The organism is Rathayibacter sp. AY1F2 (genome assembly GCF_002930885.1).
In the GTDB taxonomy this organism is placed as follows: Bacteria; Actinomycetota; Actinomycetes; order Actinomycetales; family Microbacteriaceae; genus Rathayibacter.
The window spans coordinates 1-44758 of sequence record NZ_PSVG01000026.1 but is presented as its reverse complement, the minus strand read 5'-3'; the positions used below and the strand labels follow the sequence as shown (position 1 = coordinate 44758).

Below are 44758 nucleotides of genomic sequence, written 5' to 3'. Positions count from 1 at the left end.
CCCCCGACCTCAGGACACCGTGAACCCTCAGGACACCGCGAAAGCCCCCGCCTTCCCCTGGATCGGCCTGCTCACGCTCGCCGGCGCCGTCTTCGTCTCCGTGACGAGCGAGTTCCTCCCGACCGGGCTCATCCCCGACATGTCGCGCGACCTCGGGGTGAGCATCTCGCTCACCGGCCAGCTCGTCACGATCTTCGCCGCGACCGTCGTCGTCGCGACGACTCCGCTGACCCTGGTGACCCAGCGCTTCTCGCGCAAGAGCCTCCTCCTCGTGGCGCTGTGCACCATCGCGGTCGCCAACGTCCTCGCCGCGCTCGCCCCCACCTTCGGGCTGCTCATCGGCGCGCGCATCCTCGGCGGGCTCGCCCACGGCCTCTTCTGGGCGATCGTCGCCGCCTACTCCGCGCACCTCGTCGCTCCGGAGCAGCTCGGCCGCGCGACCGCGATCACGGCGGGCGGCGGATCCGCGGCCTTCGTCCTCGGCGTCCCCCTGGGCACGGCGCTCGGGCACGCGTTCGGCTGGCGGCCCACCTTCGCGATCCTCGGCGGCGTCGTGCTCGTGCTCGCGCTGATCGTGGTGAAGTTCCTGCCTGCGGTCGACCACCACATCCCGCTGCGGACCGGCGAGATCCGCCTGCCGGCGCGGAAGGACCGGACGCTCCCCCGCATCATCGGCGTCTGCGTCGTCATCCTGCTGGTGCTGATCGGCCAGAACACCCTCTCGACCTACATCACGCCCTGGCTCGAGAACGCCTCCTTCGCCCCCGACACGGTGCCGCTCGTGCTCTTCGCGTTCGGCGGCGCAGGGGCGGTCGGACTCGTCCTGGCCGGCTTCGCGACCGACCGGTTCCCCCGCTCGGGCTTCGTGGTCGCCGCGATCGCGGTCGTGCTGGCGCTCGCGGGCCTGGCCGTCGCCGCGGGCACCGGTGCCGCCACGGCCGTGGTCGTCGCCGCGGTGATCTGGAACATCGCGTTCGGCGGCATTCCGGCGATGCTGCAGACCCGGATGCTGCGCACCTCCTCCTTCCAGCTGCGGAGCCTCGCCGCGGCGCTCCAGACGACGGCCTTCAACATCGGCATCGGCGGCGGCGCGGTCGTCGGCGGACTGGCGATCGACGCGAGCGGGCTCGACGTGCTGCCGTGGGTCGCGATCGTCATCGTCGTAGTGGGGCTCGTCGTCAGCCTGATCGTCGACGCCCGGGCGACGGCGGCGGTGCGGGCGGAGGCGGTTCCTACCCGCTGATCGTGTTGATGACGGAGGAAGAAAGTGCTCCGGCGCATGCCGATCCGCGCGTTCACGCTCGAGCTGGAACGATCTTCCTCCGTTGTGAAGACGGCGGCCTCCGGCTTCGTGGACACGGCGGCGTTCCTCCGGCGCGAACACCGGGATGTCGTCCGCACGGCCGACGCGGCGGCGCGGGGAGCAGGGGATACGGTCGAGGGATGAGAGACGGAACCCGATGAGCCCGAGCACCCTCGAGCCGCCGCTGACCCTCCCCTACTACGGGGCTCCGCCGATGGCGGCGCTCCGCCGCTTCTTCGGCAACTACCTCCGCTTCCGCGGGAGGGCGAGCCGGGCCGAGTACTGGTGGATCATCCTCCTCGGCAGCGTCCTCACAGGGCTGCTGCAGCTGGCCGACGGCGGTCCGTGGCGCCTCGACTTCACGCTGACCCCGTACCCGAGCGGCGCGCCGTTCCAGACCTTCTGGGTGTCGCTCGCCGCGGGCGCGATCGCCCTGGCGACGTTCCTCCCGTCGCTCTCGCTGATCTGGCGGCGACTGCACGACGTGAACCGCAGCGGGCTGTGGATCCTCGCGATCCTCGTGCCGATCGCCGGCTACGTGTTCCTGCTGATCCTGTTCGTGCTGCCGCCGCGGCCGGAGGGCGCGCGGTTCGACTGACCGGCGGACGCGTCGGCGGTGGAGTGCCGGACCCGGCCGACGAGTCGGCAGTGCGGCTCGCCTGCCGCCCGCAGGACGACGCCCGTTCTCGCATCGACCGCAGGAACCGTGATGCGCCCGAGCCCCAGGGTCGTGTAACCGGCTTCCTTCTCACCGGTGACCCTGGACGTGCCGATCGCGAGACAGATCACTGACCAAGCGAGAGCGGCGAAGAACAGCACCAGCTGCACGAAAAGGGGCAGACGCGATCCCGGAGGAAGGACCGCGAATTCGACGAAGAGCCAGATACAGGCGATCGCCTGGGCGAGAGTTCCCCACCCGGTGCTGAGAACACGTGTAAGCGCAGACCAACCGGGCAGCACTTCCACCCTCTCCGGCACCTGCGCAGGTACCCTCTCCGCCCCCGACATCATGCGCCCTCCGTCGGCGGCGCCAGGGCGACAGCGCCAGCGGCGCGCGCATCAGCTCGCTGCACCGCCCGATAGACCGTCGACCGCGCGACCTTGAACTCCGCCGCGAACTCGACAACGGTGCAGTTCCCGGCACGATGCTCTGCGACCACATGCGCCTCGATCTTCGGCGACAGCTTCGGCTGACGGCCACGCAGACGCCCCTTGGCCTTCGCGACCTTCATCCCCTCACGAGTGCGGGCACGAATCAGATCCCCCTCGAACTCCGCGACCATCGCGAGCACGTCGAACAGCAGCCGGCAGATCGGATCCTCCGGATCGTGGACCGATCCCCCGATGCTGAGCTTCACCCCGCGGCGGGTCAGCTCATCAACGATGTCGCGAGGGTCTGTGATGGACCGCGCGAGCCGGTCGAGCTTCGTCACGAGCAGAGTCGATCCGGCGTTGCACGCAGCCAGCGCCTCTCGTAGCGCGGGACGCTCGCGGTTCCGGCCGGTCAGACCCAAGTCGGCGTAGATCCGATCGGATGGGACGCCGGCCGCCCGGAGCGCGTCCCGCTAAGCGGTCGCATCCTGCTTGTCGGTTGAGACGCGGGCGTATCCCACGAGCGACCGTGCGCTCAGTGTGTCAGTTGACGCCCCACCATCGGGCATCTCATCGGGCGGGTCTATTGCGACAAACAGCGCCGCGAGATTCCGGTCTCATGCGCGGCCATCCTGGGCGGCCGGATGACGACCCTCATACGGACGGTCGCGATAGCCCTCGCTCGGTCACCCCGGGGATTGCACTCGACCGGCGAGACGCCCTCCTCCACGAGTTAGGGTCGTCCCGTGTTGGACGGAACATGGATCGAGCCTCCTCCAGCTCCGGTCCTCGCTGGACAGGAGCACTTCGACGGCGTACCCGCGACGGTTGCCGATTTCTGGCGATTCGCGCTGAGCGACTTCCGTACGAACAACGCTCGCGGTTACCTTGCCGAGTTCCTGGTCGCGAGAGCGCTCGGTCTTGACGAGGTCACGCGCACCGAATGGGACGCGTACGACCTGGTCCTTGACGACATGCGAATCGAGATCAAAAGCTCCGGCTACCTCCAGGCATGGAAGCAACGGGTCCTCAGCCCAATCCAGTTCAGTGGCCTGCGAGGAACCCGTCATCATCCCGACCACGGTTACGACCCTTCGGGCAAACAACTGAACGCGCACGTGTACGTGTTCTGCGTGCAGACCGCTCAACAACACGAGCAGTACAGGCCACTCGACCTCCACCAGTGGGACTTTTACGTCGTGAGCCGCGGCGATCTCGAGGTCCTGGGTAGCAACAGCATCGGGCTCAAGGCCGTCGTCACGCTGGCCGGCCAGCCAACGCCCTGGTCGGAGCTGCGGGACGCGGTCACGTCCGCCGCCGTCGGGCAGCACCTCCCCGACCTACCTTGGTGGACCGTAGACAACGCGTAACTCGGGGTGCCGCTGGACCATGGTTTACCGGTCGCAGGGGCACCGCCTCACATTGGTGGCTACTGTCCGGCGATCATCGCGAGGGAGGGCGCCCGGCCCTTCTCGATGTGGGTGAAGGCGATCGACTCGGCGAGGCGGTCGTTGCCGGCGCGGATCGCGTCGAGGAGGCCGTGGTGCTCGTCGGACTGCTGGCGCTGGTCGCGTGCGCTGGTGAGGTAGAACAGCCACGTCATCCGCCCAGTGACGGCGCGCATCAGCGAGGAGAGCAGGGCGCTGCCGGCGACTTCGACGATTGCCTCGTGCACGACGGTCGAGGTCTCGGCGACCTCGAGCCAGTCCTCGCTGTCGAGGGCGCGGTGCTCCGCGTCGATCGCGTCGAGCAGCGGTTGCAGTGACGCACCGGCGGCGACGGCCTGTGCGGCCAGCCGCGCGGCGAGGGTCTCGAGGCTGAGTCGGACGTCGAAGAGTTCGACGACGTCCTCGATGCTCCACTGGGCGACGCGGGTGGAGCGGCGTGGGAGCATCCGCACGAAGCCCTCGTTGGCCAGCTGCGGCACGGCCTCGCGCACCGGCAGTCGTGAGACGTGCAGCTCGGCGGCCAGTGAGGCCTCGACCAGCCGCGATCCCTGCGAGTGCTGGCCGAGGATGATCTGCCGGCGCAGCGTCCGGTAGGTCTGGCTGGCGAGCGACTCCTCGGTGCTGGCGAGTGTCATGACGGTCCTCCTCGCGACGCCGGTGCGACCATTCAACACGCTCGGCCCTGCCTGTGCGGTCCGCCGGCCACCCCGCTCGGCCCCGCGCTCAGCCGCCGGGCCAGCTGCGCTCCTTCGGCAGCGGGCGGGCGTAGCTGTCGATCCGGCTGGTGCCGAGCCGCTGCCGGACGAGCGTCTCGACGAGCGCGGCCGCCGCCGCGACCCCGTCGACCACCGGCACGGGCAGCCGCGCGCCGACGTGCTCCTCGAGGCCCGCCATCCCCGCGCAGCCGAGGCAGATCACCTCGGCGCCGCGGGCGATCGCGCGCTCGCCCGCCGCGACGAAGGCGTCGAGGGTCGCCTGCGGATCCTCCTCCAGCTCGAGCACGCCGAGGCCGGTGTCCTCGATCGCGGCGCAGTGCGCGATCAGGCCGGCGGTGGTGAGGCTGTCCTCGATCTGGCCGACCGCGCGGCGGACCGTGGTGACCACTCCGTAGCGGCGGCCGAGCAGCATCGCGAGGTGCGCGGACGCCTCCGTGATGTCGACGACGGGCACGTCGAGCAGCTCGCGCGCGCCCTCGCGGCCGTGCTCGCCGAAGCCGGCCATCACGACGCCGTCGATGCCGGCCGGCAGCCGCTCCAGGGTGTGCAGGACGGCCGCGGCGCTGAGGAAGCTGTCGTACCAGCCCTCGGCCGAGGCGACGCCCCAGCTCGGCGTGATCGCGACGATCTCGGTGCCCGGCCCGACGGCGAGCCGGGCGCGGGCGGCGGCCGTCTCGGTCATCGACTCGGTCGTGTTGCAGTTGACGACGGCGATGCGCATCAGCGGCCCGCCGCCGCGGGGACGCCGGACAGCCGGACAGCGCTGCCCGCGTCCCGCAGCCGCGCCAGATCGATCAGCGCGGCGGCGACCGCGAGGTCCTGCGCGGCGAGGCCGACGGAGTCGAACACGGTGATCTCGTCGTCCCGGGTGCGGCCGGGAGCGGTGCCGGCCACGACGTCGCCGAGCTCGAGCAGCCCGGCCGCCGCGTCGAGGGCGCCCTCCGCGATCGCGAGGACGAGGTCTCCGGACTTCGCCCGCGCGGTGGCCGCGCTGTCGACGACGAGCGTGCCGAGCGCCATCGCCGCGGAGTCGAGCTCGCGGTGCTCCGGCCGCGGACGGGCGCCCACGGCGTTCACGTGCTGGCCGGCGTGCAGCCAGGCCCCGTGCACGATCGGCTCGACCGACGGCGTCAGCGTGCAGAGCACGTCGGAGCACTCGGCGACGGCCCGCGGATCCGCGGCGCGGGTCACGGGGTGCCCGACCGCCTCCTCGAACCGGTCGAGCGTCGCGTCCGACCGCGACCAGACCACGATCTCGTCCAGGTCGCGCACCGCCTGCAGCGCGCGGACGTGCGCGACGGCGAGGTTGCCGGCGCCGATCAGCCCGAGCACCCGGCTGTCCGCCCGGGCGAGGTGCCGGGTGGCGACCGCGGAGGCGGCGGCGGTGCGCGCCCGGGTGATCAGCGCGCCGTCCAGGACGGCCACGCACTCCCCGGTGAGCAGCGAGGTGACCAGGATGGTCGAGCGCTGCGTCGGCAGCCCTCGCGCTGCGTTTCCGGGTAGGTCCGCCATCAGCTTCACGGCGGCCAGGCCCAGGGCATCGGAGCGGACCGCCATCGGGAGGATCAGCCCGTCGCCCTCGCCCGCGAGGGCCGTCGGCGCGCCCTGGTGCAGCGCCCCGGAGCCGAGGTCCGCGAACACCTGCTCGACCGCGCCGAGCACGTCGACGTCGGGGAGCAGCCCGGCGATCTGCTCGGAGGCGAGGACGAGCGTCATCAGCGCGCGCCGACCGTCGTGCGGCCGGTCAGCTCGGCGAGCGAGGGGGCGCGGGTGACGAGGCCGGCCTCGGCGAGGATCCGCATCCAGCGGTCGGAGGCGGCCTCGTCGATCACGGTCGTGTCCCAGACCCCGCCGGCGGCCATCTCGTCGGCGGCCTCGTGCAGGAGCGCCGAGTCGCGGTCGGGCCAGCGCGCGGCGAGCACCGCGTCGATCTCGGCGCCGGCCTCACCCGCGGTGATCCTCTGCATCGCCGTCTCGATCGCGTCGACGAAGCGCTCGGTGCGGTCGGCGAGCTCCTCGACCCGCTCGGTGCGGGTGTAGTAGACGCTGTTGGGCATCACGCCCGCGTCGAGGTGGCGGAAGACGATCTGCCCGCCGCCGGCCGCGACGAGCTCCTTCGCCGAGAGCAGGTCGAGCACGATCGCGTCGCCGAGGCCGTCGCGGTAGAGCTCGAGCATCATCGCCGTGGACAGGTCGCGCGCCCAGCGGGTGGCGGAGACGTCGAGGCCGGCCTCGCGGATCAGGCCTGCGGTGAACTCGAACGGCGCGCTGCCGCCGGCGCCCGGGGCGAGCACGACCTTGCCGGCCAGCCCGTCCAGGCCGACCGGTCCGGAGCCGTCGCGGGCCACGATCGTCATCGGGAAGCGGTGGTTGAGCTGGCCGACGACGGTCAGCTCGCGGCTGGTGCCGGCGTACATCCCGGGGACCCAGAGCCCGCCGAGGGCGAGGTCGGCGGCACCGGAGTCGAGGTCGTCGAGGACGCCGGTCCAGGGGTCGCAGGCGGTGGCGGTGACGGCGAGGCCACGCTCGGCGAACAGGCCGCCGACGTCGGCGACGTACTCGGGGAGGTAGTTGAGTCCGTTGGCGGTGGCCGAGACGGTGAGGGTGTCCATGGTGCTCCTTGTGGTGCTGTCCGGTGGTGGGTCGCGCCCCCGGCGCCGGAGCGCCGGGGGCGGGGGTGGGTCAGTGGGCGGCGGCGGCGATCGCGTTCTCGTTGACGTCCTCGAGCGAGCGTCCCCGGGTCTCCGGGGCGAAGCGGGAGGCGACGACGAGCACCGCGTACATCACGGCGGCGAGGCCGAAGACGCCGGCGAAGGCGAACGAGCCGTAGAGCGCGACGGCGAGGAACGGCATGACCGCTCCGGCGATGTTGCCGATGCCGTTGACGATCGAGGCGCCGGAGGCGCGGATCGCGGTCGGGAAGATCTCGGCGGTCCAGGTGGCGAGGGTGGTGTTGGTGACCATCGTGAAGAACTGGAAGAGCGCGCCGAGCACGAGGATCGCCCCGGTGCCGTTCCCGAAGCCGGCGAAGGCGAGCGCGGTGAGGCAGCCGAGGACTCCGGCGGCGCCGACGGCGGTGCGGCGGCCGACGCGACCGGCGATCAGGGCCGCGGTCGTCGCTCCGAGGAGCGAGCCGATGTTCATGATCATCGTGTAGAGCAGGCTCTCCGAGACGGAGTAGCCGCGCTCGACCAGCAGGGTCGGCATCAGGAAGTTCAGCGTGACCTGCGAGCCGAAGGCCATCCAGGACGCGACGCCGAGGGCGGCGGTGCGGCGGATCACCGGGCGGCTGAACACCGCGGCGGGGGAGGCGGACATCCGCACGGGCGGCAGGTCGTCCGGCGACAGCTCGACGGGCGGGCGGTCAGTGGTGGGGGTGAGCGAGTTCGAGGCGAGGATCGCGAGCGAGCGGTTCGCCTCCTCCGTGCGGCCCTGCGAGAGCAGCCAGCGCGGCGTCTCCGGCAGCTTGCGGCGGTAGAAGACGACCAGCAGCGCGGGGACGGCGAGGATCACGAACGACCAGCGCCACACCGAGTCGGGGCCGCCGAGCGGGGTCTCCAGCGGGCCGAGCAGCAGCAGGAACAGGCCGTAGGAGAGGAAGTTGCCCAGGCCCCCGGCGCCGACGTTGACGGCGCCGATCGCGGTGCCGCGGAAGCGGGTGGAGACCATCTCGGAGAGCATGACCAGGCCGATCATGAACTCGCCGCCGATGCCGATGCCGACGATCAGGCGGCTGACGAGCAGCATCTCGTAGTTCATCGCGACGGCGCTGAGCAGTCCGCCGAGCGTGTAGATCAGCAGGTTGAGGCTAAGCGAGAAGCGGCGGCCGTAGCGGTCGGCGAGGTAGCCGGCCAGCACGCGGCCGATCAGTCCGCCGATGACCGTGGCGGTGTTGATCGTCGTGAGCTGGACGTCGCCGATCTGCAGCGTCTCCTTGATGTGGCTGCCCATGGCACCCACCGAGTTCTGCTCGAGGGTGTTGAAGAACTCCCCGGCGAGGATCAGTAGGAAGATCCAGAACTGCGCGCGGGTGAAGCCGATGGAGTCGAGGACGGAGGCGACCGTGTGGCCTGAAGCGGGCGGAGCGGTGGTGCGGGATACAGCAGACATGTGTAGCTCCCAGCAGGGCGAGGGGGAAAGCGGCTCCAGAGTGATGGTCACCGCGAGGACTCCTCTTTTGTATCCCAAATACCGTTTCGGGCAGGTTTCCACGATGCTACAACCTCCCTCTGAGCTGTGGTGACCGCACAGAACCGCATACACCTCGAAGCGTTCGCTGGCGGTGGTATACAAACTGGTCTCTGTGCGCGCAGGGGCTGCATGGTCCCGTAATGCGGGAGGTGTGGGGCACGAGCCGCCGTCGTCATGCGTCTCACGACCCCGGCTGGCCGCGTCTTCAGGCCCCCCGAGGACTAGGGGCGGCGACCTGAGATGCGAACCCGGATCGTCGCGCTCCTCGTTGAGCTGCGCGGGCGCCTTCTCGGCGAAGCTATCCGCCACCCCGCCGCTTCACCGTCGGGCCCGTCGTCACCGCAGCTGTCGTCGAGACCGTCGATCACAGCGTTCTTCCCACGCTCGTCCGCAGATCTTGAGCAGCGCCGGGTTCAGCTAATCCTGCGTCCCGTATGGGGATGGTTCACCGGCACGCAAGGTTCTAGTTGTCCTTGACTCTGCGACCCGCGCCGCGCCCGTCTCCGCCGGCAATCCAGTCGTTGACCGCTCGAGATACGTGAGTGTTGTGACTTGCGGCCCATGAGGGATCGTTGGATGCGGATGTGAAGGCGATCATCGGTGTGTGCCGGATGCGGCCGTGACGGTCGCGCCAGTGCAGGACCATCAAGCCGGCTTTTTGGCGCACTTGGATGGTCTGGTCGCGAGGGACGCGTCGGGACCACCAGACCCCGTGGACGGTGAGGTCGTTCTCTCGCAGGCTGACGCCGCTGAAAACAACCCACCGCGCAGCGAGCGGTATGACGACCGCGAAGATGACGATGAAGACCAGCTGCTCGTCCAGCGCGAGGCCGGGCTTCCATACTGTCGCTGCCGGCACGCAGATCAGAGCTGCGGGCAGGAGTATGCCGAAACGGAGCTGGATATTCGGGCGAAACCGCACGGGCGCTGATTTTAGGGGCGCCCGCCCGTTCGTCGTTCCGTATAGGGATCGTTCAGTGGCCGGTGAGCGGGCAGGTACTGCTCTCGCCCGCGCTGTGCGTCGCGGCCCAGAGCAGGGCGGCGCCGGCGGCCCCCGCCGGTCTGTCACGTGCGGCGTCAGCGAAGTCCCCATCTCTCGACCGCACCGCCACAGGCCGCATGTCCACAGCGCGTGACGCTCCGGCTGCAGATTTCGCTAGCAGCTAGCGAACGCCGCGGGCACGCTCGTAGCACCGGTAGAGCACGATCGCGCCGACGGCTGACACGACGAGTCCGATAAAAAAGCCCACGAGCAGGACCGGGCTGAGTTGGCCCCCGGTCTGATCCAGGTCCGCACGAACGCCGGCCTGAAACCCCGCCACTGAGCAGATCAAGGCGATCACGACACCCGACGCGAGCAGGCTCACGCCCTTGAGCACTTCCACCATGACCACCCCCGGTCGTGAAGCTACCGCAGAGTGTTCCACCCCGCGACCGCCTCGTCCCGTATGAGGATCCCCATACGGGATGCGCCCAGAACGGCCGAAGCCGCTCACCTCGTGCCATAACCTCGTGCCATGCGCACCCTTGAGCGGCTACTGCTCGCGGCGCTCATCACTGCTGCCTGCGCTTTTGTGGCGATGATCACCCTCCTGGGGCTGGCCTCCCTCGACTTCCCGCGGGACACGATTCCGCCATACGACCCCACCCCATCGATCCATCCGACCGCTCGTCCGATACCTCAGAAGATCGATGGCTGACCGGCCAACGATCCCCATACGGTATGCGCGCGGAACGGCCTAAGCCGCTCACCTCGTGACATAACCTCGTGCCATGCCCACCCTTGAGCGGCTACTGCTCGCGGCGCTCATCACTGCTGCCTGCGCTCTTGTGGCGACGATCACCCTCCTGGGGTTGGCGTCCCTCGACTCCCCTCGGGACACGACTCCGCCATACGACCCCACCCCATCGATCCATCCGACCGCTCGTCCGATACCTCAGAAGATCGATGGCTGACCGGTCAATGATCTCTATACGGAACGTGCCGTGGTCTGCTCAACCGACGATCACGGCGGTACGCAGAGCCAGAACCCAGCTGGTGACGGCGCCGACCACCCCCAAGGCGAGCAGCAGCGACCTCCATCGAGCGTGGGAGCGCGTGCTGAGGCGCATCGCTACGACCAGGAGAACGAGGGTCGCGAGGGCGACAGAGCACAGAGCCGGCCACGCGACGTGGAACCCCGTGCACTGAGGAGGAAGGGACTCGTTGCACGCAAACGTGAATCCGTCGAGGAAGACGCCCGCGACGAGGGCGAGGAGAGTGATTACGCCCGCGATCACGGCGGAAGCATTGAGCGACAGTGTCTGCACACCATCACTCTCGGACCAGCGAGTGAACGGCAGGAGCGCACTGGTCCATCCGGGTCGGATCTGTCCCGGAGACCGATCCCCATACGGAACGCTCCATCGACTCTCCCGTGGGTGCGAGACTCGGAAGAAGACCCATCGTTACAGTGCCAGCGCTCCTCTCCTTCGCAGCGCGGTACGTTGTGCTGACGAGGCACAGGGGGATGCGGTGGAATCGACAACGCGCCTGAGGTGGGTGACCGGAGCCGCAGTGATGGCGCTCACGACGACGCTCATGGCCGGGTGTTCCGGCCCCGACACCGAGGCCTACTCCGATTTCAAGCGGGCACAAGACGAGCGAGACGCTCTTCCCGACGTCGGCACTGTAGGAGACGGCTACGACCCCGCCTCGATCCATTACGTCGGCTCAGCCGACGGATTGGACGTCTGGATCGGGTCGCAGATCACGACCGGAGGCCGGTGCGTGATCGTGGACGGAGAAGGCGACAACGAAGACGGAAGCGGCTGCGGGGATGAGTTGTCGCTGAACGGAGCATGGGTCGTTCAGATACACACCGATGGCGCCGGTCCGGACGACGCTGATGGCCTCGACTGGACGAGCCTCGGTGAGAACGTCTCTATCCGCCGGTACTAACCACCCCGTTCCTCACGTCGACCGCGCGGACGAGCATGTGAGAACGACCCCTACCGGCCGTCCGGTCGACCATCCCTTAACGGGACGCTGATCAGTCAACCTTTCAACGATCTGATGACGTTCGCGGTTGTCAGTTCTCGAGGTCCTCTGCACAGATCTTCAAGGTCGTCTGCACAACTACCGGAGCCGTCTTTCGGAGCGTACGCCGACGTCGGCCAGCTGCGTCTAGGTGGTCTTCCGCCCGAGGACGCGGAGGCCGTCTGGTCGCACCTCACCCGTGGGCGAGACGTGGCGGTAGAGCGTCTGGCGGGAGATGCCGAGTTCTGTGCAGAGAGCGCCGATGTTCGTTTCCGGCTTGCCCATCGACGCCATTGCGAGTCGCACCTTGGCGGGCGTCATGGTGAACGGGCGCCCGCCGACCCGACCCCGTGCTCGAGCGGACGCGAGGCCCGCGATGGTTCGTTCGGAGATGAGCTCGCGCTCGAACTCGGCGAGGGCCGCGAAGATCCCGAAGACCAGCTTGCCGGCCGCGGTGGTCGTGTCGATCGCCGCCCCCTGACCCGTGAGCACTTTCAGCCCGATGCCGCGCGCGGTGAGGTCATGGACCGTGTTCACGAGGTGGTGAAGGTCGCGTCCGAGCCGGTCGAGCTTCCACACCACGAGCGTGTCGCCCTCGCGCAGTGCTTTCAGGCACGACAGCAGGCCCGGGCGATCATCCTTCCGGCCGGATGCGAGGTCGGAGTACAGCTGAGCATCCTCGACGCCGGCCGCGAGCAGCGCGTCGCGCTGCGGATCGGTGGTCTGCGTCCCGTCGGTCTTCGAGACGCGCATGTACGCGACGAGCACCGCTGACTCCTGTCACTTATACGGCCGAATACGTGACGTGATGCTGGCAGGATGGCGCGCCGAGTAAAGGTGTCACGTAACTGGTCACTCATTCTAGGTGTCGTGAACGGCTGGAATCACGTTCCGTGACGATGGGTAGTCGGGTACGCAGCCTGGGCGGCACGAGCCAGAGCGTCGTACGGTGGGCGCATGCACGCGCGACCTGACTTTGGCCGTGAAAGCCGACTTCGCTGGCGGGGTTCGCTCGCTCTTGCAGCCGTTGTGACCTCGCTCTGCGGTTGTGCCGCTGACGTTCCCGGCCCGTCACCAACCTCGCCGATGGTCGCGGCAGCGCGGCAAGACACGCGTCCGCTGTTTGACGAGGCGATGGCGGTGGAGGCCGTGCCGGGCGTGCGAGAGGTGGCACGGGCGACGGAGGACTGGTGCTTTGGCGAGGGAGGATCCGATCAGATCGGCGAGTCAGGGTCGGTGATCACGACGGTCTGCAGATTCGGCGGTGGAATCGTCTATGCGGTGGATGGCACCGATCAGCTCGCAGCGGCCGAAGCCGTCGACAGATTCCTCGCGACCAACGGAATACACGGCGCAGGAGGAAGAGTCGTTGATTCCCTGGTCGGCGTCGACTTACTGCAGAGCGGTGACATCTCCGGTGGTGGTGGTCGTGGTCTTCCCGGTGGAGGAGCCAACGAGACGGCTACCGTCCGGTGGACTCTCGTCGCCGCATCGAGACTTCAGGTCCATGACCTCCCGCTCCCTCAGGGCTTCAACCGCCAGTCCTACGAAGGGTCGATCACCGAGTCGACTCCCGCGGACGTCCGCGCAATGGATGCGTCCTTCGCCCTGACCGTCGCTTTCGGCTGGCGGTACTTCGCGGGCACCGGCAATGGATCCGTTTCCTCATCCTGACGGTAGTGGTGGTGCGCTCCGATCCGCGCTCTTTGAGCTTTCTACCTAGAACAAGTTTGTGCTAGCTTCCTCGCACAAGGCGAAGTCGTCGCCGCTGGTGTCCGCTGTGGAGGTCGCATGTCCCTGTTCATTCCTCGAGAGGTGTATCAACTCCTCTCGGCCGTCGCCGCTCCGGCGACCATCGGGCTCATCTGCTTCGTGCTGTCGTGGGCGTACCCGCGCCGGATTATCTCGCTGCCCGCCAGCGGACGTCGCGCGTCGACGCTGACGTGGGCGGGTGTAGCCGGCGCGCTCCTCGTGATCGTGGTGGCGGTCGTCGTCCACGTGAGCACGCCGGCGGATACCACCGGATTCGAGGGATGGTGGCGGCGGCCCGCTCCCCTGCTCGTCGCAGCACTCGTCGTGACGGTGGCCATGCTCCTGGTGCGCCGCGAGCCTCTTCCTGCGCCTGGCGAGACAGCGGTCGCTCCTCAGCGTCGTTGGCACGAGTTCGCTTCTCGTCCGTTGCTGTGGATCGGAGCGGTCACCACCGCGCTGCTCGCACTCACCTCGATCTGGCAGACAGTGATCGCCACCACCGCACCAGAAGACGCCTTCTTCCTCGGCAACGTGCCCGAGCACACGACCCTGCCGATCTACATGCCCTTCAACGCGAACTACGGCTACATCGCCGGCGTCGGCTGGCCGAATTACCTCGCCACCCTGATCACCCTCGCCCTCGCCGTGGCCGCACTCGTCCTCGCGCTCCGCACGGACGCCAACCGGCCACTGCGCGCTCGATCGACCGCGACCAGCGTCCGCCCAGAACGTGAACTCACCGCCCGCCTCTTCACCCTGCTTCTGCTCGGCGGGCTGATCACAACGCTCGGCGCCGTCTGGATGCACGCAGGAGACATCGGAACGATCATCGTCGGAGTCGACGGACAGAGCACCGCAAGCGGAAACCTCGTCTACGTCGGCAGCGCCTACCGTGCCTTCGCGCAGCCCCTCCTCTACGCCGGATTCCTCGGCCAGGGCATCGGGGTCGCACTCCTACTCCGGGTCGCGACCGACACCCTCCGCTCCGCCGCCGCACTGCGGCGCGCACGCATGCCGCTCATCGAGACGCTCCCCTTTGACGGAGTGGCGCGGTGACCACACTGACGATCAAGACCGCGGAGGAAATCACCGAACGCTTCCGTGGAGCTATCCAGGCTGGACAGCTCGGTGACGGCGAACGCCTTCCGACCGTCCGCCAGACAGCCCGAGACTTCGGAGTCGCCCAAGCCACCGCCGCCAAGGCCTACAAGACCCTCGAACAAGACGGCCTCGTCGTCACCCGCACCGCAGCCGGCACCCGCGTCGCGCCAGGAGCATCACGCGCACCCCAACTCGTCGTAGAACACGCACGCGCCCTCGCGGACTCCGCAACTTCCGCCAACGTCTCCCTAGACGACGCGGTCGCCATACTTCGCGCAATCTGGGCCTGAAGCATGAAGCAACCGCGTAACGCTCGCGTCGGGAGCGCAGACAACCTCGAACAGGTCGCACGAGATCGAAGCGTTGAGAGATACACATCAGGGGCGAAGGGCGGCACCCTGACGACCCTGGCGACCTCATGCCAGGATCGGGCCATGGGGATCAGCAGAACCGGAATCACGTTCACCATTGCGGCCATAGCCTGCGTACTCGTACTGTCCGGCTGCACCGGGAACGAGAGCCCCGGCGACGAATCATCGACCAACGCTGTCGAATCATCAGGCGTCGATTCGGCTGGAGCGCCGGGGCCGGCCGCGTCTGATGACTCTCAGCTCAGTGCTTTCGAGCAGCAGCTCCCCCTAAGGGGCGACTTCGTTAGTCAGCAGACCGAGACGACAGGATCGGTCCTGATCGAGCGCCGCGCGGACGGGTCAACCTGGGCAGTCCTCACCGGGTTCTCGACCGGAGAAGCCTCCAGTCTGAGGCTGCACCTCAAGGAGGGTGCGCTCGAGCAGGAAAGCTCGGGCGCATGGGTCGATACCGCGGGCTACTCGTTCGATATTGCCCCCCTGGATCCGGAACAGCCAAACCAGGAGATCGCGATACCCGGAGCCCACACCATGCCGGCCATCAAGACCCTTACCGCCATGAACTACGAAGGACCCGACTACCCGTCCTTCGGGTCCGTCGCCCTCGAGAGGTAGCCCATCAGACAGTGGCCACACGTGAACGCCCGCGATGCGCCAACGTTTGGATGAAGACTTCTTCTACGCGACAGGCTGACCCGCGCTCACGTCAGAAATGCAGACGACCCTGAGCGGCCAGATGCTCACGGTCGTCTGCACGAGTACCGCTGCGAAGCGGAGAGTTGTGCAAGGGAGCGTGAGGAACGACACTCGGTGTCGCGTCTGCGTGTACCGGTGAACGATCCCCATACGGGACCGTCGCTCGGTGGAGAGGGACCCCGCGCAACCGCTCGACCCACGCGCACGACTGCAGCGGAGCCACTGGTTGACTCATAGTGCGAGCGTTGGAGTATGGTTCAGATCATGGCCGGCGAGATGCGAGAGACGACGTTCTGGATCTTGACCACGTTGGCGACAGGTCGGCGCCACGGTTACGCGCTCCTCCAGGAGATCGAGGAGCAGTCCGAGGATCGCGTGCGCCTTCGAGTGACGACGCTCTACGCGGCACTTGAACGGCTCGATACGGAGGGTCTTATTTCTTCCGATGGAGACGAGCGGATCAACGGTCGAGTCCGTCGCTACTTCCGACTGACTGACGCCGGCCGTACTGCGCTCGGTGTCGAGGTCGATCGCATGGAAGCCAGCGCGCGCCGAGCGCGGGCGAACCTCGGACTCGTTCCCACCGCAGCGATCCGACCTGGCCACGCCCCCGATTGGAGAACGGCATGACGACGAACGATGACGCCTACCGAGCCGACCGCTTCCGACGCGCGTTGCGCTGGTACCCGCCCGTATGGAGGGCGGAGCACGGTGAGGTGCTGCTCGGCATCCTGTTGGACGAAGCCGACGACGCAGGCCGGTCCCGCCCCACGCTCGGACAGCGAGTCACTTTGATGGTCGGTGGGGTGCGTCACCACTTCCGTTCGCACGCTGGCCGATCGCCGGCCGCGATCATTCCGCTCGCTCTAGCCACGGCGTTCTTCATCTTCTACTTCACGATCAACTGGTCACCGGGGATCAACTATCCCGGCGCGATCGGACCGTTCACCAATCCCTCCGTCTTCGCGGGAGCCGCTTTCGTTGTCGCGCTCGGGCTCGCGATGGCCGGACGAACAGGTGCCGCCCGCGGCATGGCACTGGCGGCTTCTGCCGCGGAACTGATCATCGCTTTCGTGTCGGCGTCCGCAGGGTGGCTTGGTCCCGGCCTCTCGACAGCGGCGCCTATCGCAGCGCTCGGCCTGCTCACAGCGCTCCCCTGGCGCGGACGAGTCACCGCCGCGGTCTCGACGCTCGTACTCATCGGCCTGCCTGTCCTGCTGATCGGAATCGAGGCGCTCGGAGCAATGGTCTTCCCGATGTACCCAGCGCTGCCGGCTGGACTGCAACTCCCCATCGTGTGTGGCGTGTTGCTGGCGATCGGACTCGCCGCGAGCCGAGCAGCGCGACTCGAAAGGAAGCTGCCCGGCGCCCTAGACGCCTGACATGCTGAACGCGGGCTTCATCATTCGCAAACGGATCCGCAGCCGAGATCCCGGAGTGGAACAGAACATCAACTGGTCGAGCATCTGTAACAGCAGCCCGGCTGGCGACATGTCCCAGGTATGAGCCCATCACAGTCCGCCCGCGAGGCGAGCTTCTCCGAACTGTACGAACGCGAATACGTCAGCGTCGTCAGATTCCTGAGACGTCGCACTGACCCCGAGCGCGCCGCCGACCTCGCGCACGAGGCGTTCCTGATCGCCTGGCGCCGGCACGACACCGCGCCATCAGAGGACGAGGCCGCGCGGGCGTGGCTATTCACCATCGCCCGGAACTGTCTCCTCAACGACCTCCGCAGTCAGCAGCGCACCACCGCGCTCACGATCCGGGTCGCCGCCACCACCGACGCGGCCGCGCGGTCACCGGAGGACGCGATCGCGACCCGACTCGACCTCTACCAGGCGTGGCAGCAGCTCAAACCGCAGCACCAGGAAGCGATCGCGCTGACGGCCTGGGAAGGACTCGGCTCCCCCTCCGCGGCCGGAGTGCTCGGCATCACCGCCGTCGCCTTCCGACTCCGACTTCACCGAGCACGCACCGCACTTCGGGCACTGCTCGATCCCCCTTCGCACCAGCACCACGCCGACTCGCCCGCCTTGGAGGCATTATGACCACGCCCGAACTCCTCGCCACGAAAGACCTCGACCCGGCCGCCCACTACGAGCTCGACGGCCCGGCCCACGAAGCCGCCGCAGCGCGGCTCCAGATGATCCTCCACAGCGACCCGGTGGCCGCTCGAGAGCCCGCCGCTCGGCGCCCTCGGGGATGGCAGTTCATCCTTCCCGCAGGGCTCGCGGCCGCAGCACTGGGAGTCGCTCTCGCCGTCCTGCCGTCCGGTGTCGACTCCCGCGCGTACGCCTCGTGGACGTCGACCGCGGAGGTTGCCAGCACGTCCGACCTGACCGTCGCGGGCGCTGCGTGTGCGTCAGGTGACGCGGAGCAGCTCGGGCAGCCGGCAATCGGGGAACGGCGCGGCGATTGGGTGCTGCTCTCGTACACGACGCCCAGTCAGCGGGCGTGCCTCATCGAGATCCCGGCTGGGACGAGCGCTGCTGGGAGGTCGCTCATCAGTTCCACTGGAAGCGAGGGCGGCTTCACTCCGCTCGCTGACGAGTACACGCAGGGCGGCATCAGCCAGTTCGCCGGCGAGAACCTCCCGCCCGCCGCCTTCACCAGCGGCGACGTCGGCTCGGACGTGACCGGGCTCACCATCCGCACCGGCGACGGCACGAGCGTCATCGCCACGATCACAGACGGCCACTGGGCCGCGTGGTGGCCCGGAACCGGCCTCACCGAGGGAGGCGAGACGGGCCGCGGCGGACCGGAGCCGACCTTCGCCGTCACGCTCACCCTCCGCGACGGAAGCACCATCACCGACGCCAGAGAATCCTTCAACCAGCCCTAGCCGGCGCGTGAATCTCCGCGGCCGACGTTAAGAACGAGCCTCGGCCGGACACGTCGGTAGTGACGAGCAATCACCGAGGGGGAACGGGCATGGACGATCTGGACGATCTGGTGCGACGAGCTGCGCCGCCGGCGCTGGGCGAGGATCCGGCGGCCGCCGACGCCGCGCGCGGCATTGCCCGGGCAGTGGCCGAGAGGCGTCCGCCGCGACGTTCGTGGTTCCGCTCAGGAGTCGGAGCGACGGTTCTGGCGATCGGACTGGTCGGAGTCGGAACCACGGCCGCCGTCGCAGGGCCGTCGCTGCTGCAATGGGTCGGCTGGACTCCGGACGTCGCCGTGCAGCGCACGTTCGAGCTCACCGAGGGTGCCGACATCGGGACCTGCGCAGTCGTCGCCCGCATCCAACCGGAGTACGGCGGCGGGCTCTCCGACGAGGAGACCGACGAGCTGACCGAGAGGGCTCGCGAGTTCCTCGCGCAGCACGACTGGGATCCGGTCATTGCCCGTGTCACTCCGGAGGCCATCGAGGCGGCCCTGGCGTCGAATCAGGCGGGGATCGATGAGGCGAACGCTGCGGCGGAAGCCGCCGGCCGCCCGGCAGACATTCCTGACGCGACCCCTGGGGTGATCGCCAGCTCTCTCATGGGCGACGAGATCCGGGATGTGCTCGAGGAGGCCGGCTACTTCACGACCAGCACCTCCATCGAGATGGCGGGACAGTGCGACAGCGATTCCCCCGGGACTACCGAGTGATCGCGCGACGACGCCGGTCCGACCAGGACGCGGCGCTCGAGAGCCTCCACGCCGCGAACGCAGCGGATCTGCTCAGCTACTTCGGCCGACGAGTCACCGTTCCCGCTGACGCCGCTGACCTTCTCAGTGAGACCTTCATCGTCGCTTGGCGACGCATCGAGCAGCTGCCCGCCGACCCCGAGCGAGCACGCATGTGGCTCTTCGGAGTCGCCCGCCGAGTCCACTCGAACGCTGCACGAGGAGCCATCCGACACGACGACCTCACGCAGAAACTCCGCCAGCACTTCGACGCCCACCGACCCGATCCCGTCGGCGCGGACACCCTCGACATCTGCACAGCCCTCGACGCCCTCCCGGAGAATCAATCCGAACTGATCCGGCTCATCCTCTGGGACGGCTTCACCCTCCCCGAAGCCGCGACAATCCTCGGGATCAGCGAATCGACAGCACGCGGCCGACACCAACGAGCCAAACTCCGACTTCAAGCCGTCCTCCGACCACGCGAACACCATCGAGGTCCCACCAATGACTGAGCAAGCAACGAACGTCGGTACCGGTTTGCGGGCGGCGACTCCAGCATCCGATGGATCTGTGAACGCGTTCATCGGCTGGACCGCTGCCGGCGTAGTCACGGTGGTCGCCGCCCTGGTTCTGATGTTCAGCAGCTTCATGGTGGCTCTGGGGGTCACGGACGCGGATCCATCCGAAGGGGCCATCGCGATCGGTGCCGGCGGAGTAGGCGTCGTCATCTGGATCGTCGTTGCCGCTGTCGGAGGGTACGTCGCTCCCCGGAGGCTCTCGCGTCGTCCTGTTCTCGTCGCGTGGCTTCCAGCTGTGGTGAGTGCCCTCTGGTGCGGGATCGCTATCGGCCTGTTTCCCGTCCTGCTCGAGAACGTCGTCTTGCCGATGTCGTTGACCCCCGTGCCGATGAGCCAGCCGCTCCTTTTCCAAGCGTTGATTCTCACGGCCGGCGCCATCCCGGCCGGAGCGGGGTTGCTGGTGATCAATCTCGTGTTGCGCGTCATCAGAGCGCGCCGCGGCCGAGTCGCGACGCACACGAGAGGTGATGCGCCTGACGTCGGGAGTCAGAGCTCCTCGTGATCCACGGCGAGAGAGGACTGGGCATCAACGAGATGAGGCACGGCGTCGGCTCAGCGCCCAGACCAGCGCGCCCGCGAGGAGCACCGCGCAGGTCAGCCCGGCGACGTGCAGGACGAGCGAGAGCGTCCCGTTCTCGGGGAGCAGGAAGCCGTACGGCACCCACCCGTCGGTCGCTCCGCGGACGAGCACGACGACGACCCAGACGATCGGGTAGGGCAGGACCACCCACAGCCGGCGCCAGGAGAGCGGTCCGCGGTCGGCGACGACGATCCAGTCGAGGAGGACGAGGGCGGGGAGCGCCACGTGCAGGACGGCGCTGACCCAGGGCGGGGCCGTCCCGGTACCGGGAACGAGGGTGTTGTAGATCACGGCGACGACGATCGAGTAGGCCGTCGCCGCGCCGCGGACGTAGCTCAGCCACACCGGCGTCGGACGGCGGGCGAGCCCGACCGATCCGGCGACGATCAGCACCGCGCTCGCGAGGAGGCTGGTCTGATTCGTGAAGTAGCCGAAGTAGTCGAACGGATTCGGGTCGCCGGCCACGATGCTCAGCGCGTAGGTGCGGAGGATCACCGAGACCGCGGCTGCACCGACGGCGATGCGCGCTACACCCACGAATGGGCGGGTCGGTGCCGGGGAACTCATCGGGTCAGCCTAGGAGCCGTTGGGCTTCCTGCTGGCCCGCGACAGACGTTCCCCTTCCCGAACGGTGCTGAGCATTTCAGGCCGAGACGCGACCACGAGGAAAGCGGTGACGTCGCTTAACCTGAGCCGGTGGGGACGTTCTCGAAAGTGCGCAACACGGTCGCGGTCGCGGCATGCCTGGCGGTCGTGACGGGATGCACGGCGCAGCCTGCACCACCGACTCCGCCACCGGCGACGAACACGGACGACGGCTTCACCTCCCCGCTGACCGGCGATCTAGGCGTAGCGACGTTCACCGGGAACGATGGGACCACCGGCGCCGTCCAGTTGAGCGCGGCGGACGGCCGACTGGCCCTGACATCCGACGAGCTCGTCATCCCCGCCGCGTCTTCTGGTTCCGTCGCGGTCATGGGAGCGCTCGATCCGATCGACGCGGATACCACCTGTTTCGACGTCGATTTCCCGATGCGTCTCGCGGACGCGGAGTCCGGGAAGCCCTACAAGGCGTGGCGGAACCTCGCAGAGTTCCGCGGCGACCCGACAGCGATCGATCAACTCGTTCTCACGACCCGCCCGCAGGATGACCCCGACTGCTCAACCAGAATCCTTGCCATCGCTGACGTCCAGTGAACGTGCAGCCGCAGCGCAGCACCCTCGTGGCCCGGGACGCCGGCCCACGTGCAGCAGCGCGTGGCGAGGTGTCGTCCACGGACGGAGTGCTGACGTCGTACGCGGTCGCTCGCAACGACCTCGCAGAGGACGTCGCGGCACGATTCGGCATGACGGCCGACGACCTGTTCTACCTCAACCCGTTCCGGTTCCCTTCGGACGAGATTCTGCGCGTCGGTGAAGAGCTGAACCTCACCGTCGCTGCGCGATGACCTCCCCACGGGGTACTCGATGCCGTGCCTGACGTCCCGACTCTTGATCGACCTGGTGCAGCGCAGTGCATGATGTCCCGATGAACGTCGGACATGCCCCGCGGCCAGATGGAGTGACGCCCATAGTCTTCGCCTTCGTTTTCGCCGCTCTCGGAGCCGTCGTGGGAGTCATCGCCTCCATCTACATGTGGGACCCAAGGGAGACGTGCAGAACCCGCGGCGGAAGCAGCCTGACCGGGGAGAAGTTCCTCTGGAACCCGCTGTGCTCGGATGGTTCAGTAGTTCAGCCGATGTGGATGACGCTGACGACAGCCGCGGCGCTGGCCGTAGCCATGGCGTGCATCGTCATAGCGGCCATCCACCGTCAAGCTCGACATGATGCACAGGAAACTGCGGCGCCCGATGTTCCGCATGACTACTCGCGCCAGACCCGGCCGGAGGACAACGGGCTCCGCAAGCTGGGCGACGAATGGTGAGAGACGGCAGCTCCGAAGGGTTCCCTCCCGATGAGCGTTAGACAGTCGCCTCGGCCGGATCATGCGATCCCCCTGATTTTCGCCGTGCTCTTCACCGTCTTCGCCGCCGCTCTCGGGTTGATGTCCTCGCTCTACATGTGGGATCCGGGAGAGGCGTGCGAGGTCCGTGGAAGCTACTCCAGCTCCGGGAGCTTTTTGTGGAATCCGCTGTGCGCGGACGGTTCGGCGGTCCAGCCGATGTGGATGACAGTGGGAGCCGCTGCTGCACTGCTCGGTGCCGGCGTCTGCGTCGTCCTCGCGATCGTTTTCCGAGTGCTCAACCACGAGCGGGAAGTCCCGCCGCCCGTCGTTTCGCACTGGGACTAAACGGTCGAGGGTAGATTCGCCAGATGGTGACGACCCGGACCTCCCGCTCGACTCTGGCTCTGCCGCTCACCCTCCCGATGCTTGCGCTCGTCGGTTGCGCCGGTTCGACGGCGGGGGCTCCGGCATTGACGTCGACCGCCGCGCCGGCACCGACCGCGACCGCCACCCCGACGTCGACCGCCTCCGCTACTCCGACGCCGACCTCGACTGCGGGTGCGGCGGCGGCTGGTCCGGTGTGGCCGGCGGACCCGTGCCAGGACACGCAGCTCACGGTCACGGTGGAGGACCGGCCCGAGCTTTCCGGGGCGGGCCAGGAAGGGTTCGCGATCGTGCTCACGAACGCCTCGGATCAGGCGTGCTCGTACTTCGGGTGGCCGGGCGTTCTGATGCTCGGTGCCGATGGGACGCAGCTCACCACCGCCGGCACGTCGGGTGCGGAAGCGTTCCCGGGGGTTCTCGCTCCGGGCGAGTCGGCGCAGGCGGAGGGCCAGCTCTCGGCGGTCGGCGCGTACGACTGCACGCCGACGACCGCGACGACTGTCCGGGTGCTCGTCGCCTCAGACGGCGCCGGCGCGGGAATCGACACGCCCTCCGATTTTCAGGTCTGCGGCGGGGACGGTCGCAGTGACTTCACGACCGGGCCGCTCATGCCGGTGTCCTGACTCTTCTGAGTCCCGGCTGCAGTCATGGATGGGTTCGAGGGTGGAGACAGCTTCGTGCTGTTCCTGGTTCTAGGTGCCCTTCCCTTCCTCCTCCTGGTCGCCGTGGTCTCGGTCGTCACGATCGGCATACTTCAATGGATCAGCGGGCGCGGGCGGCCCCGTCCGTAGGCTGAGTGCAACCACCCCTTCGGCACGGCGCCGACCGGAACTCAAATGAGTAAATGAAGCAATGAGCACATGGGTTCGCCGCCTACAGCTACTGGAGTAGTCCCGCTGAACGATCCCCATACGGGACGAGGGAGACGGGTTCGATTGACGCCGATCAGCTTGCGGGTCGTTCGTCCCAGACACCGCCGTAGGGCGTGATCGTCTTCAAGAACTCTGCGCTTCCCCACGCCGGATCGCCGGGGATCAGAACGAGGGTCGCCTCCTCGCGCAGCATCGGATCTCCGTTCGGGTAGGGCGCCCCGGCGGTGCAACTCGCTGGCGTCGACACCACGTCGAGGACGTCACCCACCTTTGCCTCGCCGCCGAAGACCTCGGTGACGGTCGCGCGGTGAAGCGATGCCTCTTCGCCGTACATCGTCACTGTCGTCTCAGTCGGCTCGAGCTCGGCTCGCACGATGAAGTCGTGCGTGCCAGCGGCGTCCTCCAGAGAGTCGTACGCCCTCCAGTCCAGGCAAGCCGGCTCACTGAACTCCGATACGAAGGCAGGAGCGCACCCTGCCATCGCACTCATGACTAGGAGCAGGCCAGCACAACGCAGCACAGCGGCCTTCATCGTTCCTCCTCTGCGCGGCATACCCAACACCGATCAGCCTAGGTCGGAGCGGAAAGGACTACAGGGCCGCACAGCGCGCAGACCTGCTCGGCGACGACCCCGCCTCTATCGTTTCCGGCAATCAAGCCGCGAGGCGTCCGGAGCACCACCCCCATACGGGACGCGCCTGCCGACGAGAGATCCGGCTCAACGGTCTCGACGACGCACTCTCGACACGCGTACAGGGATTCCAACTCCGGGCTTCGCTGGCATGTACCCGTAGTTGTCCGCCCACAGCTCCGGCTCGCTCGCGCGGTCGATCCAACGCAGCGAGTACACCCGACCCCGGACGTCGACCGAACCTCCGAGTAGTTCATCGAAGACCGACTCATCACCCAGCTCGAAACCGTCCTCGTACGGCGGGCCCACGCGCGGATGGGATTCATCGAAAGCAGGCTCATAGAAAAACGTCCACGCGATCCCCCATCGCGGATCACTCAGCTCCCGCCTCCACCACGGGCCGCTGGCCGCGAGGTGAGCACCGACCTGCACCGAGAAGTAGCCCGCTAGCTCACCCTCGAATGACGCCTCAGCGACAGCCTCGCGAAACCGCTCGAGCTCAGGACGCAACTGCGGCGAATCGCGCTTACTCGAGTGGAAGAACATTCGCTGACGGTACTGCGCCGAACACGCCACAGCCACCGGGCTGCTCAGTGGGTGACCGGCCACCCATGGGTTACCGGTCGGGCAGGTGATCCTCCGGATTGATGTCCGCTCGCTGTAGAGGTCCGTCGTAGACGCTGCCGGTGCTCCACATGGCGATGACGGCCCATCCGAGGTCGGCATGTGCGATCGTGCCCTCCGGGATGGTGCGCGAGAAGAGGGCGTAGTCGATCCCGTCGACAGGGAGTACCGAGACGGTCCATCCGTCTCGGTCTTGGGCGAGAGCGAGCGAACGAGCTTCGACTTCCTCGATCACGGTGACCCCATCGCGCTTTCGGGAGTCTGTGGGGAGCGTGCCGAGGAGGAGACAGTCGGCGGCGAGGGAGGCGATCGTCACGGGGTCGGTCACCATCCCGTGTACGTGACCGCGGGGTCCGACGCGAGTCCCGGGGCGCACCATGGTGCGGACCGAGCAGCGCGCGACGTGCAGTCCGCGATCGATCGCGATCGTCGTGTCTTCATCGGTGCCGGCGCCATGAGTCGTGGTCCACAGCTCGCGGCCTGACAGGGGGATGAGCGTCTGCATGTGCTCATCCAAGCCTGTGTCCGTGGTCGTGCCAAGGAGTCGTCGTTCATTCACGCTGCCTTACTCCGGTGCTGTCCGTTAGGGGATCCCCTTACGGAACACATGATCGTGGAGTGCTGAACGTTCTGATTCATGGCGTGTTCACCGACGTGCCGGACCATGATGCTCATGGAAACACGAGAACTGGCATGGGGCATTCTGGCGTGGCCTGCCGTTGCGGTCCTCGCGCTGGTGCGAACCGCGGGCAGCTGGGATGTATCGGGCGGGTCCGCAGCAGGGCTCATCGCGGGCACGGCAGCTGCGTTCACTGTCGCGGGCGCACTCCTGTGGCTTCCCTCGAGTCTCTGGCTCGACCGGCGGACACTCCGCTTCCCGCGCGTCGGGCAGGCGGCCGCGTTCCTGGGTCTGGGACTCGTGATCGGCGCCGCCGCCTCCACCGCGCTGGTACTCGCGTCCGGAAACGCGACCTGGCCCTCCTCCGCTGGCCTCATCACGGAATACGCAGTCACGGCAGGCATCGCCTCCCTCCTCGGCCGGCTCCTCGCCACCACCCTTCACGCGAAGAAGCTGCCGATCGTTCCGACGGCGACGAATCGCGTGAACCGCTGAATGATCCGGGTCGTCGATCGATCAGCGTGCCAGCAGCAGTCCGGCCAAGCCGATGACGACCGGCACCACGGCAAAGGCCAGGAAGAGGTAGGAGAGCACGAGTCCCACCGTCGACTCCCAGCGAGGACCGACGTGTCGTCGCGCCTGACGACCGACGAGGACGCCGGCCAGCGGGAGAAGGTACTGCAGCGTGGTCGCGACTCCGATGACCAGGGGATCGCCCACCCACAGGTGGGCCACCGCCAGGTATCCGACGGCGTAGGACACGACGGCGAGAACGCCCAGCACGAACGCAGCCCGCGTCCACCCTCGTCCGCTCCGCCGCGCGGTACCCGTCTCCTTCATCACACTCATACCTCCACTGTACGAATCGCTCCTCGCGCACGCCCGCCCCTCGGAGCATGTGCCGGTCCTTCGCCCGACGTCTCGTTCGGTGACACGACCACGCCTCGGCGAGCTGCTGTCCAGCGTCAGCCGGCGAGCCGGCGTCCACAACGAGGACGCGACTCGGATTCGGAACATGTCCGATGGCTGCCTCGATAGCCTCAGCGCATGAAGATCCGAGCCGGTTCGCCTGACGATCGCGGGCCCTGCATCGACCTCTGGCTGGAGGCACTCAGAGCACGAGACGGATGCAGTCAGGACGACGCGGTCGCCGAGAGGGCTCGAGCGAAGTTCCACCGGCCTCTCGTTCGGTTCGCCGTCATCGGCTCGGATCCCCTCGGGTTCGCTCTCACCGTCGACACGGGCGATGGTCCGGGCCGACACAGTGCGCTGCTCGAACTGCTCGCCGTCGCACCGAGCGAGACAGGGCGCGGGCTCGGCCGGACACTGCTCGACGACGCGGTCCAGTCCGCCTCTCAGCTCGGCTACCTCGTCCTGAAGCTGCACGTCCGCGCCGGAAACGATCGGGCGGAAGGGCTTTACAAGGCGTCCGGCTTCGAGCCTCACGGGGATCCCGCGCCGCATCCGCTCGGTGGTCATCCGATGATCGAGTACGCGCGGACTCTGACTCACGTCAGCAACTGAGGACCTCCGGCCACCGATCCCCGTGCGGGCCACCTCGCGCGACCGGATCACATGCGCACTCAACGCTGGTCGAGCGGTCGGGTCATGGCAACCTCATCCCATGAGCGTGAGCGACGGACAGGCCTGTGCCCCACGGGACCTCGACGTGTTCACCGACCGACTCCGACTGTGCCGGCCCGCCGAGACCGACCTGGACGAGCTGTTCCGCCTCTACACCGATCCGCGGATCGCGGAAGAGGATCCACTCCTCCTCCATCTCTCCGCCGATCAGACCCGGGCCGTGATCGCGTATCGAAGGACCCAGTGGACACGGGACGGACTCAGCAGCTGGGTGATCCGCCGGCGCGACTCCCCCATCGACAGCCGTGATCTGATCGGAATGGGTGGATGCACTCTGCTCTCCGATGCAGCCTGGAATGTGGCGTTCACCCTCCACCCCGACCACTGGAGCAAGGGCTACGCGCAGGAGGTCGCCCTCGCCGGCATCGAACTCGCCCACCGCCTCCGACCGGAGCTGCCCATCACCGCGGTCGTCGCAGAACGCAACGCACGCTCCCGCCGCACCATCGAACGACTCGGCCTCGCGCTCAGATGGGAGGGTCCGGACGCGCACAGCCCAGACCCGACCGCACGAGTCGTGCTCTTCGCCGACCGCCAGCTCTCCGCTGAACAGGTCCGCCGGCTCACCGGCTGAACCCGATCGCCGATCGGCTCATCCGCCAGCTCAGCGAGAGCTCCCCTCACGGGCAGCGAGTCGGCACCGCCGGTGAGCATGGCGATCCTCCGCTGCGGGAACTGCAAGCGAAGCCGACCTGTCGGTCCCCCAGCCGGCGCCTCCCCCTCCCCGCTCCTCGATCCCCGACCGCAGGGCAACGAGACACGACGACGCTGCGCTCGGGAGTCCACCGGCAACTCCTTGAAGGGGCACCGCCGTCCGTCGCCGGACGGATTCACGTCCACCTCTTGTTCATTCCGGCTTCGTTGTCCAGCGCCGTCGGCTGCCCTAGCGTTCGGCAGGTGGACACCAGGAGATCGACCTCGACCGGCTCTAGCTCCGTTGTGTCCTGGGTCGCTCTCGCGTCAACCGGCGTCGCCGCCGCGACACTCTGGATCGCGGACGCCGTCTGGTACGGGATCCCCGAGTCGGGTGGCCCGGGAGTCAGTCTGCTCTTCATCGGCGGATGGGGTCTTCTCACGTGCGCCGCCCTGCTCACGGTCGGCGTGCTCATCCATCTGGCGCCCTCCGCGCTGAGCCGCCACGGAAAACGCCCCGTCGAGTTCGTGCTGCCGAGCGCCGCACTCCTCCTCATCGCGGGGATCCTGCTCGCGCATCCGCTGGCGGGCAGCGCTTTCGCCTGACCCTCACCGGCATCGACCCTCGAAAATGTCTCGGCGCCTCCGGGCCCTCTCGTCAACGGGCTCTGGTGGCTTCACAATTACAGCGAGGGGTGCAACCGTTCGGGTCGGTGCACCCCTCGCTGCCGGTTGGCCGAACGCGCGCCAACCTCGAACGACCAGCAGCCAGGGATCGCCGATCGAGCGGTCACAGCCTAAATTTTCTAGACGGTCTAACTAAGTCCCCTTTCCGGGTGAGGTGGATCGTGCAGGCGATGCTGGTGCTTCGGCTGACCGCGGGCGCCGAGTTGGGAGCGGAGCGATCCGATTTCGAGGTCGATCACTCCTGGTACGGGTCGAAGCGGTGGGCGGGGCGGGGTGCGGTGGTCGTGGTGGTCATGGTCAGGCCTTCCTGTGCAGCAGTGGGAGAAGAGGAGGGGCGGGGACCGGTGCGAGCCGGTCCCCGCCGGGTGGGCTAGCTGAGTCCTGCGGCGTCGGCGGGGGTGCTGTCGCCGGTGACGACCTGCTCGACCGGGGAGAGCGCGTAACCCCAGGCCGCGAGCTGGCGGAAGTGCTCGGCCGTGCGCTCGTCGCCGCGGCGCCAGGACTCCTTGCTCGTGTGCGCCTCCTGCCCTCCGAGCACGACGGCCAGCGCGACCAGGCGGGCCTTCGCGGGGTTCCCCTCGATCAGCGCCGCGAGAGCGTCGGCGCGGTAGCCGGAGGGGCGCTCGATGCGCAGCAGCGCGTGCGCGAGGTCGCTGCCGTTGCTCATCCCCGACGACACCGCGAACCGGTGAGCGGTGAGGCCCAGGGCGATGACGCGATCCGCGTCCTTGGGGAGGGTCTTGCGGGCGAGGAACGTCGCGATCCACTCGCGGCGCACCTTCTCGGCCGCGTTCCACGCCTTGTTGTTGGCGATGAGCACCTTGCGCTCAGCGGACTTCTCGGCGCGCTCCTCCTCGGCCTCCTCCTCGGTCTGCGGCTGCTCGGGCGCTCCGTAGGCGTAGGTGAATCCGGCAGCGGTCGGGTCCTGAACCAGGAGCGTGACCTCGACCTCGCCGCGCCAGCTGGTGTCGATGAGCACTCCGCGGCCGGGAACGGCCGCGACCTGCTCCGGGGTGACGCTCTTCCCGTCCTCGCCACGCAGCTGCCGCACCGGCGTCCACGTCGCCTGGTCGCCGTAGGCGTCGGAGCGGGTGAGGATCTGGAAGACGTTGCCGGTGTACTCGGCGGCGGTCGCCGCGAGGAGCCCCTGGTGCGCGGCCTCGTCGCGGAGGGTCTGCGCGGTGTGCTCGAACCGGGCCGGGTCGTGTATGGCGACCTCGATCAGGGTCGCGCAGGCGTCGGCGTCGTCCTCGAACTCCAACAGCACCGCCGCCTGGTCAAGGGTCAGCTCGTGCTCGTGCAGAACGGACGTGACGGTCGCAGACTCCGCGACCGCAAGCCCCTTCTTAACCGCGTCGGTCTTGGTGCCGGTGCGCTTGGCGATCGCTGCGGCGGACACGCCCTCGAACGCGAGCTGCGCCCACGCGGCGGTGCGGTCCGCGACGCTCAGCTCGGCGCGCTGGTCGTTCTCGATGATCTGCTGAACGATCCGGTACTTCCGAGCCGCCAGCAATCAGTCAGGTGGACGAGCCGGTCGTCGGCCCGGCCCCTACGCGCACCAGTCGCGCGAGCGTCCGTTGACGCTGCGCGCGGTGTCGCCGGTGCCGAGGTCGACGAGCACGGTCGAGGTCGCGCTGAAGCCCGGCTCGCCCGGGTAGTCGTCCGGCCGACCCTCGACCGAGACGGTCTCGACGGCGAGGTACTGCCCGTTCGGCGAGAGGCAGACGCCGCGGATGCGCCCCGTCGGCGAGGTGCGGAACACCTCCGAGGTGCCGGACGCGTCGACGCGGACGACGGAGTACTGGGTCGCCCCCGTCTCCGGCGCGTACACGGCCTCGAGCTCGACGTAGCTCCCGGAGTCGAGGAGCAGGATCTGCACGGGCGACGCGGTCGCGCTCACGTCCGCCGGCGGGAGGGCGAGCGTCTCGACCGAGCCGTCGGCCAGGTCGATCAGCGAGCCCGACTCCGGATCGGCGACCACGAGCCGGTTCGCGCCGGGCACGAATCCGCGCAGCTCCGCGTGCTGCCCGAGCGGGCTGATCGAGCCGGGCGTCAGCAGGTCGAGCAGGAGCACCGTGTCGTCGAGCGAGTGGGTGACGACGGAGGTGGTGCCGGGCACGAACATCCAGTCGCGCGCCCGCAGCGGCCCGCCGTCGATCCCGAGCACGGGGACCGCCTCGGCCTTCTGGTCGGTGAGGTCGTAGGAGTAGAGGGCGCGGTCGAGCGGGCCCGACGGCGCCTGCCCGGTGAAGGTCCAGCCGAGCACGCCCTTCTCGGGCGAGGAGTGCAGCTCGCGCACGGTCCCGGGGCCGGGGAGCGGGATGACGCCCTCGGAGCCGGTGTCGAGCGTGACCGTGCGGAGGAGGTTCGTGTCGTCCGGCTCGATGGTCACGACGACCAGCACCGGGCCGACGACGGCGTAGTCCTGGATCCGGTCGGCCGTGACGAGGACCCGGGCGTCGCCTCCGGAGAGCGGGCGGACGCGGACGGCGTCGGGCTGCGAGGGGTCGTCGGCGGTGCGGTCGAGGGTGAAGAGGTCGGGGTCCTTCGTGGTGAAGGAGGCGGAGACGTCGGCGGCCGAGCCTGTCGCGGCGCTGCGGGCGTCGTCGATCCCGATCTCGTAGCGGGTGGCGTAGCGGAGGGTGTCGGTGAAGGTGACGGTGAGCACGCCGCCGTCGAGCTCGGTGGTGTGCGGGGCGTCCGGAGCGACGCGGACACGGTCGAGCGCGTCGGGCTCGAGCGCCTGGTCGAGGTGCAGGCGGGCTCGGGAGCCGTCGCGCTCGACCACGCCGTCGGTGCTGACCTCGAGGGAGGCGACCCGGGGCCCCTTCGCGACGGTGGCGGCGGTCAGGCCTCCGACCGCGAGGACGAGCACCGCGACGACCGCCCAGAACAGGCGGGGGAAGCGGGAGGCGCCTGCGGAGTCGAGGCCGGGAGCCCGCCGCGCGCCGCCTCCGGCCCGTCGCCCGCTCTGCGCAGATGTGCCGCCGCCGGGAGACGCGCCGCGCTCGGGAGTCGCGCCGCGCTCAGTAGACATACGGCATCGCCGGCTCGTCGATCGGAGTGAGCGCCTCCGGCTCCAGCACGACCGCCTCGGGGCTGGTGACGCTCGGGTTCGCGCCGAAGCCGCCGCTCGCCTCCAGCCACTGCCCCTCCGACCAGGTGTCGGCCCAGCCGGCCTGGTAGACCGGCACGCCCACCGGCTGCGCGTCCACCGCGCAGCAGGTGACGACGAAGCGGGCGATGTAGAAGACGTTCTCGGGGTCGGAGGCGTCGGGGGTCACGAATCCGCTCACCGTCGCCGTGCGGCCGGCGAGGAACTGCTCGCTCGCGCCCTGACGCAGCAGGGTCGCCCAGTCGCGCACGCTGAAGGAGGCCGTGTCGCCGGTGGGCGCCGCAGCGGTCACGGAGGCGTCGACGGCGCTGGTGTTGACCTCGCGCTGCGTCGCGGTCGAGGCGGTGAGGGCGGCCGGCGGGAGCACGAGCAGGGCGACGGCGGCGGAGGCGATCACCGCGACTCCGGCCGCGACCGCGACCACCCGGCGCCAGGGGCGGGCGGGCACGGGGGCGTGGAGGTGCTCGACGTCGTCCTCGTGCGCATGGGCGTCCTCCTCCGCTCGCGGCACCACCGCGAAGGCCGCGATCAGCAGCACTCCGGCGATCACCGCGAGCACCACCGAGAACTCGAAGTAGCGGGGGTGGATGTAGAGGCCGAGCCGGCCGGTCGCGGCGAGCCACAGGGTCGAGACGACGCCGATCAGGCTGAGGACGACGCCCTTCCAGCGGGCGAGGAGGCGCTCAGAGCGCATAGTTCACCGCCAGTCCCAGCACGGCCGCGGCGAGGGCGACCAGCACGGTGACGCGCACCAGCGTCGCGGCCGAGAACGTGGTGCGCAGCAGCGCGAGCATCTTGACGTCGATCATCGGACCGAAGACGAGGAACGCGATGATGCCTCCCGGCAGGAACGTGGAGCCGAACGAGAGCACGAAGAACGCGTCGACGTTCGAGCAGATCGAGATGACGAAGGCGAGCACCATCAGCGCCAGCACCGACCAGAGCGGGTCGCCGCCGAGCGTGGTCAGCACGTCGCGCGAGACGCCGACCTGGATCAGCCCCGCGATGGCGGCGCCGACGAACAGCGCCGGCATCATCGCCCCGGTCTCCTCGGCGAACAGCAGCACGCTGCGCCGGGAGCGGTCGCGGAGGGAGCGGGACGGCCGCTCGCCCGCCTCGCACGCCGCGCGGAAGCGGTCGGTGAGCAGGCTCATCGGCTCGGAGTGGCGGCTGAAGATCCAGCCGACGAGGTTCGCGATCGCGAAGCCGCCGACGATGCGCCAGACGAGGATCCCGTCGCCCCAGCCGAAGGCCTGGTAGGTCGTGACGATGGTGATCGGATTCACGATCGGCGCGGCGAGGAGGAACGTCATCGACTCCGACACCGAGAGGCCCTTGACGATCAGCCCGCGCGCGAGCGGCACGTTGCCGCACTCGCAGACCGGGAGGAGCACGCCGAGCAGCGAGATCACGAGGCGCCGCGGGAGCGCCCGCTTCGGCAGGATCCTCAGCAGCACGGTCTCGGGCACCCACAGCTGCACCGCGATCGAGAGGACGATGCCGAGGAACACGAACGGCAGCGACTCGATGACGACGCTGATCGAGAGGGTGAGGAAGTCGCGCACCGCGTCCGAGAGGGCGTCGCCCGCCGCGTCCGGTGCGAGCAGGCGCGTCGCCACGAGGACGGCGACCAGGGCGAGCCCGAGGAGCGGCCCGCGCCGCGACCGCCGGGCGCCCGGGGACGCGCGGGTCGGGGCGGCGAGCGCGGATTCGGGGGACATCCCGACCCATCGTAGGCGGGGGTCCTGCGCGGGCCGGCGCGGGGCGCGGCTGCGACGTACCCGGCGAGTGTGAGCCCGGCCCCGCGAGGTCCGGCCGACCGCGAGTGTCCGATGGTCGTCGCGCTCGCGCTCGAGTGCGACGACTTCTGGACACTCGGTGCGAGGGCGGGCGCCGAGGTTCGCGGGAGGCGGGCGCGGCACTCGCGCAGCGGCCCTCCGGGTGCAGGATGAGCGCATGCCCGCCTCCCCCGCGCACCCCCTCCGCGTGCGGATGCAGCCGCGCGCGATCGACGAGGCGCACCGCGTCTCGAGTCCGCTCGAGCTGCTCGTCGACCTGACCTTCGTCGTCGCGATCGCGCAGATCGCCCAGCAGCTCGCCCACGCCACCGAGGAGGGGCACCTCGCCGAGGGGCTCCTCCCCTTCGGCATGGTGTTCTTCGCGATCTGGTGGGCGTGGATGAACTTCACCTGGTTCGCGTCCGGGTACGACACCGACGATGTGCCGTACCGGCTGCTGACCCTCGCCCAGATGGCCGGCGTCCTGGTGCTCGCGGCGGGAGTGCCGGCCGGCTTCGAGGAGGGCGATTACCGGGCGATCACCATCGGCTACGCGATCATGCGGTTCGCGCTGGTGAGCCAGTGGATCCGCGTGGCCGTGTCCACTCCGGAGCACCGCACCTCCGCCGTGCGCAACGCCGTCGGCTTCTCGATCGTGCAGGTCTGCTGGCTGCTGCGGCTGCTCCTGCCCGAGGAGGTCGGGGTGGTGAGCTTCCTGCTCCTGGTCGTCTGCGAGCTGGCCGTGCCCCTCTGGGCGCAGCGGGCGGGCGACGCGAACTGGCATCCGCACCACGTCGCCGAGCGGTACGGGCTGTTCACGATCATCCTGCTCGGCGAGGGCGTCCTCGCGGCGGTGATGGGCGTGCAGCGGGCGGTGACGGAGGCGGGCGTCAGCACCTCGCTCGTGCTGGTCGCGGCCTGCGGGCTGGTGATCGTGTTCGCGCTGTGGTGGCTGTCGTTCTCGCATCCCTCCGGCGAGCTGCTGGAGCGGCGGCGCGGCCTCTCCTACCGCTGGGGCTACGCGCACTTCGCGGCGTTCGCGGCCCTCGCGGCGCTGGGATCCGGGCTGGAGGCGGCCGTCGCCGCGACCGCGGGCCACCTCGAGGCGTCCGACACGGTGATCGGCGCGGCCGTCGCGGTCCCGGTCGCGGTCTTCGTCCTGACCCTGTGGGCGGTGCACGCGCCGCTCGGCGAGCACCAGCCGATGCCCGCGCGGCTGGCGCTCCCCGGTGTCGCGCTGGCGCTGGCGACTCCGCTCGTGGCGGGGGCGCTCGGCGTGGGCGGGGTGCTGGTCGCGCTGGCCGCGGTGTCGGCGGGGCTGGTCGCCGCGGTGGTGGGGCGCGGGCGCACCGCGGAGTGACGGGGTCGGCGGGCGAGGCGCGTCGCCGTCCCGAGAGGCGCGTTGTGGGGGCGGAGGAGCGGACCGCGCCTCGAGACACAGCCCTCGTCGACGAGTCGCCGGCCTGGCGGCGGTGTCCCGGCGGGGGCGGAACGCCTCGGCGAGCGCACCGCGGCAGCGGCTACCCCCGGCGCGGCAGCGGCTCCGGGCGGCGGGGCACCCAGCAGCGGACGCGCGAGCGGTAGCGCTCGAAGTCGGCGCCGAAGCGGGCGGCGAGATCCGCCTCCTCCAGCGGGCGCACGGCCCGATTCCAGACGACGGCGCCGAGGAGCGCGTACAGCACGACCAGCCACGACGAGAGCAGCAGCCCGACCGCCGCTCCCTGCACGATGCCGGCGACCGCCATCGGGTTGCGGACCCAGCGGTAGGGGCCGGCGATCACCAGCCGGTTGGTCATCGCGATCGGCAGCGGCGTGCCGTCGCCGAGGAGCGACATCGTGAGCCCCGACCAGATCCCGAGCGCGCTCGCCGCGACCAGCAGCAGGACGCCGACGCCGACGACCGCGGGCGGCGCCGCTCCGAGGCCCACGCCCCAGCGCTCCTCCAGCGCGGCGATCACCAGCGGGACGACGACCAGCGCGCCACCCCAGAACACCGCGATCTGCCCGAGGGTCGCGGCGAGGTGCGATCCGGGTCGGCGGCCCGCGGTCGCGACCCGGAAGGAGAAGGGACCGGAGGCGATCCAGCGCGTGGGCACCCGGCCGAGCAGGAGCAGGCACGCCGCGACGACGGAGCCGCCCGCCGCGGCGATCATCGCGACGACGCCCCAGCCCGCCTCCCCCGTCAGGGTGGCCCAGACGGCCAGGGCGACCGCGACGAGGAGCGTCCAGGCCGTCGCGGTGACGGCCGCCCAGCGGATCCCGGCGGCGGCGAGAGCGGAGGCGCCGACGAACAGCGGGAGGTCGAGAGCCGCGACAGGGACGGGATCGAGGCTGCCGAGCGTCGCGGTCCGCACGGCGGGGACGAGCGCCACGGCGACCCACCAGGCCGCGCCGCCGAGGGCCTGCACGGCGAAGTAGAGGCGTCCCCAGGGCATGGCTGCACGGTACTTCATAGCTGAACCCAAGGAACGACCCAGGGCGTTGACGGGCTCGGCGCCCTAGGCTCGGAACCAGTTCCCGCCGCCTCCACGAGAAGCGGCCCACCACGACGCCAAGGACGACGCCGATGAACCGCACGACCGTGATCACCGCACTCGCCTGCGGGCTCCTCCTCACCGCCGCCGCAGCCACTCCCGCTGTCGCCGCGACCTCGGACACCGCCGGGGACTCCACCCGCTCCGTCGACGAGTTCGGCGTTCTCGCCGCGACCGACGGCGACACGCTGCTGATCAACGGGCGCGCCTTCCTCCTCGAGTAGGTCCTCCCCGCCGGGCACGGCCGCGAGGACGCCACTCGCGGCGCCGGCCTCCTGATCCGCCGCTGCGTCGACGTCGACGCCGCCGCGGCCGTAGTCCTCGTGACGACGGTGCACGGCTTCTCCGGGCCCGAGATCCTGCCCGCCTACCGCGAGGCGCTGCGGCATCCGCGCACCGCGCACCTGGTGTCGATCTCGGACAGCGACCGCTCCCCCGAGCTCGACTACGCGGCGACGGTGCACCACGGGATCGACGTGGACGGCTTCCCCGCCGGATCCGGAGGCGAGGACCTCGTGATCCTCGGCCGGATCCACCCCGACAAGGGCACGGCGGAGGCGGTCCGGATCGCCGCCGCGGCCGGGCGCCGACTCCTCCTCTGCGGCATCGTGCAGGACGAGCGCTACTGGCGCGAGGAGGTCGAGCCGCTCGTCGACGGGACGCGCGTCGTCTACCGCGGCTCGGTCGGGCCGGAGGAGCGCGCCCTCGTGCTCGGCGGAGCGCTCGCGCTCCTGCATCCGATCGGCTTCGACGAGCCGTTCGGCCTCTCCGTCGTCGAGGCGATGGCGTGCGGGACGCCGGTGATCGCGTACCGCCGCGGATCCATGGCCGAGATCATCGACGAGGGCGTCACCGGGTTCGCGGTGGGCTCCCTGTCGGAGGCGGTCGCCTCGGTCGAGCGGATCGGACTCCTCGACCGCGCGGCCGTGCGGGCGACCGCGCGCCGCCGCTTCGCCGTGGACCGGATGGTCGACGAGTACCTGGCGGTGTACGCGGGAGTGCTGGGGCGCTGACGCCGGCGTCACATCGGCATCGGATGCTCGCGTGACTCCCGGCCGTCTGCACCGAGTCGCCCGGGAGGGCTCGTTCTCGACGCGGAGAACGAGCCCTCCCGGGCGACTGAGCGATGCTGATAGGAAGAGGCCGTGCCTCGACCTCATCTCTTCGTCACCCGCGGGAGCCTCCTCCACTTCGCCTGCGACGGGTGGCTCCTGCCGACGGACCGCTTCCTCTCGTTCACGGACTTCTGGCGGGGGGTCCCGCAGCTGGAGGATCGCGCACGCTCCGCGCTGACTCCGGAGTTCTCGGACGGCCGACAGGCGGCACTGCCGCTCGCGCCGCGCGACGGCGAGCCCACTCCCGTCCTCACCGCCGTCCCCGATCGCGCCGTGCACGACGCCGAGGACAGCGAAGGACTCGCCGACATCGCCCGCCGCCTCCGGGCGTTCGTCGAGGTCGCCGCGCGGACGGCGACGAGAGATCGGCGCACGAGGCGGCCGCTGCCGCTCCTAGCCGTGCCGCTCTTCGCGACGGCGGGAGGAGGATCAGGGACCCTCCGCGACGCCGTGCTCGCCCAGCAGCTCCGCGTGCTGCGGGAGGCCGCCGAGGCGTTCCAGGTCGACATCGCGATCGTCACCCTCCGCGCCGACGTCCACGCCTTCGCCCAGTCCAGGCGACGACTCGATCCCGCGACGTCCTGGCCCGAGCTGGAGGCTCCGGCCCTCGAGGAGGCGCAGAGCCTCGCCGAGCGCGCCCGTCGCCGCCGGCTCGTGCCCTTCCTCGGCGCCGGGACCAGCGTCAGCGCCGGCGGCCCCTCCTGGGACGGACTGCTCGAGGAGCTCGGCCGCGAGATCGGACTCGACTCCGAGACGTCCGCGGTCCTCAGCGGGAAGAACGTGCTCGACCAGGCGTCCTACCTCGCGACGCTCTTCGACGAGGAGCAGCCCGGACGGTTCGCCGAGGCCGTCGCCCGTGAGATCGGCTCCCTCGAGCGGTACGGTCTCGCTCCGGCGCTCCTCACCGCGATCGACTCCGAGCAGGCCATCACGCTCAACTACGACCGCCTCTTCGAGGCGGCGTCCGAGGACGCGGGCGTCCCCCGCGCCGTCATCCCCGGCGACCACGAGGGCGACCACGAGCGCTGGCTGCTCAAGCTCCACGGCACCGTCGACGACCCGTCCTCGATCGTCCTCACCCGCGACGACTACCTCGGCTTCGACTCCTCCCGCCGCGCCCTCTCCTCGATCGTGAAGGCCACCCTCGCGACCCGGCACCTGCTCTTCGTCGGCTTCGGCCTCACCGACGACCACTTCCACGAGATCGTCCACGACGTCCGCCGCGCGTTCCCCTCCTCCGCCTCGGGAACGCTCGCGACCGCGCTCACCCTCTTCGCCGACCCGCTCGACGAGCGCCTCTGGCAGGGGAGGCTGCGGCTCGTGCCGATGCTGCCGGTGCCCCGCGATCCGTCCCGCATCGGCGAGGCCGCCCGCGTCCTCGAGATCTTCCTCGACGCCCTGGCCGCCTTCGCGACGGACGCCCACTCGTACCTCCTTGCACGGGGACACGAGAGCGCGATGACGGCCGCAGAGCTGCGGCTGCGGGAGCGGTTGACCGCGCTGCTCCGGGAGGCGACGGCGGAGGAACGGGCGACCGGAGCGTGGCAGGAGGTCGCAGGGATGAGTGAGCGGCTGGGTGGGGAAGGGCGCTAGCTCGGACAGCGCTCGTCCCTCGAGGGCCGAACGGCCGAGCCGGCGGTCGTCGGCGAGTCCTGCGCGGATGGACGAAGGACCAGCGGATCGACTGATCGCGGGCGAGAGGTCACCGGCCTCCCGCCCGGCACCGCTCAGACGGCGTCGTGGAGCTCGACGTTGTCCTGATACTCGAAGTGCGTCTGGACACGATCCGAGACGTCGATGTTCTGCAACTTGCTGGACGCTGGGATGAAGCCCACCAGACCAGCTGCCGTCTCACCGGCCTGAGCCGTCCGGTAGACGAACTTGAGGATCGCGTCGTTGCGGGAGTGGTAGCCGTAGACCGCTTCGTCGACCGAGGCGGTCAACGAGTCCCAGTTGCTCTTCGCACCGATCGCGGTGCCGAGGAGATGTGCGGCCTGGATCCGCGGCCCTCCGGGCTTCGTGCCCATGGACTGCGCGGCGACGACCATCGCCCTCGCTCCCAGACTGTGACCGATGAGCACGTACGACTTCGCGTTCGTGCGTGCAAGGAGATCACCGATGATCACGCCGGTCTTGTCGGCGCGGTTCTTCGCGACGTGCCAGGGGTTCCTCGCGAGGTCCGAGGCGATCATCGCCGGCCCGGCGACGCCTCCGAGAAGCTTCGCCCCCGCCTTGTGCCCGAGCGCCGCCGCTCCTCTGAGCAGCCCCATGGCGACGCCCTTGCCTGCTGCGCCCAGGGCGAGATCCGTCAGATCCCGCAACTCCTTCGACCCCCATCGGACGCGGTAGACGGGCGAGTCCGGGTAGCGGGAGTCGACGATCGACTTCCACTTGCCCCATCGGTCTCCCTCACCGTCGGTGAGGAACCCGTTAGCGACGACCACGGGGACGCCGCCCGTTCCCGGACGGAGCAGCTCGATCTGGAACGACTTGTCCTCGCTCAGGTAAGCGTTCGCGACCGATGCCCCGAGGACACCTCCCACCGCCGCTCCGACGGCCGTGACGACCGCCGTGCCGCCGGCCATGCCGAGCCCGCCCGCTGCGAGGGTGCCGCCGCCGAGCAGCGCGAGTCCGTGTGAGCTCGCCGCTGCGCCGGTGAATCCGCCGAAGACGCCGAGCGAGCCGATCGCGCCGCCGATGGCGGGAGCGGCGAGGAGAGCGACCGGCGCCGCCATCGCGAGGACAGCGATGCCGCCCACGATGATCTTCGAGGTCGCGTCGAGGTCGGGCTTCTCGTACTCGAGGAAGGCCTCGTAGTCGTGCAGCTCGCCGAAGCTCCCCTGGGCCTTCTCGAAGCCCGGGATCTCGTGCTTGTGCTCGGCGCAGAACTGGGGGACGCGCAGAGCGCCGCGCTCGCGCACCGCCATGTTGCCGCAGCCGACAGCCACGCACGGGAGCGTCGCGGATCCGCAGCCCTTGCAGACGTACACCGGAAGCTGCCCCGCGGGACGGTTGGACTTCCGGTGCTCGGTGTTGAAGAAGCACGACGAGCACCATCCGTGCTGGACGTCCAGCAGCGAGACGTCGTCTGCGACGTCCGCGATCCACTGCGCCGTCTTCGCGTACGTCTCGGCCACTTTCTGTGCGGTCCGCCGCTCCTGCTCCACCTGCTGGAGAGCGGCCTTCTGCTCGGCCGGATCCGAATACGCGAGAGCCTCGGCATTGGACGTCATGCGGGCGCGATACCAGGTCTTGGCGTACGCCCACATGTTGCTGCGCAGTGCAGGATTGCTCTCGAGAACGCCACCGCTCTCCGTCACCGGCTCGAGATCGGTGAATTCCCCCGCAAGGGAGAGAGTCGCCCCCTGATCCGAGACCACATCCACTCGGAGACGGGTTCCTTCGACGACATAGGCGTGCAGTGAGCCGGGCATGGGTTGATCGTGCCATACCGGTCGAGGTCCGGTTCGCTGCGGAAGGGCTGTCGCTTCCTTCTCGATCGGTCGCCGTCCCGTTGGATTCTCCGCGCTCATCGCGTCGGACTCTCCCCCATACCAAGACCGGAGCAGACGGACTCGAAGACGGTCAGTGACACCCCCCTCTTCTCCCGGCGCGAAAAGGGAGCCGATGCGGTGAAAGTCGGTACCGTCCGACAGACTCACCGGAACGACGAAGGGGACGAAGTGCAGTTCACGATCAACGGCGCCACCTACGAACTCACACGGGAACAAGTCGAGAGCACCCTCGCCCGTACCGCGCCGGCCGAGGTGAGCACGTACTCCGTCGAGGTGAGCGGCAGCCGCTTCCCCGTGAAACAGGTGATCTCCGAGGTCACCGGTCTGCAGAGGAGCGAGTTCACCTCCGGCCAGGCACAGCGGGTCCTCACAGGGCTCGGATTCCTGGTGCTCAGCACTGCTCCGGGAGCTCGAGGGCGCATCTCCGGTTCCACGCGGTCCTTCGACGGCGTCGAGTGGGGGCTCGCCGCATCCGAGCACGGTTACGAGGAAGCGTCCTCGGGCAAGCTGCATCTCCCAGGATGTGCTCACGGCGTGACGACTCCGATCCGCATCTGGGCTCAGGACGAAGTGCTGAAGGCCTGGGGTGCTGCGCCGGATGTCGATCTCAGGACGCTGACGCGACCGGGATGGTGCTCGGACTGCGCGGCCATAAGAGGAACGACCGACCCCGGCGTTCCAGCGGAGCAACCGGAGACGTCCGGACGGACGGGCCGGGCGGAGCGGACGGCGATCGCGCAGGCCGCCCGGGTCGTCCTCGACGGTGGTCTCCGACGCCAGGCCTCCGCGTTCGACGGCCGGACGGTGACCTGGACCGCTGATACTGCGGCGGCACTCCGGCGAGCGATCGAGACACCCGGGTCGACCGGCACTTTCCGTGAGCGGATCGCCGAGCAGATGACTGATCAGCCGAGGGCGGTCGTCCTGCTCGCCGCTGAGCTCTGCTTCCTGCAGCGCCTCCCCCTCATCAACATCCGGGCGCAGACGAAGCTCGCTCTTCTGCAGGAGATCCTCGACGTGCTGCCCGATCGCCCCCGGGTCCCTGATGTGATCGTCGACGCCCTCGACACTCGCGGCGTCTTCAACGGCGGTCAGGGGTTCAACCAGCAGATCGCACAGCATCTCCTCTGGTTGTGCGATTTCGTCCGGCAGTGGGACGCCCTCGCGTCCGATCATCGCGAAGCCGCGCTCGGCGATCCCTGGCTCTTCCGCGACCGCACGCTCGACGTACAGGGTGATGCTCCACCGATCCGGAGCTCTCTGCTCGCTCTGGCCTGGCCGAGCTGCTTCGAAGCAATCGTCTCCGTCGCGCAGAAGCACGCGATCCGCGACGCCTTCGCGGGAGCGCTCCCGACGGTGACGGACGACGTCGACCGCGATCTGCTCGCTCTGCGGGACAGCCTCGACCCGAGCGGCGAGCTCGACATCGCCTGGTACTCGCCACCGTGGGACGCGGAATGGTGGCTTGCGGCACCGCAGACCGAGCATCGCGGCTGGGCCGTACCCTCGGCCGCTCCCGGCGCGCCACTCGCCCTCCCAGGCCTCCACGTCACGCTCCCGCCGGATGGCGGTCGAAGCGGCATCCGCGACGAAGCGCTCCGTTCATGGAGAGACTGGCCGACGTCCGGGGCCGGTCCGCGACCGCTCATCACCGATCTCCTCACCGAGGTGGATTCGGCTGCGCAGTTCCTCGTGACGATGGCGGCCGGCGACCAGGTCTTCGTCGACGGCTCCGACGACGTGCACTGGGGCGTCATCGGAGAACTCGATTCCCGAGGACGACGCGGCGTCGACTGGCGAACGCCGGTCTCGAGGTCGGAGATACCGAACGCCGTCCTCGACGTCCTGTCCGGCAGCGCTCCGATCACCGACGTCGGCTTCCTGATATCGCCGCCGATCGCACCGACGCCCGCACCCCCGCTGTCCGGCCCCCTCCGCCTCCCCCGCAGCACGCCCGAACTCGCGGGTCGCCTGCATTACGACTCACTGTGGCTGAACGAGGTGCTGGGTCTCCTCGAGGAGCGTCGCCAAGCGATCTTCTTCGGGCCTCCCGGAACGGGCAAGACCTATCTCGCCCGTGCTCTCGCCGACTTCATCGCGCCGAAGGGCGCGGTCCGCATCGTCCAGTTCCACCCCTCCTACTCCTATGAGGACTTCTTCGAGGGGTTCCGGCCGACGGTCGATGAGAAGGGGTCCGCGAGTTTCCGACTCGCACCGGGGCCGGTACGTCTTCTCGCTGCTGCAGCGGCGGCGAACCCGACAGTGCCGCATGTGCTGATCATCGACGAGATCAACCGGGCGAACATCGCGAAGGTGTTCGGCGAGCTCTACCTGCTCCTCGAATACCGCGACGCCGGGGTCTCACTGCAGTACTCGCCGGAGGAGGACTTCCGTCTGCCCGAGAATCTCTTCGTCATCGGAACGATGAACACGGCAGACCGCTCGATCTCCCTGGTGGACGCGGCGATCAGGAGGCGGTTCTCGTTCGTCGAGCTGCACCCCGCAGAGGAGCCGGTACTCGGCCTGATCGAGCGATGGTCGAAGGCGCAGCACCATGAGATCAGCCGAAGTGCTCTGCTGAGGCAGCTCAACGAGCGGATCGGCGACCTCGACCGCGATTTCCAGATCGGCCCGTCCTACCTCATGGGCGCTTCTGCCCGCACGGACTCCGGATTGGCGAGGATCTGGGAGTACGACATCCTTCCGCTGCTCGACGAGCACTACTACGGACGCTTGTCTCGCGCGGAGGTCCGGGCGACGTTCGGTCTCAGCGCTCTCGAGCCCGGTGCTGTCGCGGATCCGGACGAAGCGGTCGACGACGCTCCGGCCCGATGACCCGCGTCGAGTTCGACGAGAACGGCGGCTGGACGGCGGTCTCGTTCGACCCTGAAGTCATCGGTCGCGTGTGCAGCGCAGGGCTGCTCGAATCCCGCATGACAGCGTCAGGCGCCGAGGTGAAGCCTCAGCTCAACAGGATCGGGGCGATTCGGATCGATGGCGACGAGGTCGTCGTCCGTCCGAAGGCCGCCTTCTCCTCGGTGCTCTTCATGCTGGGGTACGCGGCGGACCCGGGCTTCCGACCGGAAGAGGTCTCCGGCGACGGCAGGGAGATCTTCCCCGCGGTCGCCGAGACGTACGCGCGCATCGCGGAACGTGCACTCGGGCACGGCCTCCTGCAGGGGTACCGACGGTACGACGAGAGCGCAATGACGGTGCGCGGGCGGGTCCGGTTCTCCGACCAGATGTCGCGCCGCGGCGGACGACTCCTCCCGATCGAGCTGACGGTCGACGACTACTCGGCCGACATCGTCGAGAACCGGATCCTGCGTGCGGCCGGCCGGCTGCTGCTCGCCGTGCCCCGCGTGTCGCCGGACGTCCGGCGGCGCCTGGCGCACCTCGACTCGAGACTGTCGGAGGCAGCCCTCCTGCGGCCAGGGACGATGACACCGTCGTGGCAGCCGTCGCGGCTGAACCAGCGCTATCAGCCCGCCCTGCGCTTCGCCGAACTCGTGCTCGCACGCATCACGCCCACCACGACGAACGGCGGCCACACCGTCGCCTCCTTCGTCGTCAATATGGCGGAGGCGTTCGAGGCATTCGTGACCACGACTCTGAGCAGCGCTCTCTCAGGGGTCTCGCGGGGCGTCAGTATCGGTCAGTTCCCCGCTCATCTCGATCTCGAACGACGCCAGCCGATCCGACCCGACTTCGTCCACGTCGCCGGCGGCCGACCAGTGGTCGTCATCGATGCCAAGTACAAACTCGGGCCACCGAGGGTCGAGGACCTCTACCAGATGCTGGCCTACTGCACAGTGCTCGGGCTGGCTGAAGGGACGCTCGTCTACGTCTCGAGCGCCGGAGACCCGAGTGATCGGACAGCGACGGTGAAAGGCTCCGGTGTCGTGGTTCGGACGGTGCGGATCGACGTCACGAGGCCGCCCGCCGAGATGCTCGCTCAGCTGGACGACATCGGTCGAGCGGCTGCCAGGCGGGCAGGGATCAATACTTCTTCCGGCCTCTGAACTCCGCGCCTCGTCGTAGGGCCGCCTGCTCCATCGGACGACTCAGCTCAGACGGCCCGCCGCCTCAATCCCGCCCCGCACCCCACGAGCCGCTCCTCCTACTGGCCCTGGCGCTTCAGCGCGCGGTCCGGCCCCGTGCTGGTGCCGGATGCGCCCGAGCTGCCGACGTCCGTGGTCG

The 44758-nt window shown here is 69.3% G+C and carries 53 protein-coding genes and 1 pseudogene; 33 read left to right on the top strand and 21 right to left on the bottom strand.

Annotation, left to right across the window (positions count from 1 at the left end):
* The 3 genes from C5C54_RS15725 to C5C54_RS15720 all read left to right on the top strand — a co-directional run.
* A partial coding sequence (locus C5C54_RS15725; protein WP_219812217.1) for an MFS transporter occupies positions 1-1243 on the top strand: 1243 nt, incomplete at its 5' end.
* A gap of 36 nt (positions 1244-1279) precedes the next feature.
* A complete protein-coding gene (locus C5C54_RS18080) occupies positions 1280-1447 on the top strand; it encodes a hypothetical protein (RefSeq protein ID WP_181074925.1) in 168 nt (55 codons plus the stop codon).
* A gap of 13 nt (positions 1448-1460) precedes the next feature.
* Positions 1461-1901 (top strand): DUF805 domain-containing protein, encoded by a 441-nt coding sequence (locus tag C5C54_RS15720; RefSeq protein ID WP_104250042.1) that lies wholly within the window; start codon positions 1461-1463, stop codon positions 1899-1901.
* Between the two features lie 409 nt (positions 1902-2310).
* Here C5C54_RS15720 and C5C54_RS15710 read toward each other — a convergent pair.
* Positions 2311-2964, bottom strand: a pseudogene (locus tag C5C54_RS15710) (recombinase family protein).
* A gap of 177 nt (positions 2965-3141) precedes the next feature.
* Here C5C54_RS15710 and C5C54_RS15705 point away from each other — a divergent pair.
* Entirely contained in the window at positions 3142-3765 is a 624-nt protein-coding gene (locus tag C5C54_RS15705; RefSeq protein WP_104288753.1) for a hypothetical protein, read from the top strand.
* A 59-nt stretch (positions 3766-3824) separates the two neighbouring features.
* On the opposite strand, the gene C5C54_RS15700 is transcribed toward C5C54_RS15705, so the two are convergent.
* From C5C54_RS15700 to C5C54_RS15670, 7 genes are all read right to left on the bottom strand, one after another.
* Entirely contained in the window at positions 3825-4478 is a 654-nt protein-coding gene (locus C5C54_RS15700; protein WP_104224667.1) for a GntR family transcriptional regulator, read from the bottom strand.
* 88 nt (positions 4479-4566) lie between these two features.
* The gene (locus C5C54_RS15695) at positions 4567-5280 is read right to left on the bottom strand and encodes an aspartate/glutamate racemase family protein (protein ID WP_104226500.1); all 714 of its coding nucleotides are present in this window, start codon (positions 5278-5280) and stop codon (positions 4567-4569) included.
* Positions 5280-6275 (bottom strand): ornithine cyclodeaminase family protein, encoded by a 996-nt coding sequence (locus C5C54_RS15690; protein ID WP_104288752.1) that lies wholly within the window; start codon positions 6273-6275, stop codon positions 5280-5282. Before C5C54_RS15690 ends, C5C54_RS15695 begins: the two co-directional genes overlap by 1 nt.
* The gene (locus C5C54_RS15685) at positions 6275-7171 is read right to left on the bottom strand and encodes an ABC transporter substrate-binding protein (protein ID WP_104288751.1); all 897 of its coding nucleotides are present in this window, start codon (positions 7169-7171) and stop codon (positions 6275-6277) included. Before C5C54_RS15685 ends, C5C54_RS15690 begins: the two co-directional genes overlap by 1 nt.
* A 70-nt stretch (positions 7172-7241) precedes the next feature.
* Positions 7242-8669: an MFS transporter gene (locus C5C54_RS15680; RefSeq protein ID WP_104288750.1), complete on the bottom strand. Its 1428-nt coding sequence runs from the start codon at positions 8667-8669 to the stop codon at positions 7242-7244.
* Positions 8670-9213: 544 nt separating this feature from the next.
* Positions 9214-9672 carry a hypothetical protein gene (locus tag C5C54_RS15675; RefSeq protein WP_104288749.1) on the bottom strand — a complete coding sequence of 153 codons (459 nt, stop codon included), beginning with the start codon at positions 9670-9672 and terminating at the stop codon, positions 9214-9216.
* A gap of 241 nt (positions 9673-9913) precedes the next feature.
* Positions 9914-10138, bottom strand: coding sequence for a hypothetical protein (locus tag C5C54_RS15670; protein WP_146078882.1), 225 nt, complete (start codon positions 10136-10138; stop codon positions 9914-9916).
* A 129-nt stretch (positions 10139-10267) separates the two neighbouring features.
* Here C5C54_RS15670 and C5C54_RS15665 point away from each other — a divergent pair, with 129 nt between their 5' ends.
* Positions 10268-10450 (top strand): hypothetical protein, encoded by a 183-nt coding sequence (locus C5C54_RS15665; protein WP_104288748.1) that lies wholly within the window; start codon positions 10268-10270, stop codon positions 10448-10450.
* Between the two features lie 295 nt (positions 10451-10745).
* Here C5C54_RS15665 and C5C54_RS15660 read toward each other — a convergent pair whose 3' ends face one another.
* Positions 10746-11030 carry a hypothetical protein gene (locus C5C54_RS15660; RefSeq protein WP_146078881.1) on the bottom strand — a complete coding sequence of 95 codons (285 nt, stop codon included), beginning with the start codon at positions 11028-11030 and terminating at the stop codon, positions 10746-10748.
* Between the two features lie 235 nt (positions 11031-11265).
* Between C5C54_RS15660 and C5C54_RS15655 the strand changes: the two genes are divergently transcribed.
* Positions 11266-11691: a hypothetical protein gene (locus C5C54_RS15655; protein ID WP_146078880.1), complete on the top strand. Its 426-nt coding sequence runs from the start codon at positions 11266-11268 to the stop codon at positions 11689-11691.
* Positions 11692-11916: 225 nt separating this feature from the next.
* On the opposite strand, the gene C5C54_RS15650 is transcribed toward C5C54_RS15655, so the two are convergent.
* Positions 11917-12537 (bottom strand): recombinase family protein, encoded by a 621-nt coding sequence (locus C5C54_RS15650; protein WP_104288745.1) that lies wholly within the window; start codon positions 12535-12537, stop codon positions 11917-11919.
* Positions 12538-12909: 372 nt separating this feature from the next.
* On the opposite strand from C5C54_RS15650, the gene C5C54_RS15645 reads away from it, so the two are divergent.
* The 11 genes from C5C54_RS15645 (at position 12910) to C5C54_RS15590 (ending at position 20384) form a co-directional block, all read left to right on the top strand.
* Positions 12910-13443 (top strand): hypothetical protein, encoded by a 534-nt coding sequence (locus C5C54_RS15645; RefSeq protein WP_146078879.1) that lies wholly within the window; start codon positions 12910-12912, stop codon positions 13441-13443.
* Between the two features lie 117 nt (positions 13444-13560).
* Positions 13561-14577: a hypothetical protein gene (locus C5C54_RS17745; RefSeq protein ID WP_146078878.1), complete on the top strand. Its 1017-nt coding sequence runs from the start codon at positions 13561-13563 to the stop codon at positions 14575-14577.
* Complete coding sequence (locus C5C54_RS15630; RefSeq protein ID WP_104258128.1) at positions 14574-14912, top strand: GntR family transcriptional regulator; 339 nt, start codon at positions 14574-14576, stop codon at positions 14910-14912. Before C5C54_RS17745 ends, C5C54_RS15630 begins: the two co-directional genes overlap by 4 nt.
* Before the next feature lie 144 nt (positions 14913-15056).
* Positions 15057-15605: a hypothetical protein gene (locus C5C54_RS15625; protein WP_104288744.1), complete on the top strand. Its 549-nt coding sequence runs from the start codon at positions 15057-15059 to the stop codon at positions 15603-15605.
* Positions 15606-15938: 333 nt separating this feature from the next.
* A complete protein-coding gene (locus C5C54_RS15620; RefSeq protein WP_219812216.1) occupies positions 15939-16316 on the top strand; it encodes a PadR family transcriptional regulator in 378 nt (125 codons plus the stop codon).
* Positions 16313-17068: a hypothetical protein gene (locus tag C5C54_RS15615; RefSeq protein WP_104258130.1), complete on the top strand. Its 756-nt coding sequence runs from the start codon at positions 16313-16315 to the stop codon at positions 17066-17068. Before C5C54_RS15620 ends, C5C54_RS15615 begins: the two co-directional genes overlap by 4 nt.
* A 120-nt stretch (positions 17069-17188) precedes the next feature.
* Positions 17189-17737 (top strand): RNA polymerase sigma factor, encoded by a 549-nt coding sequence (locus C5C54_RS15610; protein ID WP_104258131.1) that lies wholly within the window; start codon positions 17189-17191, stop codon positions 17735-17737.
* The gene (locus tag C5C54_RS15605) at positions 17734-18531 is read left to right on the top strand and encodes a hypothetical protein (protein WP_104258132.1); all 798 of its coding nucleotides are present in this window, start codon (positions 17734-17736) and stop codon (positions 18529-18531) included. The genes C5C54_RS15610 and C5C54_RS15605 overlap by 4 nt, the downstream gene beginning before the upstream one ends.
* 335 nt (positions 18532-18866) lie before the next feature.
* The gene (locus tag C5C54_RS15600; RefSeq protein WP_104288743.1) at positions 18867-19283 is read left to right on the top strand and encodes a hypothetical protein; all 417 of its coding nucleotides are present in this window, start codon (positions 18867-18869) and stop codon (positions 19281-19283) included.
* Positions 19250-19816: an RNA polymerase sigma factor gene (locus C5C54_RS18555; protein WP_104258134.1), complete on the top strand. Its 567-nt coding sequence runs from the start codon at positions 19250-19252 to the stop codon at positions 19814-19816. The genes C5C54_RS15600 and C5C54_RS18555 overlap by 34 nt, the downstream gene beginning before the upstream one ends.
* Before the next feature lie 58 nt (positions 19817-19874).
* Complete coding sequence (locus C5C54_RS15590) at positions 19875-20384, top strand: hypothetical protein (protein ID WP_104288742.1); 510 nt, start codon at positions 19875-19877, stop codon at positions 20382-20384.
* A gap of 24 nt (positions 20385-20408) precedes the next feature.
* On the opposite strand, the gene C5C54_RS15585 is transcribed toward C5C54_RS15590, so the two are convergent.
* Positions 20409-21029: a Pr6Pr family membrane protein gene (locus C5C54_RS15585; protein WP_104288741.1), complete on the bottom strand. Its 621-nt coding sequence runs from the start codon at positions 21027-21029 to the stop codon at positions 20409-20411.
* A gap of 129 nt (positions 21030-21158) precedes the next feature.
* Here C5C54_RS15585 and C5C54_RS15580 point away from each other — a divergent pair, with 129 nt between their 5' ends.
* The 6 genes from C5C54_RS15580 to C5C54_RS18075 all read left to right on the top strand — a co-directional run bounded on the left by C5C54_RS15580 (position 21159) and on the right by C5C54_RS18075 (position 23582).
* The gene (locus C5C54_RS15580; protein ID WP_104288740.1) at positions 21159-21659 is read left to right on the top strand and encodes a hypothetical protein; all 501 of its coding nucleotides are present in this window, start codon (positions 21159-21161) and stop codon (positions 21657-21659) included.
* 68 nt (positions 21660-21727) lie between these two features.
* A complete protein-coding gene (locus tag C5C54_RS15575; protein WP_104288739.1) occupies positions 21728-21910 on the top strand; it encodes a LysM peptidoglycan-binding domain-containing protein in 183 nt (60 codons plus the stop codon).
* A gap of 80 nt (positions 21911-21990) precedes the next feature.
* A complete protein-coding gene (locus tag C5C54_RS15570) occupies positions 21991-22386 on the top strand; it encodes a hypothetical protein (RefSeq protein ID WP_146085251.1) in 396 nt (131 codons plus the stop codon).
* A gap of 84 nt (positions 22387-22470) precedes the next feature.
* Positions 22471-22752 (top strand): hypothetical protein, encoded by a 282-nt coding sequence (locus C5C54_RS15565; RefSeq protein ID WP_104339209.1) that lies wholly within the window; start codon positions 22471-22473, stop codon positions 22750-22752.
* Between the two features lie 23 nt (positions 22753-22775).
* Entirely contained in the window at positions 22776-23414 is a 639-nt protein-coding gene (locus tag C5C54_RS15560) for a DUF4232 domain-containing protein (RefSeq protein ID WP_104288736.1), read from the top strand.
* Between the two features lie 24 nt (positions 23415-23438).
* Positions 23439-23582, top strand: a complete 144-nt coding sequence (locus tag C5C54_RS18075; protein WP_181127436.1) for a hypothetical protein — start codon at positions 23439-23441, stop codon at positions 23580-23582.
* 154 nt (positions 23583-23736) lie between these two features.
* On the opposite strand, the gene C5C54_RS15555 is transcribed toward C5C54_RS18075, so the two are convergent.
* The 3 genes from C5C54_RS15555 to C5C54_RS15545 all read right to left on the bottom strand — a co-directional run bounded on the left by C5C54_RS15555 (position 23737) and on the right by C5C54_RS15545 (position 25423).
* A complete protein-coding gene (locus C5C54_RS15555; protein WP_104288735.1) occupies positions 23737-24195 on the bottom strand; it encodes a hypothetical protein in 459 nt (152 codons plus the stop codon).
* Positions 24196-24381: 186 nt separating this feature from the next.
* Positions 24382-24840 (bottom strand): hypothetical protein, encoded by a 459-nt coding sequence (locus tag C5C54_RS15550; RefSeq protein WP_146076582.1) that lies wholly within the window; start codon positions 24838-24840, stop codon positions 24382-24384.
* Between the two features lie 70 nt (positions 24841-24910).
* Positions 24911-25423: a hypothetical protein gene (locus C5C54_RS15545; protein ID WP_104288734.1), complete on the bottom strand. Its 513-nt coding sequence runs from the start codon at positions 25421-25423 to the stop codon at positions 24911-24913.
* Between the two features lie 159 nt (positions 25424-25582).
* Here C5C54_RS15545 and C5C54_RS15540 point away from each other — a divergent pair, with 159 nt between their 5' ends.
* Positions 25583-26032 (top strand): hypothetical protein, encoded by a 450-nt coding sequence (locus C5C54_RS15540; RefSeq protein WP_104288733.1) that lies wholly within the window; start codon positions 25583-25585, stop codon positions 26030-26032.
* Positions 26033-26053: 21 nt separating this feature from the next.
* Here C5C54_RS15540 and C5C54_RS15535 read toward each other — a convergent pair whose 3' ends face one another.
* The gene (locus tag C5C54_RS15535; protein WP_104340470.1) at positions 26054-26386 is read right to left on the bottom strand and encodes a hypothetical protein; all 333 of its coding nucleotides are present in this window, start codon (positions 26384-26386) and stop codon (positions 26054-26056) included.
* Between the two features lie 198 nt (positions 26387-26584).
* Here C5C54_RS15535 and C5C54_RS15530 point away from each other — a divergent pair, with 198 nt between their 5' ends.
* The 3 genes from C5C54_RS15530 to C5C54_RS15520 all read left to right on the top strand — a co-directional run bounded on the left by C5C54_RS15530 (position 26585) and on the right by C5C54_RS15520 (position 28420).
* On the top strand, positions 26585-27061 hold the full coding sequence (locus tag C5C54_RS15530) for a GNAT family N-acetyltransferase (protein ID WP_104223376.1): 477 nt from the start codon (positions 26585-26587) through the stop codon (positions 27059-27061).
* Between the two features lie 100 nt (positions 27062-27161).
* Positions 27162-27755: a GNAT family N-acetyltransferase gene (locus C5C54_RS15525; protein ID WP_104269213.1), complete on the top strand. Its 594-nt coding sequence runs from the start codon at positions 27162-27164 to the stop codon at positions 27753-27755.
* Positions 27756-28120: 365 nt separating this feature from the next.
* Complete coding sequence (locus tag C5C54_RS15520) at positions 28121-28420, top strand: hypothetical protein (protein WP_104288731.1); 300 nt, start codon at positions 28121-28123, stop codon at positions 28418-28420.
* 451 nt (positions 28421-28871) lie between these two features.
* On the opposite strand, the gene C5C54_RS15515 is transcribed toward C5C54_RS15520, so the two are convergent.
* From C5C54_RS15515 to C5C54_RS15500, 4 genes are read right to left on the bottom strand one after another with little or no spacing between them, the layout of a single operon-like run.
* Complete coding sequence (locus C5C54_RS15515; RefSeq protein ID WP_104288730.1) at positions 28872-30014, bottom strand: hypothetical protein; 1143 nt, start codon at positions 30012-30014, stop codon at positions 28872-28874.
* Between the two features lie 36 nt (positions 30015-30050).
* The gene (locus C5C54_RS15510) at positions 30051-31538 is read right to left on the bottom strand and encodes a hypothetical protein (RefSeq protein WP_104288729.1); all 1488 of its coding nucleotides are present in this window, start codon (positions 31536-31538) and stop codon (positions 30051-30053) included.
* On the bottom strand, positions 31528-32310 hold the full coding sequence (locus C5C54_RS15505) for a TIGR03943 family putative permease subunit (protein WP_104288728.1): 783 nt from the start codon (positions 32308-32310) through the stop codon (positions 31528-31530). The genes C5C54_RS15510 and C5C54_RS15505 overlap by 11 nt, the downstream gene beginning before the upstream one ends.
* Positions 32300-33337 (bottom strand): permease, encoded by a 1038-nt coding sequence (locus C5C54_RS15500; protein ID WP_104288727.1) that lies wholly within the window; start codon positions 33335-33337, stop codon positions 32300-32302. Before C5C54_RS15500 ends, C5C54_RS15505 begins: the two co-directional genes overlap by 11 nt.
* Before the next feature lie 235 nt (positions 33338-33572).
* Between C5C54_RS15500 and C5C54_RS15495 the strand changes: the two genes are divergently transcribed.
* The gene (locus C5C54_RS15495; RefSeq protein ID WP_219812215.1) at positions 33573-34754 is read left to right on the top strand and encodes a low temperature requirement protein A; all 1182 of its coding nucleotides are present in this window, start codon (positions 33573-33575) and stop codon (positions 34752-34754) included.
* A 160-nt stretch (positions 34755-34914) separates the two neighbouring features.
* Here C5C54_RS15495 and C5C54_RS15490 read toward each other — a convergent pair whose 3' ends face one another.
* Positions 34915-35829 (bottom strand): isoprenylcysteine carboxylmethyltransferase family protein, encoded by a 915-nt coding sequence (locus tag C5C54_RS15490; protein ID WP_104288726.1) that lies wholly within the window; start codon positions 35827-35829, stop codon positions 34915-34917.
* A gap of 131 nt (positions 35830-35960) precedes the next feature.
* Here C5C54_RS15490 and C5C54_RS15485 point away from each other — a divergent pair, with 131 nt between their 5' ends.
* From C5C54_RS15485 to C5C54_RS15475, 3 genes are all read left to right on the top strand, one after another.
* A complete protein-coding gene (locus C5C54_RS15485) occupies positions 35961-36152 on the top strand; it encodes a hypothetical protein (protein ID WP_104223384.1) in 192 nt (63 codons plus the stop codon).
* A 99-nt stretch (positions 36153-36251) separates the two neighbouring features.
* Positions 36252-36941, top strand: coding sequence for a glycosyltransferase (locus C5C54_RS15480; RefSeq protein WP_258063354.1), 690 nt, complete (start codon positions 36252-36254; stop codon positions 36939-36941).
* 132 nt (positions 36942-37073) lie between these two features.
* On the top strand, positions 37074-38636 hold the full coding sequence (locus C5C54_RS15475; protein ID WP_104288724.1) for an SIR2 family protein: 1563 nt from the start codon (positions 37074-37076) through the stop codon (positions 38634-38636).
* A 134-nt stretch (positions 38637-38770) separates the two neighbouring features.
* Here the strand turns inward: C5C54_RS15475 and C5C54_RS15470 are convergent, their stop codons facing one another.
* Entirely contained in the window at positions 38771-40276 is a 1506-nt protein-coding gene (locus tag C5C54_RS15470) for a DUF726 domain-containing protein (protein WP_219812214.1), read from the bottom strand.
* A 210-nt stretch (positions 40277-40486) separates the two neighbouring features.
* Between C5C54_RS15470 and C5C54_RS15465 the strand changes: the two genes are divergently transcribed.
* Both C5C54_RS15465 and C5C54_RS15460 read left to right on the top strand, forming a co-directional pair.
* Positions 40487-43393, top strand: coding sequence for an AAA family ATPase (locus C5C54_RS15465; protein ID WP_219812213.1), 2907 nt, complete (start codon positions 40487-40489; stop codon positions 43391-43393).
* The gene (locus C5C54_RS15460) at positions 43390-44580 is read left to right on the top strand and encodes an McrC family protein (protein WP_104234076.1); all 1191 of its coding nucleotides are present in this window, start codon (positions 43390-43392) and stop codon (positions 44578-44580) included. The genes C5C54_RS15465 and C5C54_RS15460 overlap by 4 nt, the downstream gene beginning before the upstream one ends.
* Positions 44581-44758: the final 178 nt, after the last annotated feature.

Excerpts from the sequence above, each read along its gene's own strand:
- C5C54_RS15615 (WP_104258130.1), top strand. The coding sequence starts at position 16,313 with ATGACGACGAACGATGACGCCTACCGAGCCGACCGCTTCCGACGCGCG.
- C5C54_RS15550 (WP_146076582.1), bottom strand. The coding sequence starts at position 24,840 with ATGTTCTTCCACTCGAGTAAGCGCGATTCGCCGCAGTTGCGTCCTGAG.
- C5C54_RS15545 (WP_104288734.1), bottom strand. The coding sequence starts at position 25,423 with ATGCAGACGCTCATCCCCCTGTCAGGCCGCGAGCTGTGGACCACGACT.
- C5C54_RS15560 (WP_104288736.1), top strand. The coding sequence starts at position 22,776 with ATGGTGACGACCCGGACCTCCCGCTCGACTCTGGCTCTGCCGCTCACC.
- C5C54_RS15490 (WP_104288726.1), bottom strand. The coding sequence starts at position 35,829 with ATGCCCTGGGGACGCCTCTACTTCGCCGTGCAGGCCCTCGGCGGCGCG.
- C5C54_RS15500 (WP_104288727.1), bottom strand. The coding sequence starts at position 33,337 with ATGTCCCCCGAATCCGCGCTCGCCGCCCCGACCCGCGCGTCCCCGGGC.
- C5C54_RS18075 (WP_181127436.1), top strand. The coding sequence starts at position 23,439 with ATGGATGGGTTCGAGGGTGGAGACAGCTTCGTGCTGTTCCTGGTTCTA.
- C5C54_RS15620 (WP_219812216.1), top strand. The coding sequence starts at position 15,939 with ATGGTTCAGATCATGGCCGGCGAGATGCGAGAGACGACGTTCTGGATC.
- C5C54_RS18080 (WP_181074925.1), top strand. The coding sequence starts at position 1,280 with ATGCCGATCCGCGCGTTCACGCTCGAGCTGGAACGATCTTCCTCCGTT.
- C5C54_RS15625 (WP_104288744.1), top strand. The coding sequence starts at position 15,057 with ATGGGGATCAGCAGAACCGGAATCACGTTCACCATTGCGGCCATAGCC.
- C5C54_RS15570 (WP_146085251.1), top strand. The coding sequence starts at position 21,991 with ATGAACGTCGGACATGCCCCGCGGCCAGATGGAGTGACGCCCATAGTC.
- C5C54_RS15510 (WP_104288729.1), bottom strand. The coding sequence starts at position 31,538 with ATGTCTACTGAGCGCGGCGCGACTCCCGAGCGCGGCGCGTCTCCCGGC.
- C5C54_RS15670 (WP_146078882.1), bottom strand. The coding sequence starts at position 10,138 with ATGGTGGAAGTGCTCAAGGGCGTGAGCCTGCTCGCGTCGGGTGTCGTG.
- C5C54_RS15690 (WP_104288752.1), bottom strand. The coding sequence starts at position 6,275 with ATGACGCTCGTCCTCGCCTCCGAGCAGATCGCCGGGCTGCTCCCCGAC.
- C5C54_RS15685 (WP_104288751.1), bottom strand. The coding sequence starts at position 7,171 with ATGGACACCCTCACCGTCTCGGCCACCGCCAACGGACTCAACTACCTC.
- C5C54_RS15540 (WP_104288733.1), top strand. The coding sequence starts at position 25,583 with ATGATGCTCATGGAAACACGAGAACTGGCATGGGGCATTCTGGCGTGG.
- C5C54_RS15605 (WP_104258132.1), top strand. The coding sequence starts at position 17,734 with ATGACCACGCCCGAACTCCTCGCCACGAAAGACCTCGACCCGGCCGCC.
- C5C54_RS15665 (WP_104288748.1), top strand. The coding sequence starts at position 10,268 with ATGCGCACCCTTGAGCGGCTACTGCTCGCGGCGCTCATCACTGCTGCC.
- C5C54_RS15720 (WP_104250042.1), top strand. The coding sequence starts at position 1,461 with ATGAGCCCGAGCACCCTCGAGCCGCCGCTGACCCTCCCCTACTACGGG.
- C5C54_RS15485 (WP_104223384.1), top strand. The coding sequence starts at position 35,961 with ATGAACCGCACGACCGTGATCACCGCACTCGCCTGCGGGCTCCTCCTC.
- C5C54_RS15495 (WP_219812215.1), top strand. The coding sequence starts at position 33,573 with ATGCCCGCCTCCCCCGCGCACCCCCTCCGCGTGCGGATGCAGCCGCGC.
- C5C54_RS17745 (WP_146078878.1), top strand. The coding sequence starts at position 13,561 with ATGTCCCTGTTCATTCCTCGAGAGGTGTATCAACTCCTCTCGGCCGTC.
- C5C54_RS15610 (WP_104258131.1), top strand. The coding sequence starts at position 17,189 with ATGAGCCCATCACAGTCCGCCCGCGAGGCGAGCTTCTCCGAACTGTAC.
- C5C54_RS15700 (WP_104224667.1), bottom strand. The coding sequence starts at position 4,478 with ATGACACTCGCCAGCACCGAGGAGTCGCTCGCCAGCCAGACCTACCGG.
- C5C54_RS15585 (WP_104288741.1), bottom strand. The coding sequence starts at position 21,029 with ATGAGTTCCCCGGCACCGACCCGCCCATTCGTGGGTGTAGCGCGCATC.
- C5C54_RS15555 (WP_104288735.1), bottom strand. The coding sequence starts at position 24,195 with ATGAAGGCCGCTGTGCTGCGTTGTGCTGGCCTGCTCCTAGTCATGAGT.
- C5C54_RS15530 (WP_104223376.1), top strand. The coding sequence starts at position 26,585 with ATGAAGATCCGAGCCGGTTCGCCTGACGATCGCGGGCCCTGCATCGAC.
- C5C54_RS15460 (WP_104234076.1), top strand. The coding sequence starts at position 43,390 with ATGACCCGCGTCGAGTTCGACGAGAACGGCGGCTGGACGGCGGTCTCG.
- C5C54_RS15470 (WP_219812214.1), bottom strand. The coding sequence starts at position 40,276 with ATGACGTCCAATGCCGAGGCTCTCGCGTATTCGGATCCGGCCGAGCAG.
- C5C54_RS15695 (WP_104226500.1), bottom strand. The coding sequence starts at position 5,280 with ATGCGCATCGCCGTCGTCAACTGCAACACGACCGAGTCGATGACCGAG.
- C5C54_RS15525 (WP_104269213.1), top strand. The coding sequence starts at position 27,162 with ATGAGCGTGAGCGACGGACAGGCCTGTGCCCCACGGGACCTCGACGTG.
- C5C54_RS15505 (WP_104288728.1), bottom strand. The coding sequence starts at position 32,310 with ATGCGCTCTGAGCGCCTCCTCGCCCGCTGGAAGGGCGTCGTCCTCAGC.
- C5C54_RS15535 (WP_104340470.1), bottom strand. The coding sequence starts at position 26,386 with ATGAGTGTGATGAAGGAGACGGGTACCGCGCGGCGGAGCGGACGAGGG.
- C5C54_RS15680 (WP_104288750.1), bottom strand. The coding sequence starts at position 8,669 with ATGTCTGCTGTATCCCGCACCACCGCTCCGCCCGCTTCAGGCCACACG.